The following is a 55,676-nucleotide window of genomic DNA, read 5'->3' as shown; positions in this document are numbered from 1 at the left end:
CGCGGCAGCTGGCCAATCGGAGGACCGTGCCCACGCCCGATGGCCGAGGTCAGGTCGGGACGCCGTGCAGATCAGGCGCTGCAGAGAGGCCCGAGAACTCGCCCGCTCCCGAGTCCGGGAATCCGATGTGACTGTATCGGGCGCACATATCCGTGATCTGCCCGCGTCATGAACCGGCACGTAATATATTCATCTTGCCGAACGCACTTCGAGCCCCGTTCACGCTGGCAGCACCGTATGCCGAGGCCGAACGAAGATTTCCGAATGTGCAAGCGGCGCGCGGCACGGCCGGGACGATCCGATGTTTCGGCCGAAGACCTCGCGGAAAGACTTGGAGTCCCGGTCGCGAGGCCGGACGGATCGCATTCCGTCACGGCGCGCGCGTGCCCTATTCCGCGTTATCGCCGATGGAACAGTAAACCTCCGCAAGATATTCCCGGCTTGACGGGTCGGTGGGATCGAATACCCGAGATCATCGTCCGGTGCCGGCGCGGATCTGGACTTTTCTGTAGCGCGGCAGAGGATCCAAGCAGCCGTCGCTTTGCGTCGGGGACGCCGATTATTGCGCCGCCACAACTGCATGACATTCGGTTCCGCATCCAAAAGGCGTAGCCGCCCCTACGGCGCACGGATCGAGGAAGTGCAATAATATTACTATACATTGTCTGTGACTCGTTTTAGAAGGTCGCAATTCTGGCAGTATTTATGGAATAATGCCAAATGAAAATCAGCTTCATCGTATGTACTCGCAACCGTGTAGCGTCCCTTCTGCAGACGCTCGACTCGGTGGTCCGCGCGATCGAGGCCGCGCCCGAAGCTGAGGCCGAGATCATCGTCGTCGATAACGGGTCCGCGGACGGCACGGACGCGGCGTTGAAGCGCTGGTCCGCGTCCGTCTCGATCGATCGACGCGACGTTCTGCTCCTCACGCAGGCGCGCCCAGGTGTCGCCGGGTCTCGGAACGCCGCGATCGCGCGCGCGTCCGGAGACATCATCGCGTTCATCGACGACGATTGCGTCGTGTCGGACCAGTATCTGCGGGATCTGATCGCGCACTATGCCGGCGACACGGAAAGCGTCATCCGCGGTGGCCGTGTCGAGCTGGGATCGACCCAGGACATCGACTTCACCACGAAGACCGAGGCCCTGGCCAGCCGGCTGACGTACCCGGCCCATCCCGGCGGCTTCGTCCACGGCTGCAACATGACCTGCAGCCGGGCCGTCATCGAGCGGATCGGCGGGTTCGACGCGGCGTTCGGCCCCGGGGCGACGTTCCGCGCGGCCGAGGACACGGACTTCATCTACCGCGGCTGGGCGGCCGGCGTGGCGGTCGAGTACGTGCCCGACATGAGCGTCAAGCATTTCCACGGGCGCCGGGACCCGCGCACGATCGACCGGCTGCACTGGAACTACCAGTTCGGCAACGGCGCGCTCTACGCCAAGCACATCGGCCGCAGCCCGTGGCTGATCAAGCACCTGTACTGGTCCGCCCGCAACGCCGCCCGCGAACTGGTCGGGGGCCCGTGCTTCGACGCGCAGCTCGGCCTGACGTGGCGCGCCATCGTGACCGCCAATCTGAGCGGCGTCCTGGCCTTCGCCTGGCACAGCGCGCGGACGCTGCTGACGCGCGCGCCCGCCCGGGCCTAGGGCGCTCCGGGCCGGCGGGAGGCGCGGGAGCGCGGCCCGCTCAGCGGGCCGGCGCGCCGCCGGGCCGCGCGAGGCGCGTCCGGCCGAGCATCCGGAGCGTGACGCGCCGCCCGAGCTTCATCGCCGGGTAGAGAAGCCGCGCGCGTCCGGGGCTGCGCAGCAGCCGCGCCAGGAGCCGGCTCGCCGCGCCCCGGTCGTCGCTGAGGCGCGACAGCAGGACGAGGGCGTCCGCGCCGTAATAGAGGTCCGGGCCGTGCCGGACGACCATGCCCTCGTCGAGGTCGTACCCGCGCCGCGCGATCTCGTCGACCAGGGGACCCCCGCTCCGGGCGTCCACCAGGGCGACGGTGCCGACCGACCGGCGCAGGGCCATGAGGTGCACGTAGTTGGAGCAGAACGGGCATTCGCCGTCGTAGACCACCGTCAGGGCGGCCTCGGTCGAGGGGGCGGTCATGGCGTCAGGTCGATCCTGTGCTCGGCTTCGGACACCACGCGGCGGACGGGGACGCCGTCCTGCAGGCTGAAGCAGACGGATTCGCGCCGGTACACGTAGGCGACGATGTCGGCCATGGCGAGGGTGTCGAAGCCGGCGGCGTACTGGAGCGGGACGAAGAAGTGGTGCGGATAGACCGCGTAGGGGAACAGGCCCGTCCTGTCGCGGATCGCGCTGACGAGGCGGTGGTAGCCCCGGACGTAGGCGTCCAGCGCCGGACCGTCGATCTCCGACTTCGAGTATTCCTGGCCCATGCCGTCCGGCGCGGTCAGGACGGGAACGTCGCAGGTCGTCGAGGCCGTGACCTTGCGGAAGACCTGCGTGCCGCCGTTCGGGTTGTCGAGGGCGAAGGCGTTCGCCGCGTCGGGCGCGCCGTAGGCCATGTGGGCGAACGGGTAGGAGTAGAAGGTGAAGAAGTTGGTCGGCACGTAGTGCCGCTGGCCGGTCCGGTCGACCGCCTCGAAGTACATCTTGTTGTTGGCCAGGGTGTCGTACCAGCCGAGCCAGGCCTGGGTCATGAACGTGTTGCCGGTCAGGATGAACAGCACCGACAGGATCCCGACCGAGACCGGGGGCCGCTCGTAGTGCCGGCTCACGACGACGGCCGCGATGGCGAGGTTCAGCATGATCCAGGGGGCGAAGTTGGCGCCCATGAGCACGATGATCGACAGGTGCATCACGTCGAAGCCGAGGAGCAGCAGCAGCAGCCAGCGGCGCGGCATGAGGATCCCCACCAGGGCGATGCCCTGGCCGACCAGGATGAGCGTGTTGGTCAGCGCGCTCGAATGGCTCAGGATCGTGCGCATCGCCTCCACCAGCACGGGCCAGCCGGCGTAGGGGACGTGGTTGTTGTCGAGGCCGACGATGAAGATCTTGCCGGGATCGTTGTTCAGCAGCCACGAGAACGGCCCGTCGTCGAGCGTGACCTTGGCCAGGAATGACGAATAGTAGTTGCCGAGGTGGATGCTGATCGCCGCCGCGATCAGCACCTTCGAGAACATCGCGCTGGCCGACGCGACGTCCGACCGCGCCGCGGCGCCGAGCCCGCGCCAGTCGCGCAGACGCGCCGTCCCGTGGGCGATCAGCAGGCCCGCGACGAGGCAGAAGCTCACCTCCGCGAGCGGCACCACGTCGATGATGTGCCCGTGCCAGAGGCCGGTCACCCGGATGACCGCCTGCTTGCTCCAGACCAGGTAGGTGGCGCTGATCAGGGCGAGCGAGGGCCAGCGCAGGCAGAGCACGCCGCCGGCCACGGCCGCGACCCACAGCACCGCGATGGCCGTGACGGCGACGGTCGCCTTCGCCCCGGGCAGAATGACGGGGAAGAGCGGGTAGTGGATCAGCGCGTAGCCGCCCGCGATCACGCCGATCATCTGCAGCAGCCGGACCGACGCGAGATCGGCGGCGGCGAAGCGCACCCGCGTCATCGCGAGGGCCAGCGCCACGGGCAGCACCACGCCGTAGTAGTTGTTGATCGCCGTGACGCTGTGCGAGACCTTCAGCAGGACCAGCAGGGCGCCGATCTGCGCGAGCAGGATCAGGTAGTAGCGCGCCCGCTCCGCCACCGGTCGGACGAGGCGTCGCAGGGCGGTGTCGAGGGCCTTGTCCGGGCCGGTGATCGGGAGCGTGCTGCTCATCGTCTGTCTTCCGCCGCGCTGGTGCGACCGCCGCTGGGCGCAGCGACGACCTCTCATCCTCAAGGGCCCGCGACGACGGGGCGGCCAGCGGCCGAACGGGGTCCGCCGTCATGCGGGCGTCTCGAGGAGGACCCGCCGCGGACCTGTCCTGCCGCCCCGGGTTCCTGCCTCGCCGGAGAGCTTGGCACTTCACGGGGGTGTGAGAGGCTGCAAAGAGGGCGATCGCCCCTACGCCTTTCGGCTACCCCGACCGTCCCGGCCCCCGGGCTCTACTCGCCGCTGCGCGCGGTGGGACGGGCGTCAGCGCGGCGCCTGTCCCGCCAGCGGTGAGGTCTCGTCGACGAACGTCAGCTTGGCGGCGACCCGCTCCGCCAGGACCCGGCGGCGCGCGGCGAAGAGGGGCTTGAGGATCGGGTTGCCTTTCAGGAAGGCCGCGATCCTGGAGCGGGACGTGAAGATGGTCGACTCGAAAGGTTTCCGCGAGACGGCGTTCGGGACGAGCGCGCGACCGCATGTCAGGGCGCCGCGCTCGAAGAAGTAGGCCCAGTTGTCCGACGTCACCGCGACCGGGCGGTTGGCCCGCAGGATCCCCTCGGCCGCCGACCGGGTGATCACGTAGGCTGCGGCCGTGCCGAGGCTGCTCATGTCCATGGGCAGGCACAACCGGTATTCGCCGATGGTGACGGTGTCGACCGAGCTGAACGGCCCGACCGTCTCGGCCCAATTGAAGAGCAGGACGACGTCGCCGGGCCGCAAGGCGGCCTCGATGCCGGCCACGATCTGATGGATCTGCGGCGGCAGAACGACGTCATCCTCGACGATGAGCGCGTGGGGCAGGTCGAGCGCGATCATCCGCTCGTAGGCGCTCATGTGGGACAGCGCGCACCCAATCTGACCGGCCGTCAGGTCGGGTTGGAACGGGGCGTTCGGATCCGGGACCGGGCCTTCATAGCCGGTGATCTCGCAGCGCGGCCCCCACACCTCGGCGAGGTGCCGGGATAGGTAGGCGTGCCGTTCGCGGAACCGGGGCAGGGAGATCCCGAAGCAGTACATCGTAGTCACCTCTGATGGGGCCCGTCGGGCCGGCCGCGTTCGGCGGCCGTGATCCTTCCCGACCGCGTCCACGGCTCCGGCCGTCCGGATCTGCGCCGGGGTCCGGACAGCGCTCGGGCCTGCGAGCTCAATCGCGGGCGGCCGGGTCGCTCCCGTCGACGGTCGGCGACCGCACCACCGGCAGGATCGCCGCCAGCAGGAGCTGGTGGAGACCGTGATTGACGAAGAGCGGGCACTCGAAACAGACCAGGACGAAGAGCTGGCTCATGAACAGGATCGGCCACGCCTCGACGTAGCCGGAGGAGCGCGCGAAATGGGCGATCACCCGGCGCGCGGTGTCGAGCAGCGCGGCCGTGAAGAGGACCAGGCCGACGATCCCGAACGCCACGGCCGTGTCGATGAAGTTGTTGTGGAAGAACCACAGCTTCTGCTTCGTGACGAAGTGCAGGTAGGCGGCCGTGGTGAGCGGGCTCTCCCAGTAGGCCTTGTAGCCGATGCCGATGAGCGGCTCCCGCCAGAACTGGTCGAGGCCGAACTGCCAGAGGATGGTGCGGCCGGTCAGCGTGGTGTCCTTGCCGAGATCCGACAGCACGCTCGCCGAGATGTCGGCGCCCCGCGCGGCGACGACGAGGATCCCGACGCCCGCCAGGGCGATGGCGATGCCGAGGCAGAAGCCCGTCACGTGCTTGCCCTGGCGCCACGCGAAGATCGCGGCGAGCGGCAACAGCCCCGCGGCGGCCGCCACCAGGGCCGTGGCCGAGTGCGTCGACACGAGGAGCGCCAGGGCCAAGCAGAATCCGAACGCGGTCAGGAGACGGTTCCAGCCCTGCAGGAACAGGCAGGCCGCGCAGAGGATCTGGAGGCTCGACAGGGATCCGAGGACGTTCTTGTGCGAGTAGATCCCGGCCCAGTTGCCGTCCGTCCCGCGCGTCAGGGCGGGCGCCGCCACCGTGAGAAAGGCCGACAGGAGCTGTCCCGCCAGGAGGCCCAGGAAGACGATCCTGACGAGGCGGGACAGGCCCATCGTCGTCCGCAGGGTGATGCCGGCCACGATCGTCGCGAGCAGCTGGAGCCCGTGATAGGCCGAGAGGCCGGGCGTGAGGGACCACAGGGCGGACGCGATCGCCAGGAGCGGCCAGCTGAGCAGCAGCAGACGGCTGCCGAACAGGGTGGCGGCGAGGTCGCGGCGCATGACCAGGAACGCGAAGGCGATCAGGTCGCTGCCGATCCAGATCGCCTTGTCGACGCCCGGCAGCTTGATCTGCTCGCCGACCACCGGGGCGAAGAGGAACAGGACGATCCACGCGGCGGCGGCCACGCCGAGCCGCGGCATGGCCTCGGCCCCGCCATCGCCCGGTGCGCCCGAATGGGCCCAGCGGTGATCCGTTCCGTACGGCCCGCCCGGTGACCAAGCGAGGCCGCCGGCAGGACCGTGTCCGAGGCCCGTCAAGTGTCGTGGAAACGCCATCGCTCGATCTCAGACGCCCCGGGTGAGGCGGTGTCCCATCCGCCCCGCGGCCTGACACCGCTCGAGGCTGCCGCGGACACGCCCCCTCGCGAGTCGACGCTATCCCGGGCATCCCGGACTCAAGAACTCGACCAAACGAGGTAGCGGCGGCGCGGCACTCGGGGACGACCGGATCGATGCGCGGTCCCGCCCGGCCGATGAAACAGCTCGGCCCGGCCTCGTGGGATAGGATGCCGCACCGAAGATCGGCCGCCGCGACGTGAGCGGCCCGGTATCTTCGGCGCCAATGTATGAATTCATACATTTATCCGCGTCGAAGGCACCGAAATCCGGTGTGCGGCCCGCTCTCAGTCGAAGATCTGGGCAGTCGCGACGGAACTCACGGGACGATTAGGCACTTGGGAGATCGATAAATCCTGGAGGAGCGTTTGATGAAGGTCTCTCACCTGGCCGGCGCGGTTGCGCTTCTGGCCCTCGCTGCCGGGCCCGCCCTCGCGGCCCCGTGCAACACCGGAACCACGAAGTCGAACAGCCCCGATCAGCAGGCATCGAATCCCAAGAGCTCCGACGTCGACAAGTCGAGCAAGAATCTCGCTGGCGGCAACCAGCCCGCGTCGCCCGGCACGGTCGGTGCCATGAACAACGTGGGCGCCAATCAGACCGCCGACCGTCAGGCGCAGACGGACGCCGGCTCCAAGTCGAACTCGACCGATCCGGCCGCCGCGAACCTGGCCGGCGGCAACCAGCCCGCGTCGCCCGGCACGGTCGGCGCCATGAACAAGGCCGCCGCCGATCGGCAGACCGCCCCGGTCTCCGGCAACGATTGCTGATCCGAACCGACATAATCCCAGAAGACCGGAAGCCCGCCTCGCACCGTCGAGGCGGGCTTTCGCGTTCCCGAGCACCCGCGAGGCCCGACCCACGACCGGAACCGAGCGTGACAGTTTGAGCTGGTCGAGTTCGGGTGTATTTGGCACCGAAACCGGGTAGATTCGGCAATCGGTTCAGGGGAGGAGAGCGACGTGCGTGGTCGCCGGGCGCTGCTGCTCATCGGAGGGGTCCTGCTCGCGGCGGCCGGTCTCGCGGTCACGCCGACGGGCGAGCGCCTCCGGGCCGATGCCGGCCCGATCATCGCCGAGGTCCGGGCGCGCGTCGCGGCGCTGATCCCCGAGCGGCGAGAGAACCTGTCGGCGGCGGCGCAGCTTCCCGCGCCGCGCACCGCCATCGAGGACGGCCGGACGCTGGTCCGGCTGACGCCGGCCGAGCGCGCCCGGATCGGCCTCGTCGCCGAGGCGCGTCCCGCCGTCCTGCACCGCCAGGAACTGACGGCCTACGGCAGCGTCCTCGACCTCGCCCGCATCACCGAGCTGACCAACAGCTACGCCGGCGCCGTGGCGGCGCTCCAGACGGCCCGCGCCCGGGTCGAAGTCTCGGCCAGCGCCGCCCGCCGGGCGCGGACCCTCGGCGCCGGCGTGGTGGCGGTGGCGCAGATCGAGACCGCCGAGGGCACGCTCCTGACCGATCAGGCGTCGGTCACGGTGGCGGAATCGCAGTTGCGCACCTTCGCGGCGACGGCGCGCCAGGAATGGGGGCCGGTGCTCGGAAAGGCGATCATCGAGCGGTCGCCGCTGGTGACGCGCCTGATCGAGCGGGCCGATTTCCTCATGCAGGTGACGTTGCCGCCGGGGGAGACTCTGCCGGAGGCGCCCAAGGCCGCTTTCGCCGAGGTGCCGCCGCAGAGCGAGCGGGTCGCTCTCCGGCTGGTCTCGCCGGCGACGCGGACCGATCCGCGGATCCAGGGGCAGAGCTTCTTCTATCTCGTCTCCGGCGACAGCGGTCTCCTGCCCGGGACCAGCACGATGGCGTTCCTGCCGGCGCCGCGCGCGGTGAAGGGCGTCCTCGTGCCGGAGGACGCCGTCGTCCACGGCGAGGGCGGCACCTGGGTGTATCGCGGGACCGGCGACGGCGCCTTCGTGCGTCACCCGGTGCGGCCGGACGCGCCGATGTCGGCCGACGCCTTCGTGGTCGAGGATCTGGCGGACGGCAGCGAGATCGTGCTGCGGGGCGCGCAGGCGCTCCTGTCCGAGGAGATGAAGAGCCGCATCCGCGTCGTGGGCGACGACGATGACTGAGCCGCCCGCTGCCGCCGGTCGCGGCGGTCCGCAGGCGGCCCTCGTCGGTTTCGCCGTCCGGCTGCCCAGGGTGGTCCTGGCCCTGGCCTGCGCCGTCCTCGTCTTCGGGCTCTACGCCCTCTCGGGGGCGCGCTACGACGTGTTCCCGGAATTCGCGCCGCCGACCGTGACCATCCAGACCGAGGCGCCGGGCCTCGATTCGGAGCAGGTCGAGGTGCTGGTCACGCAGCCCGTGGAGGTGTCGGTCGGCGGCCTGCCGGGCCTGGAGACCCTGCGCTCCACCTCGATCCAGGGCCTGTCGGTGATCACCGCCGCGTTCCGGTCCGGCAGCGACGTCGACCGCATCCGCCAGCGGGTCAACGAGCGCCTGGCGGCGCTCGCCGGCCGCCTGCCGGCCGGCGTGGCGGCGCCCGCCATGACCCCGCTGACCTCCTCGACGCTGACCGTGCTCCTCGTGGGTCTCACCTCCGAGACCCGCGACGCCATGGACCTGCGCCAGGTCGCGGAGTGGACCGTGCGGCGGCGGCTCCAGGCGGTGCCCGGCATCGCCCAGGTCTCGATCTACGGCGGCGGCGTGCGCGCCCTGCAGATCCAGGTCCGCCCCGACGACCTGATCCGCTTCCAGATCGGCCTCAACGACGTCCTCACGGCCGCCCGCAAGGGGACCGGCGTGCGCGGGGCGGGCTTCGTCGACACGCCGAACCAGCGCGTCCTGCTCCGGACCGAGGGGCAGTCGCTCACCCCGGAGGCGCTCGGGCAGATCGTGCTCCACAACGACGGCGGGGCGAGCGTGGTGCTCTCCGACGTGGCGACCGTCACGGCCGCGCCCGAGCCGGCGATCAGCGCGGCGCTCGTGGACGGCAGGCCCGGCGTGCTGCTGATGATCGGCGCGCAGGTGGGCGTCGACACCCGCGCCGTGACCGCCCGCCTGGAGGCGGCCCTCGACGAGCTGCGCCCGGTCCTGAAGCGCGACGGCGTGAGCCTGCGGGCCGACCTGTTCCGGCCGGCGAACTTCGTGGACGTGGCCACCGGCAACGTGATCGAGGCGCTGGCGCTCGGCGGCGTGCTGGTGGTGGTCGTGCTCCTCGTCTTCCTCGCGGACTGGCGGGCGGCCCTGATCAGCGCCACGGCGATCCCGCTGTCGCTGATCGCCGCCGCCCTCGCCCTCCAGGCCTGGGGCGAGAGCCTCAACACGATGACCCTCGGCGGCCTCGCCCTCGCCATCGGCGAGGTCGTCGACGACGCGGTGATCGGCGTCGAGAACGTCGCGCGCCGGCTGCGGGAGTCGCGGGGCGGACGCCGCGGCCTGCCGCGCGTGGTGCTCGCCGCGATGCTGGAGGTGCGGACCTCGGTCGCCTACGCGACCCTCGCGGTGATCCTGATGTTCCTGCCGGTCCTGGCGCTGACCGGCGTCGCCGGCCGCCTGTTCGGGCCGCTGGCGCTCGCTTACATCGCGGCCGTCGTCGCCTCGCTCCTCGTGGCGCTCACGGTCACGCCGGCCCTGGCGCTCCTGCTCCTCGGGGGCCGGATGGGGCGCGACTCCGGCGCCGCGCCGCCCGATCCGCCCGTGGTGCGCTGGAGCCGCGCCGCCTACCTGCGGCTGCTCGCCGGGATCGGGCGGGTGCCGCGGGTCGCCATGGCGGGCGCCCTGCTGGTCACCCTCGCGGGCGCCGCCGTCCTGCCGACCCTCGGCGCGGTGTTCCTCCCCGACCTGAAGGAGGGGCACATGATCCTGCACATGGTCGCCATCCCCGGCACCGCGCTGCAGGAATCGGAGCGGCTCGGGACGCTGATCACCGGCGACCTGAAGGAGATCCCCGGGGTGCGCGCCGTGGCGGCGCAGATCGGCCGGGCCGAGGCCGCCGAGGACACCGCCGGGCCGCACTACAGCGAGATCCACATCGACCTCGAGCCCGGGCTCGACGGCGCCGCCCAACGCCGGGTCGAGGGCGCCATCCGGCAGCTGATCGCCGGCTTCCCGGGGGCCGCCTTCTCGCTCAAGACGTTCCTCACCGAGCGCATCGAGGAGACGGTCTCGGGCTTCACCGCGCCGGTCGTGGTCAACGTGGTCGGCAGCGACCTCGACCGGATCGAGGCGGCCGCCCGCTCGGTGGCGCAGGAACTCTCGGAGGTGAAGGGTGCCCGGGACGTCCAGCAGGCCTCGCCGGCCGGGCTGCCGCAGGTCACGGTGGCGCTGCGCCCGGTGGACCTGCGGCACTGGGGGCTCGACCCTGTGGAGGTGCTGGAGGCCGTGCGCACCGCCTACCAGGGCGACACGGTTGGCCAGACCTATCGCGGCAACGCCGTGTTCAACGTGCTGGTGATCCTCGACGCCCGCGTGCGGGACCGCCTCAGCGCGGTGGGCGACCTGCCCCTGCGGACGCCGGGCGGGCGCTACGTCCGGCTGTCGCAGGTCGCCGACGTCTACGAGAGCGCCGGCCGCTACCAGGTCCAGCATCTCGGCGCGCAGCGGGTGCAGGCGGTGACCGCCAACGTCGCCGACCGCGACGTCGCGGGCTTCGTGGCGGCGGCCAAGCGCAAGATCGCCCGCGAGGTGCGGCTGCCGGAGGGGGTCTACGTGACCTTCTCGGGGGCCGCCGAGGCGCAGGCGGCCGCCCGCCGCGACCTGCTGGTCCATGCCGGGATGGCCGGCTTCGGCATCGTGGTCCTGCTGGCGATCGTCACCGGCTCGGCGGCGAACCTGCTCCTCGTCCTCGTCAACCTGCCCTTCGCGTTCGTGGGCGGCGTCGCGGCCGTGGCGCTCACCGGCGGTGTGCTGTCGCTGGGCTCGATCGTCGGCTTCGTGACCCTGTCGGGCATCTCGCTGCGCAACAGCGTGATGCTGATCGCCCATTACGAGCAGATGGTCACCCGGGACGGGCGCGCCTGGGACGCCGCCACGGCGGCGGCGGGCGCCGCGGACCGGATGGTGCCGATCCTGATGACGTCCCTGGTGACGGGCCTCGGCCTGCTGCCGCTGGCGCTCGGGGCCGGGGAGCCCGGCCGCGAGATCGAGGGCCCGATGGCCCTGGTGATCCTCGGCGGCCTGATCACCTCGACGGTGCTGAACCTGCTGGTCCTGCCGGTGATGGCGCTGCGCTACGCCCGGTTCCGGCGCGCGGACCCCGCGGATCTCGAACTGACCGCGGTCGGGTCCTGAGGCCGCGGTTCGCCGGCGGCCCTACCACCAGCTCGCGCGGGTCTCGGGCGCGGGCGGCCGGCTGCTCGCCACCGGGCGCAGGGAGTGGTCGAGGGCGGCGAGCACGCGGCGCACGGCCTCCTCGTAGGTCGCCGCCACCGGTTCGCGCGGCCGGGCGAGCGCGACCGGGACGGTCTCGTCGAGGCGCCCGGGCCGCGGGCGCATCACCACCACCCGGTCGGCCAGGGTGACGGCCTCCCCGACATCGTGCGTGACGATCAGGATCGTCGGCTTCGACTCGGCCCAGAGACCGAGGAGCTGGTCGTGCAGCCCCTTGCGGGTGAAGGCGTCGAGGGCCGAGAACGGCTCGTCGAGGAGCAGCACCCGCGGCCGCGCCACGAAGGCGCGGGCGATCGCCACGCGCTGCTGCTGGCCGCCGGACAGCTCCCGCGGCCAGCGACCGCCGTGCTCGGCGAGCCCGACGCGCTCCAGGGCGTGGGCGACGCGGGCGCGGCGCTCGGACCGGGACAGGTCGGCGAGGCCGAAGCCGACATTGCCGGCCACGTCGAGCCAGGGCAGCAGGCGCGGCTCCTGGAAGACGACGCCCACGCTCGGATGGGGCGCGCGGATCGTCTCGCCGTCGACCGCGACGGCGCCCGCGCTCGCGTGGTCGAGCCCCGCGATCAGCCGGAGCAGGGTCGTCTTCCCGCAGCCCGAGCCGCCGATCAGCGCGACGATCTCGCCCTGCTCGACCGACAGGTCGATGCCCGCGAGCGCCTGCGTGCCGTCCGCGTAGGTCTTGGAGAGGTCGTCGACGGTCAGCACGGGCGTCTCTCGGCGGGCGTGGCGTGGGGATCGCGGCGCGGGGCGGCCTCCCGGTCCGCGGCGCGCGTCCGCACCGGAGACGCGGTCACAGGCTGTCCCGCACGGTATCCTGCCACCGGGTCAGGGGGGCTGTCAGCGTGACCAGGGCCATGTCGGCCGCCTTGCCGACGAGGGCGAAGGCGATGATCGCCGCCACGATCTGATCGGGCTTGCTGAACTGCTGGCCGTCCACCAGCAGGTAGCCGAGCCCCTCCGAGGCGCCCATCAGCTCCGCCGCCACGACGAACAGGAAGCCGAGGCCGAGCCCCGTGCGCAGGCCCACCAGGGTCGCCGGCAGCACGGCCGGCAGCAGGATCCGGCGGGCGAGGGCGAGGCGGGACAGGCGGAAGATCCGGCCGACCTCGACCAGCTTGCGGTCGACCGAGGCGATCGCGCCCGAGACGCCGACATAGACCGGGAAGAACACCCCCACGGCGATCAAGAGGACCTTCGGCGTCTCCAGGATGCCGAACCACAGGATGAAGAGCGGCACCCAGGCGAGCGACGGGACGGCCCGCAGCGCCTGCAGGCTCGGGTCGAGGAGCCAGCGCAGCGGCGGGACCGTGGCCACGAGGGCGCCGGCCAGGATCCCGGCCGCCGCGCCGCAGAGGAAGCCGAGGCCGACCCGCACGAGGGTCGCCTCGACATGCATCCAGAGATCGCCCGAGACGGCCAGGGCCCAGAGGGTCGCGGCGATCCGGCTCGGCGGCGGGAGCAGCCGCCCCGACGCCGCGCCGCTCGCGACCGCGATCTCCCAGCCGATCGCCAGGACGAGCGGCAGCAGCAGACCCAGGCCGGCGCGACCGCCCCGCCGCAGAAGCGGCACGCGGCCGCTCACTGTCCGGCGACGGGATTGAAGCGCGCGTCGAGCAGCCCGTCGACGGCGGCGGACACGTCGGTGCCCGCCGGGATGATCCCGGCCTGCTGCAGGGCGGTGCCGGCCGCCTTGATCGACTGCGCCTGGGCCGGGCCGATCGCCGGCTGGGAGAGGTCGGTCCGCTCGAGCTGCCGGGCGATCACCGGCTCGGGCAGCTTGGTGGCCGCCACGAGGGCCGCCGCGAGCGCCTGCGGGTTGGCCAGCGCGTAGGCGCGCGCCCGCTCGTAGGCCGCGATCACCGTCCGGACGAGGTCGGGATGGGCGGTGGCGAAGTCCTCCCGGACGTCGAGCAGGCCCCAGGTGTTCGCCGCGGCGTCGCGGTAGACCAGCACGTCGCCGTTCTCGATCTCGGCCGCCGCCATCATCGGGTCGAGGCCGGCCCAGGCATCGACGTCGCCGCGGTCGAGGGCGGTCCGCCCGTCCGCGTGCTGCAGCAGCACGAGCTTGGCGTCGCGCTCGGTGAGGCCGGCGCCCTGGAGCGCGCGGATCAGGAAGATGTGCGGATCGGTGCCCCGGGTGACGGCGACGCGCTTGCCCTTCAGGTCGGCGGGCTTGGTGATGCCGCTGTCCTTGCGGGTCACGAGCGCCGTCCATTCGGGGCGCGAGTAGGCGTAGATCGCCTTGATCGGGTTGCCGTTGATGCGCGCCACGAGGGCCGCCGCGCCGGCCGCCGACCCGAAATCGATGGCGCCGGCGTTCAGGAACTCGAGGGCCTTGTTGGAGCCGAGCGACTGGACCCAGCGGACCTTGATGCCGCGCGGCGCCAGCGCCTCCTCCAGGAAGCCCTTCTCCTTCAGAAGCAGGCCGACCGGGTTGTAGGTCGCCCAGTCCAGGCGGATCTCCTTCGGGTCGTCGGCGCGGGCCTCGCGCGGCGCGAGCGCGCCGAGGCAGGCCAGGGCGAGGCCGGCGGCCAGGAGGGATCGGCGGGTGGAGCGCATGGTCGGGCCTGATGTCGTGGCGAAACGGAGGGCGGGGTGCGGGGCCGGCGCGGGGCAGGGGATCCGCGCCGCGGCGCGGTCCCGAGCGGTCTCGTCCGGGCGGCTGGGTTCAGGGACGCGGCGCCGTCGGCGAGACGATCGGCCGGGCGCATCCGGCGCGTCCGAGACCCGGGACCGCCCCGATCGCGCGATCCGCGCCGACACATCCCCCGGCTGCGGGATCACGCCCGGTCCGCCCCTGCGTCTTCATCGTACCTGCGCGGCCCTCGGCGTAACTGTGAATACAAGATCCTGTCGGCCGGTCGCGGAGTCAACAAAAGGGCTTTCTCTACTTCGCGGCGTCGAAGCAAGAATTTTCGGTCGGCCGACCCAGGACGAGAAGAATTTACGCGTCCGCGCGCGCGAGGAGCGGCGTCTGTCCTCCCGGGCCGCGCCGCGGCCACGCTGGAGCCGCGCGGCCCGCACTCACGTGATACCGCGGCTTCGGGCTGACGGGTCCTTCCGGCGCCCGAAGGCGCGCCAGGGTGGCGGCTGCCACGACGGTTGAACCGCCGGCGCTCGACTGTCGGAAGCGATCCGCGCCCGCGCCAGGACTGTAACCGTTGCCGCATCGCCGAGCGACGTGCAGAGTTCGATGTCTCTGGCACGGGGGGAACTCTGCCATGGTCTCGAGAATCGTCGTGATCGGCGGCGGCTTCGCCGGTCTGTGGGCCGCCGCCGCCGCGGCGCGCGCCCGGACCGAGTTCGGCCTCGGCGACCGCGTCGCGGTCACGGTGATCGCGCCGGACCCGTTCCACGTCATCCGGGTCCGCTGCTACGAGACCGATCTCGGCGCCCTGCGCGTACCCCTCGACGACGTTCTCGGGCCGATCGGCGTGGAACGCCGCGAGGCGCGCGCGATCGACATCGACCCCGCGGCGCGCACGGTCACGGTCGAGTCCGCGGCGTCGTCCGCGGTGTCGTCCGCGGTGTCGTCCGCGGTGTCGTCCGCGGTGTCGTCCGCGGCGTCGTCCGCCGCGTCGTCGGGCGTCGTCGAGACGCTGGCGTACGACCGCCTCATCCTCGCCGCCGGAAGCCTGCTGTGGCGCCCCGAGATCCCGGGAATCGCGGGCGCCTTCGATGTCGACACCTTCGCGGGGGCCCAGGCCCTCGCGGCGCATCTCGATCGTCTCGGTGACCCGGGCGGGCCGGATGAGGCCGGCCGCTGGACCGCCGTCGTCATCGGCGGCGGCCTGGTGGGACTGGAACTCGCCTGCGAGCTGCCCGCCCGGCTCGCCGCTGCCAGGGACCGGGCCGGGGCCACGGGTCCGGTGCGGACCATCCTGATCGACCACGCGCGCGAAGTCGGGAGCGCCATGGGCGCGGCGGCCCTGCCGGGGATCCGCGAGGCCTTGCGCGATGCCGGCGTGACCTGCATCGGCGGTGCGCGGGTCGGTGCCGTCGATCGCGCCGGGGTAACGCTGGCGGACGGGACGCGCCTGCCGGCGTGGACGAGTGTCTGCGCCACCGGCATGCGGGCGAGCCCGCTAGGCGGCACGCTCGGCCTCCCCCTCGACCCGCTCGGGCGCCTGCCCGTCGACGCCTTCCTGGCCGTCCAGGGGCTCGCTGGCGTCTACGCGGCCGGCGACATCGCCTCGGCTGCGGCGGACGATGCCGGTCATCGCACGGTGATGTCGTGCCAGCACGCCCGGCCGATGGGTCGGTTCGCGGGTTTCAACGCGGTCTGCGATCTCGCCGGCCGGCCGGAGCGGCGGCTGCGCTTCGCCGCGCCCGACTACGTCACCGTGCTGGATCTGGGCGCCTGGGGGGCGGTCTACACCGCCGGCTGGGATCGCGGCACGCTGGTCTCGTCGGGCGCCGCCGCGAAGGCGACGAAGCGGATCATCAACGGCACGCGCATCTATCCGCCCCTCGACCGCGACGCCGCGTCCATCCTGGCCGCGGCCGCGCCGATCATCCAGGCCGCGCCCGCGACGCAGGCCGCGCGATGACGCCGGCCCGATCGCGGCCGGTCCGGGAGTCCGGTCGTCGGCGGTCGATATCCTGCCGAAACCGCTCGAAGCGCCTCGGAAACTGGAACCGAGCCGGCGGAAGATTGTCGAGCCTTCCCGTCCGGACCTGCCGAGACTGATCGGGCCGCCACGAACTGTCCGGGATTCGCGCCGCCGCGCCGCCGATTAACCACCCATTAACCATACCAGAGATTGTATTAGCTATTGCCAAAATCCCGCCAGGGTAGAGCCATCATGGTCGCGGCCCCCACAGCCACGTGGTCCCACATCCTCTCGCAGGTCGCCGACAGCCTGGACCGCTTCGTCGAGGGACCGTCCGCCGAGATCCTGAAGCTCAAGCCGTCCTTCGACACGGTCGAGGGGCCGGCCGCGCTGTCCGGGCCGCGCATCGAGCCCGTCGCGCACCCGCCGATCCTGCCGGACCCCGCGGTCAACGACGCGGGCCCTGCGCCGGTCCCCTGCGAGTCCGAGGCGGTGTCGGACTGGATGAGCACGCTCGACATCATCACCGGCATGGCCGGCCGCGCCGAAGCGCAGAAGCAGCGCCTGCAGGAGCAGAGCATGTCGCACGAGGCCGCCCTGGCCGCCGCGCAGCGCGCGCTGGCGGAGACCCGGCACCGCCTGCAACTGTCCGAGATGCGCGTCCGCGAGGTCGAGGCCCGCGCCGATATCCGGCTGCAGCGCGTCCAGGCCGAGGCGGACGCCCAGGTGCAGGACATCCGCGCGGAGGCCGAGGCGCGCGTCCGGACGATCCGCGCGGAGGCCGAAGCCTGGGTCCGGGCCGCCGAGGAGCAGGTCCGCGTCGCCGACCTGCGCGCGGAGACCGCGGAGAAGTGGCTCGGCCGGATCGACGCGGCCGCCAAGGCGCTCCTTCTGGGCGGCCACGTGAGCCGCGGGCCGGCGGGCGCCTGAGGCCGAGTGCCGGGGCCGGACCATGGCCGCGCCGGGCACCCGGCCCCTCCGCGGCGCCGCTTCGGGCCGTCCGCCGGGACCCGTTTCCGGACGCGCTCCGCGCCGAGGACGAAGCGCCGCGGTCTCCCGCGCGGTCGAGGCCGGCTCGCCGATCCGCGGGTGGACCGTACCGATCCGGTCTGTCGCCGTCGCGGCACTCGCCCTGGCGCTGCCCCTCTGCGGCTGCGTCTCCGGCCGCGCCCCGTCCGCTGACATCGCCGTGGCGGAGCCTCCGACGGCCGCGCCGGCCGCGGCGCGGCCGCCCGATCCGGCCCTCGACCCGGCCCTCGATCCGGCCATCGTCGCGGATTCGTCCGGGTGGCGCCTGCGGCTCACCCACCTCTGAGGCGCGGCCTTCCCGGCACGGCCGATCTCTCGGCGGCCTCCGCGCCCGCTCAGAGTCCGAACGTCACCCGACCGCTTTCATCGATCCGCCAGGCCGGGTTCCAGGCGATCTCCCAGGCATGTCCGTCCGGATCGCTCAGATATCCGCGGAATCCGCCGTGGGGCGGTTCGTCGGCCGCGCGCAGGAGCGTCCCGCCCGCCGCGACGAGCCGCGCGATGGTGGGCGCGACGTCGCCGCGGTTCGGGACATTGTGGGCGAGGCAGAACGCGCTCGGGCTCGGTTCGCTCGCGCGCCGCATGTCCTGGTCGAGGTTGGGGTTCTGCCAGGTTCCGAGCATGAACCCGTTCATCTGGTAGAAGACGATCTCGTCGTTCTCGAACACGGGAGCCCAGCCGAAGCCGTCGCCGTAGAAGGCGCGCGACCGGCCGAGCGATGAGACGCCGAGCGTGATGACCGAGATCTGCTGCTGCATCGTCGGATCCTAGCATCCGACACGGGCGCGTCGCGCGAAATCTCGAAGGCCTTGCGCCGTCGACACGATGCCAGTCGGCCAGCGCACGCGGTGGACGGGCCCATTCTCCGGCCGCGCGCTCGGCGCCGACGCGCCGCTCTCTCGATCCTCGGTCTTACAGAATGTTCACGTCGTCGAAGGGCAATTGTCAGCTAGGAAGTGCAACCCGGGAAACGGTCAGGGATTGACGAGGGGGAGAAGACTTGAAGAGCTCTCAGGCCCCGGCAGAGGGCGATCCACTGCAGAGAGTCGAGACGATGATCGATCCTGGCACTTTCCGCGAAGCCATTCTAGCTGTGGTTGTTCTTGGAGGAGGGGCTCTCGTGGTCGAACAGTACATCCGCACCCGCGCCTGGCCGCGCTCCCGGCAGAATGGCCCGGATTGCGGGGAGCGCACGCGCTGAGCCGCGCGCGACCCCGAACGATCCGGCGACGGAGCGGAGATCTCCGAGGCGGTCGGCACGAACCTCGAGGATCTCTGCGGCGGCGCGCGCGGGAGCGTCCGCCCGGATCGCGGCTGCCGCGCGGCGGCCGTGACGGAGGTCGACCGGGTTCGTCCGATACTGCCGGACGTCGCGGGTCGTAAGCAACGCGGTCCACGAATATTGCTCGCCGACCGCGTCGTCGCCTATTCTCGACGCTGAAGGCCCGCCAGGACCGGCCGGCGAATGAGGGCGCGATCATGGGCGCGAACATGGGCGCGAACCGGCGACACGCGGTCCCGGACTTCTCAGGCTACCCGGACCTCGTCGTGATCTATCTCGGGATGAAGGTCCGCACCCTGGCCGGCGTGAAGACCCTGCTCGGCTTCGGGCCGCGGATCGACAGGGTCGGCGCGGCGCGGCCAGAGGGCCTCCTGCACTACGAGAACAACATCATCTTCAGCCTGCGCCCGCTCCATGTCGGCATGCGCTGGTATTGGCGGGACATGGACAGCATGGTCGCGTGGTCCAAGTCCGAGCCGCACCGGATCTGGTGGCGGGATTTCCTGCGCGACACCCGCGGCGTCGGCATCTGGCACGAGACCTACCACATGCGCGGCGGCATGGAGGCGATCTACCACGACGTGGCCGAGCCGGTCGGATTCGCGGCGTTCATGCCGATGCAGGAGGCAAGGGGCTCGCTGGCGGCCCGGCACGGGCGTTACGCCTCGTCCGACCTGCGCGACCTCCCCGCCGACAACGCGCCGGACGCCGCAGTCCCGCGCTGAGGCGCCGGCCGCCCGGCCGGAGTTCCGGTGCGGCGGATGAGCCGTGCGCGACGCGGGGTCCGCCCGTGCGCACGGTTCGGCTGGACACCGGCCCGCGCGGAAGGCACGGAGCGGATCAGGCACGATGACGGTCGGTTCGATGAGACAGGGTACCCTGCGCCTCGGCGCGTTCTTCTACGCGACCGGCCACCACGTCGCCGGCTGGCGCCATCCCTCCAGCGAGGCCGACGGCGGGCTCGTCCTGGAGCGCTACGTCGGCTGGGCGCAGCGCGCCGAGGCCGCGAAGTTCGACCTCATCTTCCTGGAGGACGGGAGCGGGATCCGCGACCTCGACCTGCGGTCGAGCGAGCGCACCGCGCGCTCGACCCATTTCGAGCCGCTGACGCTGCTGTCGGCCCTCGCGGCGGTGACGCGCCGGATCGGTCTCGTCGCCACCACCTCCACCAGCTTCAACGAGCCCTTCAACGTCGCGCGCCGGTTCGCCTCCCTCGACCATCTCAGCGGCGGGCGCGCCGGCTGGAACCTCGTGACCTCCGCGACCGACGCGGAGGCGGCGAATTTCGGCGGCGACCGGATCGGCCGTCACGCCGACCGCTACGAGCGCGCCGAGGAATTCGCGGACGTGGTCCTCGGCCTCTGGAACACCTGGGACGACGGCGCCGTGATCATCGACCGCGCGAGCGGCCAGTTCTCGAAGCCGGACGGCTTCCGCCCGCTGGATCACCGGGGCAAGCATTTCGAGGTCCGCGGTCCGCTCAACATCTCGCGGACGCCGCAGGGCCAGCCCGTGCTGGTGCAGGCCGGCGCTTCCGGGCCCGGCAAGGACCTCGCGGCGCGGACCGCCGAGATCGTCTTCACCGCGAACCAGACGCTGGAGGAGGCGGTCGAGTTCTACGGCGATCTCAAGGGGCGCATGCCCGGCTTCGGTCGTGCGCCGGATGATCTGAAGATCATGCCCGGCCTGTTCCCCGTCGTCGGGCGCAGCGAGGCCGAGGCGCGGGCGAAGTTCGAGGCGCTGCAGGACCTGATCGACCCGGTGGTCGGGCTGGCGCTGCTCGGTCGCATGATCGGCGGCCACGATCTGTCGGGCTACGATCCCGAGGGGCCGGTGCCGGAGTTGCCCGAGACCGAAGGCATCAAGTCCCGCCAGCAGCTCATGTTCGACCTCGCCCGCCGCGAGGGCCTGACCCTGCGCCAGCTCTACCTGCGCATCGCCGGCGCGCGCGGCCACTCGCAGATCGTCGGCACGCCGGCCCAGATCGTTGACGAGATGGAGGCGCGGTTCCGGGCCGGCGGGGCGGACGGCTTCAACATCATGCCGCCGACGCTGCCCGGCGGCCTCGACGACTTCATCGCGCTGGTCCTGCCGGAGCTGCGGCGGCGCGGCCTGTTCCGCACCGAGTACGAGGGCCGGACGCTGCGGGACCATCTCGGCTCGCGCCCTCCGGCCGGGTTCGGCCCCGGTCGGGCCGCGGTGTAGCGGCGGGCCTCTTCCCGGGTCCGATCGGGCGAGGCGTCGCGACCCCCTGCGGCGTCTCGGCCCGCATCATGATTGCGCACAAGCGATCCCCGCTGTGGTACAGCCACGCCACGAGGGCCGAAGGCCGCCATCGGCGAGTCGTGACAGGGGCGACCGGGCATTGACGGATCAGCAGGAACGCACGCGTTTCGAGGCGGAATTCGCCCGCACCGACGCGAGCACCGACCCCTTCGTCTCCGCCGTCCGGGCGACGCGGATGCCGATGCTGATCACCGATCCCCATCAGCCGGACAACCCCATCGTCTTCGTCAACGCCGCCTTCTCCAAGTTGACCGGCTACGGCCACGACGAGATCATCGGCCGGAACTGCCGGTTCCTTCAGGGGCCCGAGACCAGCAAGGCCGACATCGCGAAGATCAGGGCGGCGATCGCCCGCCGCGTGCCGATCGAGATCGAGCTCCTGAACCATAAGAAGAACGGCGAGCTCTTCTGGAACCGGCTGCTGATCTCGCCGGTCTTCGATCGCGACGGGGAGCTCACCTACTTCTTCGCGTCGCAGTTCGACGTGACGCTGGAGCGGGAGAAGCTCGCGCGGATGCAGCGCGACCGGGAGGCGCTCGAGCAGGAGATCGAGCGCCGCACCAGCGACCTCACCCGCAGCGAGGAGCGGCTGCGATTCATCCTGAAGGCCGGACGTTTCGGCTCGTGGACCCTCGATCTCGCCGACATGCGGCTCGTGGCCTCCGAGACCTGCAAGGAGAATTTCGGGCGGGTGCCGGGCGAGGCGTTCAGCTACGAGGACCTGATCGCCGCGATCGAGCCCGAGGACCGGCCGCGCATGCAGGCGGCGGTGCAGACCTCGATCCGCGAGCACAGCGACTACGACATCGAGTACCGGGCGCGCACGCCCGGCGGCGAGCTTCGCTGGCTGCAGATCCGGGGTCAGACCTTCTACGACTCGGTCGGGCAGCCGCTGAGCATGGCCGGCGTCTCCATCGACGTGACCGAGCGCAAGCGCGCGGAGGAGCACCGCGCCCTCCTGGCCGACGAGTTGAATCACCGGGTGAAGAACTCGATGGCGACCATGCAGTCGATCGCGCACCAGACCCTGCGCAACGCCGCCTCCCTGGAGGAGGCGCACAGGACCCTCGACGCGCGGCTGCACTCGCTCTCGGCGGCCCACGACGTCCTGACCCGCCAGAGCTGGATCGGGGCCACGCTCGACGTCATCGTGGAGGGCACCCTCCAGGCGTTCCGGGGCGGGGCGGGCCAGCGCTTCCTGATCAACGGACCGGAGGTGTGGCTGACGCCGCGCCTGACGCTCGCCTTCACGATGGCGCTGCACGAACTGGCGACCAACGCCGTGAAGTACGGCGCCCTGTCGAACGACCGGGGGCGAGTGGTCCTGAACTGGGACGTGGTCGACGGGGCGACGCCGGCCCGTCTCTGGTTCCGCTGGGAGGAGGTCGGCGGACCCGCGGTGACGGCACCGGCCCGCGGCGGGTTCGGCACGCGCCTCATCGAGCGGGCGCTGGCCGCCGAGATGGGCGGCTCGGCCGAGATCGAGTACCGCCCCCGCGGCGTGGTCTTCACGCTGGACGCGCCGCTGCCCGACCGCGCGCCCGCCGCGGCGGAGGCGACGGTCTGAGGATCGCGTGCCGCGGGCCCGCCGCCGGTCAGGTCATGCGGGTCAGGACGGTCTCGTTCCAGAGCCTGCGGTGCAGGAACGCCATCGCGGCGTGGCCGAGCACGACGACGAGGAGCGTGAAGCCCAGCCAGTAGTGGAACAGGTCGGCGGGCAGCATCATCCACTCGATCTTCGTCTCGCGGGCCGGCATCACGGGGATGCCGTAGGGCGCGAAGGGCTTGCCCGATCCGTACTGGCGCAGCAGCGCGAGGCTCGGGACCAGGACCATCAGGAGATAGATCAGGCCGTGACCGGCCGCGACCGCGCGCCCCGGCGCGCCCGGATGGGCGGGGCGCCGGTGAAGGTTCGCGAGGCCCCACACCCCGCGCAGGAGCACGAGCAGGAACAGGGTGAAGCCGAGGGTGAAGTGGCTGCCGCCGACGAGGCGGGTGAGCGCCGCATCGCCGATCGTGACGTAGAGCAGCGCCCCGGCGAACTGCCAGGCGAACAGGGCCGCCATCACCCAGTGGAAGCCGCGGCTGACGCGGCCGTACCGCTCCGGCGTGTCCAGCCAGACGGTCCGCGATGCGGTGGCGTGGCCGCTCTGCCCCGTCACGCGGCGTTCTCGGTCCAGAGGTCACCGGCCAGGCCGTCCCCGCGCAGGATCTCGGAGGCCGCGCTGGTGAGCGCGTGATCCGGTCCGGGCTGGCGCAGGTAGGTGGCGAGATCGCGCGACAGCCGCTCCAGCGGATGGCCGCGCAGGAAGCCCTGGAGGCCGACCGAGCGCTGGGCCAGCTGGAGGATGTCGAGGCCGGCGCGCTCGACCGCGAGGCGGACCAGGTTGATGTAGGCGACGACGCGCTCCGGCGGCATCGCCGCGTCCGACGCGACCTGCGCCCCGCGCTCGACCCAGAGACGCGCGCCCTCGACCGCGATGGCACCCTCGCCGAGGCGCGCCAGCTGGTGCGGATCGCTCCCCCGGCCGAGGCGGCGCAGATGGCCGCGCCAAGCATCGAACACGGCCTCGATGCCGCCGAGTTGCACCGCCGCGAAGCGCCACGCGCCGCCCGAGAAGGCCGGCTGCCGGAAGTAATCGTCGGGCTGGCCGAGGATATCGTCGGCCGCGAAGGCGAGGCCGGTGAAGTCGATCGTGCCGGTCGCCGAGGCGCGCATGCCCTGCGCCCGCCACGCCGAGAGATCGGACCGCGTGCCGGCGTCGAGCGGCACCACCATCATCGCCGTGCCGCCCTGTCCCGGATGCCGGGCGGTGACGAGGGCGCGGGTGACGAAGCCGGCGCCCGACGCGAAGGTCTTCACGCCGCGGAGATGGCCGTCAACGTCCGAGGCCTCGATCGTGAGGCCGCCTTCCCCCGGCTCGGTGTTCCAGACACCGAACAGGTGGCCGGCGCGCGCGGCGGCGAACAGGCGGACGCGCTGGGCGGGTGAGCCGTACCGGGCGACGAGCTGGAGGGCGTTGACGTGACCCTCGTAGAGCCGGCCGAGAGCGAGGCTTCCGTAGCCGACCAGCCGCAGAACCTCCGCCAGGGCACCGGCGCCCGGCTCCGTGCCGAGGCCCGCGCCGCCGTGATCCACCGGCACGGGCGCGGCGAGCAGCCCCAGGCGGGCGAGATCGGCGATGTCATCCAGTGGGAAGCCGTCGTCGTGATCCTGGGCGTCGGCGCGCGCGGGCGCCGACGCGGCGATCGCGCGCGCGGCCGCCTCGGAATCGTAGACGGGATCCAGGCGGGTCCACTGATCCATGCGCCTGACTCCTCTCAGAGCGCCACCGCGTCGACATCCAGGCGAATGGCCGCTGAGGGGCGGTTGCCCACGGTCGCGCGCTCGGGTCTCGTCACGTATGGGCCCCCATTGCCCGCAGAAGATGCGGAAGATCCTAAAAAACTAACCTAAGACTGAGCCATCCTTTCCCCGGCCGCGGCTGCGACCAATGCGACCGTCGTCGATCCGGGCTGCTCTCAGTTCAGCGTCCGGTTGGCGCGCAGCCGCGCCACGGCCAGGTCGACGAACGTCCGCACCTTCGCGGGCGCGTGCCGGCCTTCCGGGTACAGGACGTGGACCGGCAGCGGCGCTTCCTCGTAGTCGGCGAGTACGATCTGCAGGTGGCCGTCCCGCAGGTCCGGGCCGATCTGGTAGTTCAAGACACGCGCCAGCCCCCAGCCCGACCGTGCGGCGCCGATCGAGACCTCGTTGGTGTTGCCCTCCAGAGTGGGGCGGACGACCACCCGCTCGTTCCGGCCGAACCGCCACTCCGGCGACGCGAAGGCCCCGGTGGAGACGGCGATCCGGTGGCGCTTGAGATCCGCCGGGGTCGCCGGCACGCCGTGCCGCGCGAAGTAGTCCGGGGCGCCGCAGATGACGTGGCGCACCGACCCGACCCGAGCGGCCGTGAACCCAGAATCGGTCAGGTGGCCGATGCGGATCGCCACGTCGATTCCCTCCTCCACCATGCTGACCGGCCGGTCGACGAAGAGGGTCCGCGCCACCATGGTCGGGTAGGTGTCGAGGTAGTCGGTGACGATCGGGAGCACGTGCATCCGTCCGAACAGGACCGAGGCCGTCACCGCGAGCGTGCCCGACGGTGTCGCGTTGGAGCCGGCCGCCGCCGATTCCGCCTCGGCGATGTCGGCCAGGATCCGCCGGCAATCCTCGTAGTACCGGCTGCCCGCTTCCGTGAGCTTCACGGAGCGGGTCGTCCGGATCAGGAGGCGGGCGCCGATGGTCTCCTCGAGTGCCGCCACGGCGCGCGTCACGGCCGGCGGGCTCATGTGCAGGAGGCGGGCGGTCTGCGCGAAGCTCGCCGTCTCGGCGACCTTCGCGAAGATGCGCATGGCCTGCCACCGATCCATAGCCTCGCTCCGGGTTCTCGCGGCCGGGTCGCGACGCTCACGCCCGATCCGGCCCGCCGCGTCGGCGTCCCGGCCGAACGGTCAGAAGCCGAAATGGCTCAGGCCCGGATGGTCGTCCGGCCGGCGCCCGAGGGGCCAGTGAAACTCGCGGTCCGATTCCGCGATCGGCAACGCGTTGATGCTGCTGTGCCGATAGCGCATCAGCCCGTCCTCGGCGAGGCGGACCTTCGTGATCGTGCTCTGCGCGTCGAAGGGCGGCGGCGGCGGCGGACGGGACAGGACGGGCTCCTTGTCCTCGGGGAAGGTTCAGCCCGGCTCCGGTAGCGGCGCAGGATGATCCGCCGGCGCCGGTCCCGCGAGGCGGAACACGGCGCGCGCCGTGCCGCCGCGCGCGTCAGAGCGCCAGCTGCACCCGGTCCGTGCCCTCCGCGGGCACCGCGGAGCAGATCAGCACCTCGTCCTCAGCCACCGGTGCGCTCGGTTCCCTCAGATAGGTCACCGCGCCGGCGAGCAGCTTGGTGCGGCAGGTCCCGCAGCTGCCCTCGCGACAGCTGAACTCCGGTGCGAGACCCCGCGCCTCTGCGAGGTCGAGGAGGCTGCCCGAATCCGGCGTCCAGCGCGCTTCCTTGCCGGTGTCGAGGAAGGCGACCGGCACCGTCTCCGTGGAGGCCGGTGGCCGCGGAGGCACGGCCGCCGCCGTTCCGGTGTCGCGGATGAGCCCCGAGGGACCGAACGCCTCCGCGTGAATCCGGTCGTCCGCCACGTTGTAGCCGCGCAGGCCATCATAGAGCGCCTGGGCGAAGGCCGACGGGCCGCACAGGTAGAAATCGTAATCCGCGAAGGCCAGGAACCGCGTGAGCATGGCCATGTCGATCCGGCCCGCGGCCTCGTAATCGACGCCAGCCGCGGCATCGGAGACATCGCTAAGGACGCGCACGATCCGCACGGCTCCCTGCGCCGCCGCGGCGAGTTCGGACAACTCCCGGTCGAAGGCGCGCTCGGCGCGGGTGCGGGCAGCGTAGACGAGCGTGGTCGGCCGGATCTTGCGGGTGCGCAGGCCCTCGTAGACCACGTGCCGGAGCATCGCGAGGAGCGGCGTGATCCCGACGCCGCCGGCGAGCAGCACGGCCGGGCGCGCCGCGCTCGCATCGAGGGTGAAGCCGCCGCCGGGCGCGCGCGCCTCGACGATGTCGCCGACCTGGACTCGGTCGTGAAGGTGCCGCGAGACGGTGCCGTCGCGCTTCACGCTGATCCGGTAGGTCGGGTCCGAGGGCGCGACCGAGAGCGTGTAGGTTCTTATGACCGACGCGTCTGCCCCCGGCAGCGTGACGCGGATCGGCAGGTGCTGGCCCGCGCGGTGCGGGAGCCGCCCGGCCCCGTCGTCCGGGGTCAGGTGGAAGGACCGGATCGTGCGGCTCTCGTCGACGATCTCGGCTACCCGGAACGGCCGCCACTGCGTCGCGCGCTCGGCCGCCCGGACGCGGTCGGCGGCCTCCGCCCAGTCGCCGGTCATCAGCGCGTTCGGCGACCAGCCGTCCGGCCGGAACGACCAGCGCAGCGGCAGGGCACCGCGTCGGCGGATCACCCGGCGCGGCCGGAAGCTCCAGAGCCGCTCGGCGCCCTGGAAGGCCGCGATCTCGGGCGAGTCCAGGATCACCGCGGCGTCGCCGGTCAGCTGCAGGAGATCGCCCGTCTCGAAATCGGTGAAGACCAGGCCGGCCCTGCCGTTCAGGAAGATGTTCCCGAGCGTGGCGAAGAACAGGTTGCCGGCGAAGTCGGGGATGGTCAGCGTGCCGTCCGCGGCGATGCGGACGAACCCCGCCTTGCCGCCGCGATGCGAGACGTCGACCTGGCGCCGGCCCTCCCGGTCGGCGTAGGAGGCCACGAAGAACGTGTCCGCCGCCGCGATCAGGCCGCGGGCTTCCGGGTCGAGCTCCGCGCTCTCCTCGGCGGGGGCCGGAGCGGGGGCGCCCGGCTCGCCGACGAAGCTCATGTCGCGCAGCTGGATGTATTGCGGGCAGTTCCCGAAGCTCTGGTCTACGGCGAAGTGCAGGGCTCCGCCGGCCGTGGAGCGGACGAGGCCGTTGACGCGGTTGCGGCGGCGGCTGTCCAGCGCGATCCCGAGGAGGCCGATTGCGTCGCCGTCGCCCGTGCCATCGGACGCGGGGTCGGCCGGGTCCGGCCGCGCGGCGATGTCGAGGGTCGTGGCGGTCGGCGAGGAGATGAAGCCGGGACCGCCGGCCAGGAGCGTGGCCCAGGCGTCGCCCTGCCGGTCGACGCTGCCCAGCACGATGAACGGGATCTCCGCGAAAAAGGCGCGATGCTGATCGGGCATGAAGTCCCGCACCACCCGCTGGCCGACCACCGCCATCCGGTCGGCGGCGCCGACCGTCTCCTGGATGGACGTCTCGCCGGCATGCCATGTCGTTAGCGTCGCAAGGGTCTGACCGTCAGCCATCTCCGCGCCCTCCACTCGTATCCGCCCCCGGGCGCGGGTGCGCCCGGGGCCTTCCGGTCACGCCGCGGCCGTGAGGCCCGCGGGGGTCTGGGCGAAGGGGACGAAGCCCGGCAGGCCCTCGATCCGGCGCAGGAAGGCCTCGACCCGCGGGTAGCCCGACAGGTCCACGTTCCCCTCCGGGGCGCGGGCGAGGTAGCTGTAAACCGCCACGTCCGCGACGGTCGGCTGCTCGGCCGCGAGCCAGTCCCGGCCGTCGAGATGCGCCTCGAGCCGCCCCAGGAGCGTGTGCGCCCGGGCGATCACCTCCTCCGGGTTGAACGTGGCGCCGAACACCGTGATCAGCCGCGCGGCCGCCGGCCCGTAGGCGAGTTCGCCCGCCGCGACCGAGAGCCAGCGCTGGACCGCCGCCGCGGCGCGCGGATCCTCGGGCAGCCAGTCGGACCGGCCGAGCCGCTTCGCCACGTAGACGAGGATGGCGTTGGAATCTGAGACGATCACGCCGTCGTCGTCGAGCACCGGCACCTGACCGAACGGGTTCATGGCCAGGAAGGCCGGCGTCTTGTGTCCGCCCGCCTTCAGGTCGACCTCGATCAGCTCGTGCGGGGCCTCGACCAGGGAGAGGAACAGGCGGGCCCGATGCGCGTGGCCCGAGAGGGGATGGTGGTAGAGCTTCATGACCGTGGATCTCCGTCGGGGGCCGGGATCGCCCCGGGCCGTGTGAGGAGAATGCCGCCGCGTTCGGGCGAGCAGAATAGGCGTTCTCCGCAGTTCATCATTCCGGAAATCGGAATAATCGCGCGGGCCAAAGGTGCCGAGCGATCCTGTGCCGACCTGGCGCGGCCGTCCTCCGCCTCGCCTCCGCGGGTACAAGCGCCGCGGACGGGCTTGGCACAGACGCCGATCAGCGACCCGGGAAGCAATCATCAAGACGCCGGTTCCGAAAAGACTGCGCGGGACTTGACACCGAGGCCATTACCGAGGAGCCTAGTTTTCAGGCGCGGGGCAAAGCTGCCCAGTTTCGCGCCAATACGTCACCATCTTTCACGGCGATGCCGCCCGCAGTGCTTCCGCACTGGCGGGCTTTTTGCGTTCTGAAGGATTGCATGGGCCTCAGCCATCACCGCATCGGCATCCTGTTCTCCGCGGACGGACCCTACGGTCTCGTCGGGCGGGCGATGCTGAACGGCGCGCTCCTGGCAGTCGACGAGGTGAACGCGCGGGCCGACTGCGTCCTGGAGCCGGTGATCCGCGATCCGCAGGGCGCCCTCGCGGGCTACGTCGCCGGCGCCGAGCGGCTCCTCGACGCAGGGATCCGCCACGTCGTCGGCTGCTACACCTCGTCGAGCCGCAAGGAGATCATCCCGATCTTCGAGAAGCGAGACGCCCTGCTCTGGTACCCGTCGCATTACGAGGGCTTCGAGACCTCGGCGAACGTGGTCTACACCGGGGCGGCGCCGAACCAGCACATCGTCCCGCTGGTGCGGCACCTCCTCGCCCGGGGCGGCCGCACCGCCTTCTGCGTCGGCTCCAACTACATCTGGGCCTGGGAAAACAACCGGATCCTGCGGGAGACGCTGGCGATCGCCGGCGGCGGGGTCGCGGGTGAGCGCTATCTCGCGGTGGGCGAGACCGTCTTCGATCAGGTGATCGAGGCGATCCTGGCCGCGAAGCCGGACTTCGTCTTCAACACGCTGATCGGCATCTCGGCGTACCGGTTCTTCCGCGACTTCCGGAGTGCCTGCGCGGCGCGCGGCATCGACCAGGCGCGGACCATGCCGGTGGCGAGCTGCAGCCTCGCCGAGCCGGAACTGGAGGCGATCGGGCCGGAGGCGGTCGACGGCCACCTGTCCTCCAGCGTCTACTTCACGTCGATCGACACGCCCCGCAACCGCGCCTTCATGGCGGCCTACGCGGCGCGCTTCCCCGCAGGCCCGACCCCCTCGGCGGATGCGGAATCCTCGTACATCGCGGTGCATCTCCTGGCGCGGGCGCTGGCGCGGGCCGGGACCGAGGAGGCCGCGACGGTGCGCCGGGCGGCCTGCGCCGACGAGTTCGAGGCGCCCCAGGGACCGGTGCGCCTCGACGAGACGACCCTCCACGCCTGCCTGACTCCCCGGATCGGCCTCTCGACGGCGGCGGCCCGCTTCACCATCGTGGCGCAGGCCGAGGCGCCGGTCGCGCCGGACCCCTACCTGGTGCGCAGCGATCCGCGCGTCGTGCCGGTGAGCCGGCGCCCGCACCTGAAGGTGGTGCCATGAGGACGCCCCGGCTGATCCAGAATTTCAGCGGTGCGCAGGCCCTGCTGATCGCGCCGCAGAGCACCGCCACGGACGTCCTGGCGGGCACCCTGATGAAGCTCGGGCTCACCGTGGCCTCGGTCGTCCCGGCCGGCGAGGCGCCGTGGCTCGATTTCGAGATCCTCGACCCCGAGCACCACATCGTCATCGTGGACGGCGACCTGCCGCTGCCGGGCCTCGCGGCGAGCGCCGTGCCTGACCTGCCGCCGGTCCCGGTGGTCGGGCTCGTGGGCGTCGAGGCGCCGAGCCGCCTCAAGGGGCTGCTCCAGCTCGGCGCGACCGGCCTGCTGCGCAAGCCGATCCACGGCGCCTCGGTCTACGCCGCCCTGTTTCTGGCGGTGAACGAGCACAACCGGCGCCGTCTCCTCGAAGAACGCCTTGCTCGCCACGAGGAGCGGAGGCGCGGTCGGCGCCACGTCGTCAAGGCGATCCTCCGGCTGATGCAGGAGCACGGCCTCGACGACGACGCGGCCTACGAGACGCTGCGGCGCGACGCCATGCGCGCCCGGCAGCCCCTGGAAGCCTACTGCGAGGCGCTGGTCCGCACCCGTCCGTCCGTCGCCGCGCCGGCCCGCTCGCCGCGGCTGGCCCGATCCTGAAGCACGCACTCCACCCCGTAGACGAGGACGACCCGATGACGAGAATGCCCCGCGGATCCCGCTTGTCCGCCCTCGCGGCCGCCCTGCTCGCGAGCGTATGCCTGGCCGCCCCGGCGGCGCGCGCCGCCGACCCGATCAAGCTCGGTGTCCTCGAGGACCAGTCCGGCGACTTCGCGGTCGCCACCATCGGCAAGGTCCACGGCATCCAGCTCGCCGCGGACGAGATCAACGCGGCGGGCGGCATCGCCGGGCGCAAGCTGGAGCTCGTGATCTACGACACGCAGTCCGACAACACGCGCTATCAGGAATTCATGCGCCGGGTGCTCCAGCGCGACAAGGTCAACGCCGTCTTCGCGGGCTTCTCTAGCGCGTCCCGCGAGGCCTACCGGCCGATCGTCGACCAGCTCGACGGCTTCGCGTTCTACAACAACCAGTACGAGGGCGGCGTCTGCGACGGTCACATGGTCGTCACGGGCGCGGTGCCGGAGCAGCAGTTCTCGACGCTGATCCCGTGGATGATGGAGAAGTTCGGCAAGCGGGTCTACACGATCGCGGCCGACTACAATTTCGGTCAGATCTCGGCCGAGTGGGTGCGCAACATCGTCAAGGAGAACGGCGGCGAGATGGTCGGGGAAGAATTTATCCCCCTCGGCGTGTCGCAGTTCTCGCAGACGATCCAGAACATCCAGAAGGCCAAGCCCGACATCCTGATGACCCTGCTCGTCGGGACGGCGCAGGCCTCCTACTACGAGCAGGCGGCGGCCGCGAACCTGAAGGTGCCGATGGGCTCCTCGGTCAACATCGGCCAGGGCTACGAGCACAAGCGCTTCCAGCCCCCGAGCCTCGCCAACATGTACGTGACCACGAACTACATCGAGGAGGTCGACAGCCCGTCGAGCAAGGCCTTCCTGGCCAAGTGGAAGGCGAAGTTCCCGAACGAGCCCTACGTGAACCAGGAGGCCGAGAACTCCTACCTCGCGGTCTACCTCTACAAGCAGATGGTCGAGCGGGCGAACGGCTCGACCAAGCGCGCCGATCTGCGCAAGGTCATCGCGGCGGGCGACGTCTGCGTCGACGCGCCGGAGGGCAAGGTCTGCATCGACCCGAAGAGCCAGCACGCCTCCCACACGATCTACCTCGCGAAGGTCGACGAGAAGCACGCGATCTCCTTCCCGAAGACCTGGGACAACATCCAGCCCTACTGGCTCGGGAAGGCCGGCTGCGACCTGACGCAGAAGGATCCGATGGCGCAGTACACGCCGAGCAACCCGCCGAAGCCCTGACCTGCCGGGTCGGGAATCCGCGCGCCGCGGCCCCGGGCCGGAGACGACGCGACATCGCCGGGGCCGAGGCCCCGGCCCACAGCCATCACGATCGGGCCTCCGGATGGATCTGCTGACTCACGCCTTCACGTTCCTCTACCAGATCGGCGACGCGTTCTCGTTCCTGGTCCTCTCCGCCTGCGGCCTCGCGGTGGTGTTCGGCATGATGGGCGTGATCAACCTCGCGCACGGCGAGCTGATCATGTGCGGCGCCTACGTCACGGCGGCGTCCACGCGGGCTGGGCTGCCGCTGCCGCTGGGCATCCTGGCCGGCGCACTCGTCGCCGGGGCCGTCGGCATGGTGATGGAGCGCCTCGTCATCCGCCACCTCTACGGGCGGCCCCTCGACACGATCGTGGCGACCTGGGGCATCAGCCTCGCGGCGACGCAGGGCACGCTGATCCTGCTGGGCTCCAGCATGCCGGGGATCGGCACTCCGCTCGGCAGCTTCACGGTCGGCGGCTACTCCTATTCGACCTACCGCGTCGTGCTGATGGTCGCCGCCGTGGCGGTGCTGGCCGGGCTCTACCTCGCCTTCAACGCCACCCGCTTCGGGACGCTCGCCCGCGCCACCATCCAGGTGCCGCACATGGCCGAGGCCCTCGGCGTCGACACCCGCACGGTATACGCCCTGACCTTCGGCCTCGGCGCGGGGCTGGCGGGCCTCGCGGGCGGGCTCTACGCGCCGACCATGACCATCGTGCCGACCATGGGGACGACCTTTATCATGGAGGCCTTCGTCACCGTGGTGGTCGGCGGCGCCGACATCTTCCTCGGCACGGCGCCGGCGGCGCTCGTGCTGGGCACGGTGCGGGCGCTGCTCACGACGTGGCAGGGCCAGCTCTTCGGCCAGATCGGGCTCCTCGTCGCGGTGATCCTCGTGATCCGGGTGCTCCCGCGGGGCATCTCGGGCCTGATCCTGCGCGAGCGGGCCTGAGGCCATGGCGATGATTCCGGCCATGTTCTCGGCGAAGACCCTGCTCCGGCGCCTCGAGGGCCCGCAGACCCTGGGGCGCGGCCCGACCTTCTGGACCGCCTTCGCCCTCGCGGTGGCGGCCGCCGTGGCCTACCCGTGGTTCGCGGACGGCTACACGGTCGGCAACACCGCCTACTTCTTCTGCTGGGTGTTCATGGCGCTCGGCCTGTGCCTGATCTGGGGCTACGGCGGCGCGCTCAGCTTCGGCCAGACCGCCTTCTTCGGCCTCTCCGGCTACGCCTACGGCGTGCTCACGCTCAATGTCGGCGCGGCCTACGGCTTCACCCTCGCGGCCCTGGTGCTGGCGGTGGCGCTCTCGGCCGTGATGGCGGCGCTCCTCGGCTACTTCCTGTTCTTCGGCCGGATCGGCGGGGTGTTCCTCGGCATCATCACCCTGTCGGTGACGCTCGCCCTGGAGCGCTTCATGGCGCAGACCGCCGGCCCGGAATGGAAGATCGGGGCGGCGCGGCTCAACGGCTACAACGGCATGAGCGGCATGCCGCCCCTGACGGTGCCGTGGCTCGACGGCGACGTCGTGCTGTTTCCCGACGTCGCCCTCTACTACGGCCTCCTGGGCCTCCTGATCGTCGTCTACCTCGCGCTGCGCATCCTGGTGAACGCCCGGTTCGGCAACGTGCTGGTGGCGATCCGCGAGAACCCGGAACGGGCCGAGATGCTCGGCTACGACGTGCGGCGCTACCAGCTCGCCGCCTTCGTGATCGGCTCGGCCCTCGCGGGGCTGAGCGGCACCCTCTACACCGCCTGGGGCCAGTACATCACGCCCTCCAGCATGGGGCTCACCGCCGCCGCGCTGCCGGTGATCTGGGTCGCGGTCGGCGGCCGCGGCGACCTGACGGCCACGCTCATCGGCACGCTCGTGGTCCTCGGCGGCTTCCAGGCGCTGACGATCTACGGCAGCCAGTACGCCTTGGTGGTGATGGGCCTGCTCCTCGTCGTGGTGGTGCTGGCGGCGCCCGACGGCCTCGTGGGAGCGGCCATGCGCGGGCTCGGGCGCCTCCGCCGCCGGGAGGCGGGCCGATGAATCCGCTGCTCGAGACCCGCGATCTGAGCAAGCATTTCGGCGGGCTGCACGTCACCAACGACGTGAACTTCGCCCTCGCGGCGGGGGAGATCCACTGCCTGATCGGGCCGAACGGCGCCGGCAAGAGCACCTTCTTCCGCCTGCTGCTCGGCGAGTACACGCCGGAGCGGGGGCAGATCCTCTACGCCGGCGAGGACATCACCGCGCTCAAGCCCTTCGCGCGGATCCGGCGGGGCATGAGCGTCAAGTTCCAGGTGCCGGGCATCTTCCCGAGCCTGTCGGTGGCGCACAACCTGGAGATAGCCCTGCAGCACCATCTCGAGGGCGCCTCGCTCGGTGCCGAGATCCGCCGACTGCTCGCCTTCCTCAATCTCACCGCGGCGGCCTCCGACCGCGCCGGCAACCTCAGCCACGGGCAGAAGCAGTGGCTGGAGATCGGCATGGCGATCAGCCTCAAGCCGCGCCTGCTCCTCCTCGACGAGCCCACCGCCGGGATGTCGCCGGACGAGACCTTCGCCACCGGCGCGATGGTGCAGGCGCTCAACCGCGACGGCGTCGCCGTGCTGGCCATCGAGCACGACATGGCCTTCGTCCGGCAGATCGCCCAGCGGGTGACCGTGCTCCATGTCGGGCGCATCTTCGCTCAGGGCACCACCGACGCGATCATCGCGGACGAGCGAGTCGCCGCGATCTACCTCGGGGAAGCGGACGCGCCGCCGCTGCGGAGGGTCGCCGATGCCTGAGGCGCTCCTCGCGACGACCGGCCTCCGCGCCGGCTACGGCGGCAAGCCCGTGCTGCAGGGCGTCGACCTCGCGGTCCGGCCCGGCGAGATCGTGGCGGTGATCGGCCGCAACGGCGTCGGCAAGTCGACGCTGATGCGCAGCCTCGTCGGGCTCCTGCCCGCCTCCGCGGGCGGCATCGCGTTCCGGGGTGCGGCGGTCGAGGGGCTCGCCGCCCACCGGCGCGCCCGCCTCGGCATCGGCTACGTGCCGCAGGGCCGCGACGTCTTCCCGCGCATGAGCGTCGCCGACAACCTGACGGTCGGCGCGTCGCTGCTGCCGAAGGGGGAGCGGCCGGATTACGAGCGCGCCTTCGGGCCTTTCCCGATCCTGCGGGAGCGGCGCGGGCAGCGGGCGGGGACGCTCTCGGGCGGCCAGCAGCAGCAGCTCGCCATCGGCCGCGTCCTCGTCGGCGGGCCTGCGCTGATCCTCCTCGACGAGCCCTCCGAGGGCATCCAGCCCTCGGTGGTGCAGCAGATCGGCCGCACCCTGGTCGATCTCAACCGCCGCACCGGGGTGACGATCGTGTTCGTGGAGCAGAACCTCGACCTGATCCGCGCCATGGCCCAGCGCAGCTACGTCATGGACAAGGGCCGGATCGTCGCGGAGCTGACGGCCGGTGACCTCGACGACCGCGACCTCGTGCGGCGCCACCTCGCCGTCTGACGACACGGCAGACAACCAAGGGAGAGACGACCATGCAGTGGCTCGACCAGTCCATCATGGCCCGCAAGGGCGTCGCCGGCGGCAAGCCCGGCCGGGAGCACACGATCACCGAGGCCGAGCAGGGCCGCTACCACTACGTCTACGGGCCCTTCGCCGAGCCGGTGCTGACCGTCGATCCCGGCGCCGTCGTCACCGTCGAGACGCACGACGCCTTCGAGGGCAAGATCCGCCACGAGACCGACAGCCCGACGCAGATCCTGAACTTCCCGTACCTCAACCCGCAGAACGGGCCGATCTACGTCAACGGCGCCGAGAAGGGCGACTGCCTCGCGGTGGCGATCCGCTCGATCCGGCCGCGCGGCCCGCAGCCCTGCGGCACGACGCTGATCATGCCGGAATTCGGCGGCCTCGTCGCCACCGGCGACACCGCGCTCCTCAATCCGCCGCTCCCCGAGCGGGTGCGCAAGCTCGAGGTCACGGCCGAGACCGGCGTGCGCTGGAACGACCGGATCACGCTGCCCTACCAGCCGTTCATCGGCACGATCGGCACCTCGCCGGAGATCGAGGCGATCTCCTCGCTGCAGCCGGACTATTACGGCGGCAACATGGACCTGCCGGACGTCGGCGTCGGCGCGGTGATCTACCTGCCGGTGAATGCGAAGGGCGCGCTCCTCTACCTCGGCGACTGCCACGCCGCGCAGGGCGACGGCGAACTCTGCGGCGTCGCGGTGGAGCACCCGACCCACACGACGGTGCAGATCGACCTGATCAAGGGCTGGACCTTCCGCTGGCCGCGGCTCGAGACCGAAGACTTCTACATGACGATCGGCTCGTCCCGGCCGATGGAGGACGCGGCGCGCATCGCCTACCGGGAGCTGATCCGCTGGCTCGCCGCCGATTTCGGCTTCGACGAGATCGACGCCTACATGCTGCTCACGCAGTGCGGGCGCGTGCGGCTCGGCAACATGGTCGATCCGAAATACACGCTCGGCGCCTCGATCACGAAGGCGATCGCCCACGCCTGACCGGCGACGGAGGAGGACGGCATGGATCTCGGGCTCAGAGGCCGCCGCGCGCTGGTGACCGGCGGCACCAAGGGCATCGGCGCGGCGATCGTCGACCTGCTGGCCGACGAGGGGGCGGCGGTCGCCCTCTGCGCCCGCAGCGCCGCGGAAGTCGCCGCCAAGGTGGCGGCCCTGCGCGCCCGGGGCGTCGCGGCGACCGGGCGCGCCGTCGACGTCGCCGATTCCGCCGCGCTGCGCGGCTGGGTCTCCGAGGCCGCGGAGGAACTCGGCGGCCTCGACATCGTGGTGCCCAACGTGAGTGCCCTCGCGGTCGGCAGCGACGAGGCGGCGTGGCGCAGCGGCTTCGCCGTCGACATGATGGGCACCGTCTCGGCGGTCGAGGCGGCGATGCCTTACCTCGAGCGCTCCGAGGCCGGCGCGATCGTCGTCATCTCCAGCGTCTCCGGGCGGGAGATCGACTTCGCGGCCGGTCCCTACGGCGCCTTCAAGGCTGCGCTGATCCACTACGCGCAGGGGCTGGCCTTCCAGCTCGCGCCGCGGAACATCCGCGCGAACTCGGTCTCGCCCGGCAACACCTACTTCGCGGGCGGCGTCTGGCACCAGATCGAGACCGGCAACCCGGCGCTGTTCGCCGAGGCACTCCGGCTGAACCCGACCGGCCGGATGGCGCGGCCGGAGGAAGTGGCCCGCGCGGCCGTCTTCCTGGCCAGCCCGGCCGCGAGCTTCATCACCGGCACCAACCTCGTGGTCGACGGCAGCCTGACCCGCGGCGTGCAGTTTTGACGCCGACCGGCCTCGCCCCGCACCGGGACACCTGCGACGTCCGAAGCACACCCGGCGCGTTCAGTACGGTCGTTCAGCGACGAAGTCCGGAGATCGCGAGGACTCACCACACTTGCGACGCATTTCGGCCGCTCTCGACTCTGTAAAGACAAGCTTGCCACGCGCGCTGGCACGCGGCACTCTCAAGCTTGGCCGTTCGCGCGGCGGTGGCACGCCGCGCGGTCGCGCCGGGCTGCAGGACAGGGAAGTCCAGGGCGATGATGACGGACGATCGCGAGGCCGGCGGGCTCGACGGGCGCGGGCGCCTCGGAAGCGAGGCGGGAGTTCTCAGCCGCCGGTCGTTCCTGGCCGGCTCGGCCCTCGGGATCGGTGCGCTCTCGCTCGGCGGGTGCGGGACGACCGACACCCTGCTCATGGCCGAGGCGGCGAAGACCTACGGGCCGATGCCGAACGAGAAGTTCCCGATCCCGGCGGTCGACGTCAGCAAGGTCAACCCGAAATACTACCGGCGGACCGTCCAGTACGCCTCGTCGGAAGCGCCCGGCACGATCGTGGTCGATCCCGCCAACTACTACGTCTACCGCATCGAGGGTGACGGCACCGCCACCCGCTACGGCGCCAATGTCGGCCGCCAGGGCTTCCTGTGGAACGGGAACGCCTATGTCGGCCGCAAGTCCGAGTGGGCGACCTGGACCCCGCCCAAGGAGATGATCCGGCGCCAGCCCGAGGCCGCGAAATACGCCCGCGGCATGCCCGGCGGCCTCGACAACCCGCTCGGTGCCCGCACGCTGCACCTCTACCAGAACGGCGCCTACACGCTCTACACGATCTACGCCAGCAGCGACGCCGAATCGATCGGCACGGGCATCACCAGCGGTTGCGTCGGCCTGCTCAGCCAGGACATGATCCACCTCTACGCCCGCACGCCGGTGAAGACGAAGGTGGTCGTGCTGCCGGCCTGAGGGCGGGCAGCGCCCGCGCCGTCCCCGCTTCCCGGCGGCCCCGACATCCTGCAGGATCGGGTCCCCTGAGGTCCGACAGCGCGCCGGGAGCGCCCGCATGGCCTACGCGACGACGATCGAAGGCACACGCTTCACCTTCCCCGACCTGCGCAGCCTGCTCGCCAAGGCTACGCCGGAGCGCTCGGGCGACCAGCTCGCCGGGCTCTGCGCCGACGGGCCGGTCGAGCGCCTGGCCGCGCAGATCGCCCTCGCCGACCTGCCGCTCAAGACCTTCCTGGCCGAGGAGCTGATCCCCTCGGACCAGGACGAGGTCTCCGACCTCATCGCCCGCCGGCACGACCCGGCGGCCTTCGCGCCGGTCTCATCCCTGACGGTCGGCGCCTTCCGCGAGTGGCTGCTCGCGCCCGCCGCCGACGCGGACGCCCTCACTGCCCTCGCGCCCGGCCTCACGCCCGAGATGGTCGCGGCGGTCTCCAAGATCTGCCGGCTGCAGGACCTCGTCGCGGTGGCCGCCAAGCGGCCGGTGGTGACGCGCTTCCGCTCCACCATCGGCCTGCCCGGGCGCCTCGCCACCCGCAACCAGCCCAACCACCCGACCGACTCCTCCGAGGGCATCCTGCTCTCGGCGCTCGACGGACTGCTGATGGGCTCGGGCGACGCGGTCATCGGCGTCAACCCGGCCACCGATTCCCTGCCGGACTACATCCGCATCGTCGAGCTGCTCGAGACCCTGCGGTTGCGCCTCGACGTGCCGACCCAGCACTGCTGCCTCGGCCACGTCACCGTGGCGATCGAGGCCATGGCCCGCGGCGCGCCCGTCGATCTCGTGTTCCAGTCGGTGGCCGGCTCGCAGAAGGCCAATGCCGGCTTCGGCGTCGACCTCGCCGTCCTGCGCGAGGCCTCGGACGCTGCCCGCGCGCTCGGCCGCTGCCCGGAGGGCGGGCAGCTCATGTACTTCGAGACCGGCCAGGGCTCGGCGCTCTCGGCCGACGCCCACTGGGGCGTCGACCAGCAGACCATGGAGGCGCGCGCCTACGCGGTGGCGCGGGAGTTCGACCCGCTGCTGGTCAACACGGTCGTGGGCTTCATCGGTCCCGAGTACCTCTACGACGGCAAGCAGATCATCCGCGCCGGGCTGGAGGACCACTTCTGCGGGAAGCTGCTCGGCCTGCCGATGGGCGTGGACGTCTGCTACACCAATCACGCCGATGCCGACGGCGAGGACATGGACGCGCTCCTGACCCTGCTGTGCGCGGCCGGGGTCAACTTCGTCATCACGGTGCCGGGGGCGGACGACGTGATGCTGAACTACCAGTCATTGTCGCACCACGACGCGGTCTACGCCCGCGAGACCCTGGGTCGCCGTCCGGCCCCGGAATTCGAGGCGTGGCTGCGGGCCGTGGGCATCACGGACGGGCAGGGCCGGCTGGCCAGCGCGACGGGCGCGCTGCCCCCGGCCCTGGCGGAGGCGTCCCGGCTCCTGCCCGGGCGGGCGGCGTGAGCGGCGAGCCGGCCCGACCGGGCCACCCGACGCTGCGCGACCTGCGCGACCTGCGCGGGCTGACCCAGGCGCGCATCGCGCTCGGCGCGCACGGCGCTGGCCTGCCGACCGGCGCGGCGCTCGCCTTCGGGCTCGACCATGCCCGCGCCCGCGAGGCGGTGTGGACGCCCCTCGACGCGGCCGCGATCCGCGAAGGGCTGCGGGCGCAGGGCCTCGACGCGGTGGAGGTCCGCTCCGCCGTGGCCGACCGGGCGGAGTACCTGCGCCGGCCGGACAGGGGCCGCACCCTCGAACCGGAATCCGGGTCGGTGCTCGACGGGCACGGGCCGGGCTTCGACGTGGCGATCGTGATCGCGGACGGGCTGTCGGCGACGGCGGTCGCGCTGAACGCGGTCCCGGCGGCGGCGGCGCTGGCGGGGCGGGTGCGGCGGGCCGGCTGGCGCCTCGCGCCGGTGGTCGTCGCGAGCCAGGGACGTGTAGCGATCGGCGATCCGATCGGTGCGCGACTCGGGGCGCGCTGCGTCGTGGTTCTGATCGGGGAGCGGCCGGGTCTGTCGGCCTCCGACAGCCTGGGCTGCTACGTCACGTTCGGCCCGGCGCCGGGGCTGCCCGATTCCCGGCGGAACTGCATCTCGAACATCCGGGAGGGCGGCCTGGCGGTCGAGGCGGCCGCCGCGCAGATGGAGGCGCTGCTGCGGGCGATGCTGGCCCAGGGCACCAGCGGCGTCGCGCTGCGCCGGGACGATCCCGCAGACCCGAAGGCGCTGCCGGACGCGCGGGACTGACCGCTCGGACGATCCGGGCGGACGTCACGCGCGCTCCGCGGACGGACTGCAGCCGAACTGGGACCGGTAGCAGCGGGCGAAATGGGCCGCGCTCGTGAAGCCGCAGGCCGTCGCGATCTCCCCGATCCTGAGCGGGCTCTGGCGCAGAAGGCGGCGTCCGTGGGCGAGGCGAATCGCCCTGTACTGGGCCGAGAAGCTGAGCCCGAGCTTGTCGAGGAACAGCCGGTCGAGGTGGCGCGGGCTTATCGCCGCGAGGCGCGCCATGGCGAGGCGGCCGAGCGGCGCCTCCACGGTCTTCTCCATCGTCTCCAGCACCGCCAGCAGAGCCGGATGGTGGATTCCGTATCGCTCGACCGCGGAGGCCCGCTGCGGGTCGTCGGCGGCGCCGATGGCGGTGTGGAGGAACCAGTCGGAGACGCGCCGGGCGAAGGCCTCGCCCATGCGTTCGGCGATCAGGGCGTGGGCCATCTCCAGGGGCGCGACGCCGCCGCCGCAGGTCAGGCGATCGCCGTCGGCGACGTAGCGCGCCCGGCTCAGGCGCGCCTCCGGGAAGGTCTCGACCGTGGCACCGGCATATTCCCAGTGGAGCGTGAACGCGCGATCGGCCAGCAGGCCCGCTTCGGCCATCAGGTAGGGACCGCCCGAGATGCCGCCGATGCGGACGCCGAGCCGGGCCATCCGCCGCAGGGTCGCGTGGATCTCGGGCCTGTCCCACCCGGTCGGCTCGCCGCCCGCGCAGACGAAGAGGGTGTGAAGGTGGCCGCGCTGGCGCGGCAGCGCCTCGGTGGGGACCTCGGCGCCCGACGAGGCGGCCACTGAGCCCTCCGACTCGCCGAAGTAGCGCAGGCGGTAGAGCGGCCGCCCGGCAAGTTCGTTGGCCGCCCGGAACGGCTCGCACCCCGAAGCGAAGGACAGCAGCGCGAAGCCGGGCACGAGGATGAAGCCGATCTCCTGTGGGCGATCCCCGGTCTCCGCCTCCATCTCGCACGCCCCCTCCGTTCCTCGATGGCTCAAACGTGCAGGAAACCGTCCGTTTCAGTCAAACGCCCGCCTCGGCATTGATCATGCTGTGTGCCGTTACCCCGTCCCGCGCGAGATCGCTTCCGGATGCCTCGACCTGCCGATCTTCCTCCGTTCCGCGCCGCCGCGGCGGCCCGTCCCGGAAGCGAGCAGGAGTGTCGGCCGTGAGCCGCCGCTACGACGTCGCCGTGCTGGGTCTCGGCGCGATGGGCAGCGCCGCGCTCTACCAGCTGGCGAAGCGGGGCGCCGCGGTCATCGGGCTCGACCGCTTCGCGCCGCCCCACGCGCTCGGGTCGAGCCACGGCGAGACGCGGATCACCCGTCAGGCGGTCGGTGAGGGCGCCGACTACGTCCCCTTCGTCACCGCCTCGCACCGCATCTGGCGCGAGCTGGAGGCCGAGACGGGCGAGACCCTGCTGAACGCCTGCGGGGCGCTCGTCATGGCCCCGGGCCACGGCGTCTCCTCGCACCACGGCAAACCGGACTTCGTGGGCCGGTCCATTAGCGCCGCGGAGGGCGCCGGCATCGTCCACGAGGAGCTGACAGGGGCGGAGGTGGCCCGCCGCTTCCCGCAATTCCTGAACCTCGCGGGCGACGAGAAGGCCTATTACGAGCCGGGCGGCGGCTACGTGTTCCCGGAGCGCTGCCTCGCGGCGCAGCTCGGCCGCGCGGGTGCCGCGGGCGCCGAGATCCGCACCAACTGCACGGTGGTTGGGCTGCAGCAGGACGGGAGCGGCGTCCGCATCGAGACGGCGGAGGAGACCATCCTGGCCGACCGCGCCGTCGTGGCCGCGGGCGCCTGGACGGCCCCCCTGCTCGGGAGCCCCTTCGACCGGCTCCTGACCGTCCGTCGCCAACTCCTGCACTGGTACGCGCTCGCGGACGAGACCGCCTACGGGCCGCACGCGCCGGTCTTCATCTGGATGTACGGGACGAGCGACACGGAATACCTCTACGGCTTCCCGCCGCTGGACGGGTCCATCAAGGTCGCGACGGAGCAGTACAGCACCACCACCACCGCCGACGGGGTGGAGCGCCGCGTCGATCCGTCGGAATCCGACGACATGTACCGGCTGCGCGTCGCGAACCGGCTGGCCGGCGCGACCCCGGAGGTCGTCCAGGCCGCCGCCTGCGTCTACACGGTGACCCCCGACCGCGGCTTCATCATCGACCGGCATCCCGCGATGGAGCGGGTTCTAGTCGTCTCCGCCTGCTCGGGGCACGGCTTCAAGCACTCGGCCGGCATCGGCGAGGCCGTCGCCGCGGAGCTGGCTGGGACCGGTAGCACCGTCGATCTCAAGCCCTTCGCTCTGGCACGTTTCAGTTGATGCGCCGGCCAATGGCTCGTGGATTGCTTGAAACCATGCCAAGATCCGTCGACCCGAGCAGGAAAGATCCGATGCGTCTCACCGTCCGCACCTTTCTGACCACCGGTGCGCTGGCCGCGCTCGCGGCGTTCTCGGCCGTTGCGCTGCCCGGCCGGGCCACGGCCGCCGACGGCGTCGACGCGATCAAGAAGCGCGGAACGCTGATCGTCGGCGTGAAGGCGGATTACAAGCCGTTCGGCTTCCGCGACCCGAGCGGGACCATCATCGGCCTGGAGCCCGACCTCGCCGCCGACCTCGCCAAGCGGCTCGGCGTGAAGCTCGAGCTCGTGCCGGTCGTCTCGGCCAACCGGATCGAGTTCCTGCAGCAGGGCAAGGTCGATCTGCTGATCGCCACCCTGTCGGACAAGCCGGAGCGCCGCCGCGTGGTGCAGGCGATCGACCCGAACTACTATTCCGACTTCGTGAACGTCCTGCTGCCCAAGTCGTCCGGCATCACCGACTGGGCGCAGCTCAAGGGCAAGCCGCTCTGCGCCACCTCGGGCGCCTGGTACAACAAGGACGTCGCGCGGACCTACGGGGCGGAGATCGTCGCCTTCGACGGGTCCGAGAAGCCGCTCTTCGCGCTCAAGCAGGGCAACTGCATCGGCTACGTCTACGACCAGAGCATGCTGCAGGGTAAGCTGCTCGACGACGACTGGAAGGCCAACTACGCGCTGCCGCTCAAGGGCATCCTCGACGCCCCGTGGATGATGGCGGTGGCGCAGGGCAACACCACGCTCCAGGCCGCGGTCGAGGACGCCACCAAGGACTGGATGAAGACCGGCTTCATTGTCAACGAGGAGAAGAAGTGGGGCATCGAGCCGACCGCTTACTCGAAGGCGATGCACGAGAAGTACAAGAACGCGACCAACTGATGCGGTTCTGCGCGACAACACCGAGCGTTAGCCCGCGATGATCGCCACGATTCAGGCGTGGTTCCAGCAGCTCTACGAGACCACGGGGTTCAACTTCACGGTCTTCTACGATCCCTACGACTGGGACCGGTACGTGGCCGGCCTGCGGATGACGCTGCTCCTCGGGATCAGCACGATCCTGGCGAGCCTCGTCATCGGCGCCGTCGGCGCGCTCCTGCAGAGCGGGCCGTCGCGCGTCTTGCGGGCGCTGGTCAACGGCTTCGTGGTGGTCTTCCGCAACACGCCGCCGCTCGTGCAGATCTTCTTCTTCTATTTCGGCCTCGGGACGCTGCTGCCGGACATCCGCTCAACGGACGGGCTGCGCGCGCCGATCCTCAACAACGTCCAGTGGGCGATCATCTCGCTGTCGCTGTTCGCGGGCGCGTTCAACGTGGAGATCTTCCGCTCCGGCATCGAGGCCGTGCCGCGGACCACGGTCGAGGCCGCCGAGGCTCTGGGCTACACCCGATTCAAGGCCTACCGGTACGTCGTCCTGCCGCTGGCCCTGCGTGTCTGCCTGCCGGCGCTCAACAACAACCTGATCAACCTCCTGAAGACCACCACACTGGCCTACGCCATCGCGGTCCCGGAGACGCTGTACGCGGTCAAGCAGATCTGGTCCGAGTCGCAGAACGTGCTGGAGATGATGCTGGTGCTGCTCGCGACCTACGCGGTCCTCGTCGGCGTGCTCGTCTGGATCATGCACCGCTGGGAACGCGCCCTGCGGATCCCGGGATACGGCCGATGAAAGCTGCCGATCCGCGGGGCGGGCGACCGGGCGACCTGCCGGTGCTGCTGCCCTTCGCGCTCCCGAAGGACGGCGCGGCGGCGCGCCTGCGCCCGGCCCATCTCTGGCTGCTCACCGCGCTCGCCCTCGTCGCCGTCCCGGCCTGGGCGCAGGGCGGCGCCGCCGCGCTGTCGCCGCTGGAGGTCGTGATCAAGTGGGCACCCCTCCTGCTCACCGGCTTCGCCTTCAACGTCGCGATCTCGCTGATGGCGATGGCGATCGGCACGGTGGCGGGCATCGGGCTCGGGCTGGCCATGCTGGCCGAGGGGCGGATCCTGCCCCGCCTCGCGTGGTGCGCCACGCAGGTCTTCCGCAACGTGCCCTGGCTGGTGCTGCTGTTCTTCGTGATGTTCCTCGTGCCGTTCCAGGTCACCGTGTTCGGCGTCCGCGTGCCGTTGCCCGACTGGGTGAAGGCGACCTTCGGCTTCAGCCTGCCAGTCATGGCCAACGTCGCCGAGATCGTCCGCGGCGCGGTGCGCTCGGTGCCCAACACCCAGTGGGAGGCCGCCGAATCCCTGGCCTTCACCCGGCGCCAGACGATGTGGCGCATCATCCTGCCCCAGTGCGCGAAGCGCATGCTGCCGCCCTGGATGAACGTCTACTCGCTCATCGCGATGGCGACCGTGCAGGCCTCCATCGTCGGCGTCACCGAGATGCTGACGCTGACCGCGCAGGTGCACGCCGCCGAGGGCGGCCGCCCCGAGCTGTTCGCGCCGCTCTACGGCTTCGCGCTGCTCTGCTTCTTCCTCTACTGCTACCCGATCGACCGGTTCACCGCCGCCCTGGAACGCCGCTTCGAGACCCGCTGAGACCATGACGCGCGCGACCCTGGCCGCCACCCCGTCCCCGAGCTGGACCCCCGATCAGCCGATCGTCCGCGTCGTCGACGTGCACAAATCCTTCGGGACGTTCGAGGTGCTGAAGGGGATCAGCTTCGACGTCCGCAAGGGCGAGGTCGTCTGCATTATCGGTCCCTCGGGCTCGGGCAAGTCGACGCTGATCCGCTGCGTCAACGCCCTGGTGCCGGTGAGCGCGGGCTCGATCCAGGTCGAGGGGATCGAGGTGACCGATCCGCGGCTCGACAAGCTGGCGCTGCGCCGCAAGGTCGGCATGGTGTTCCAGCAGTACAACCTGTTCCCGCATAAGACCGCGCTGCAGAACGTGATGATGGCCCCCATCCACGTCCTCGGGCAGGAGAAGCGCGAGGTCGAGGCCCGGGCGCGGGCACTCCTCGCCAAGGTCCGGCTGGCCGGCAAGGAGAACGCCTATCCGGGCGAGTTGTCGGGCGGCCAGCAGCAGCGCGTGGCCATCGCCCGCTCGCTGGCGATGCGGCCCGACGTGATGCTGTTCGACGAGGTCACCGCCGCCCTCGATCCGGAGACGGTCAAGGAGGTGCTGGTGACGATCCGGGAACTCGCCGAGGAGGGCATGACCTGCATGCTCGTCACGCACGAGATGAACTTCGCCCGCGACGTCGCCGACCACATCTACTTCACCGACCGCGGCGTGATCGTCGAGCACGGGCCGCCCGCGACCTTCTTCGCCTCCGCCCAGGACGAGCGCACGCGCCGGTTCCTGTCGCAGGTGCTCTGAGCCCGCCGGGGTCAGGGCCGCGTCAGCGCGGCGCGGCCTCCCGCGCCACGATGTGGTCGGCGATCGCCCCGGCGGTGGTGAGCCAGATGGCGTCGCGGCGGTCTGCGATGTGCCGGAGCGCCTGCCGCAGGGGCCGCAGCCGGTGCGGGCGCCCGACGATGTAGGGATGGAGCGCGATGCCCATCACCAGCGGCGCGCCCCGAGACTGCTCCAGCATTTCTTCGAAGGCGTCGACGATGGCTTCGGCGAACTGGCGGCCCGTCTCCTTGCGGGCGACGATCGCGGGGATGTCGTTGAGTTCCTGCGGGTAGGGCACCGTCAGGATGCGGCCGCCGCCGCGGGTCTTGAACCAGGTCGGCTGGTCGTCGTGGTCCCAGTCGAGCAGGTAGCGGTACCCGGCCTCGGCGAGGAGATCGGGCGTCACCCGCGACTGCGAGATCCACGGCCCGAGCCACCCGGCGGGGGGGCGGCCCTCCCGCGCGGCGATCTCGCGGGTCGTCTCGGCGATCAGGGCCCGCTCCGCGTCCTCGTCGAGGGTACCCTGCCGCTCGGCGTTGGTGCGTCCGTGGCCGACGATTTCGTCGCCCCGCGCCCGGAACGCCTCGATCAGCCCGGGGCAGTCCCGGTAGAGGTTGCTGTTGACGAGCACGCTCGCCGGCATCGCCAGAGCGTCCAGCATCTCGGCGATCCGCCACGCGCCGACCCGGTTGCCCCAGTCGCGCCACGCGTAATTGAGCACGTCCGGCTGCGGGCCGCCGGGCGCCAGCTCGGCACCCAGGCCCTCGCCGAACGCGAAGGTCTCGAGGTTCAGCCCGACATAGACGGCCAGCCGCTTACCCTCCGGCCAGTCGTAGACCGGGCGGTCGGGGAGGGCGCTGTAGCCGTAGCGACCGTGTCCGGCATTCGTGTCCATCAGAGCCCCCGTTACGCCGCACCGAGATAGGCTGCTTCCAGCCCCTTGTCCGCCGACAGCTCCGCGGCGGTTCCGCGCGCGACGACCCGGCCCTGCTCCAGCACGTAGCCGCGGTCGGCGACCGTGAGGGCCAGCGCCGCCATCTGGTCCACGATCAGGATGGTGACGCCCTCGTCGCGCAGCTCGGCCACGGTGGCGTAGAGGGCGTTGATCATCGCTGGCGCGAGGCCGAGCGACGGCTCGTCGAGGAGCAGGATGCGCGGGTGCGCCATCAACCCGCGGGCGATGGCCAGCATCTGCTGCTCGCCGCCGGAGAGCAGGCCCGCCCGGCTCGCCGCCCGGTCGCGCAGCCGCGGGAACCGGTCGAGCAGGCGCTCCACCTCGGCGGGGTCGATCGGCGACCCGCGCCCGAAGGCGCCGAGGCGGATGTTCTCGACGACGGTGAGCTCCGGGAAGACCTGCCGCCCCTCCGGCACCAGGACGAGGCCGCCGCGGGCGATCCGGTGGGCGGGCAGCGCGTCGACGCGCCGGTCGTCGAACACGACCGATCCCGCGACCGGGCGCAGCAGTCCCGCCAGCGCCCGCATGGCCGTGGACTTGCCGGCCCCGTTCGCGCCCAGAAGCGCGACGGTCTCGCCGGGCCGCACGTCGAGATGGACGCCGTCGAGGACGGGCGCGGCGCCGTAGCCGGCGGTCAGGTCGAGGACCGAGAGGACGGCGTCCGCCGGTCCCTGCCACGGCGCGCTCCGCGGCCGGGCCGGGGTGTCGGCGCCGCCGAGATACGCGCGCAGCACCGCCGGGTCGCGTCGAATCTCAGCGGGCGTGCCGCGCGCGATCGGGCGGCCGGCATCCATGACGAGGATGTGGTCGGAGATGCCCATCACCAGCGGCATGTCGTGCTCGACCAGCACCACCGCGACGCCGCTGTCGGCGATCCGGCGGATCAGCCGGGCCAGCCGGTCGGTGTCGGCCCGCGACAGGCCGGCGGCGGGCTCGTCGAGGAGCAGCACCGCGGGGCTGCCGGCGAGCGCCCGGGCGATCTCCACGAGCCGCCGGTCGACGTGGGGCAGCTCGGCGGCCGGGCGGTCGAGGGCGCCCCGGTAGCCGACGAAGGCGAGGAGCGCGGCGGCCGTCGCGCGGTCCCGCGCCCGCGCGCGGCGCCAGAGCCGGCCCGGCGCGAGACCGAGGGCGACGTTGTCGGCCACCGGCAGCGAGCCGAACAGGCGCGTGGTCTGGTAGGTGCGCGCGATGCCGGCACGGGCGACGACGTGGGCCGGCCGCCCGGCGAGGTCGCGCCCGCCCAGCCGGATCGCCCCGGCGCTCGGGCGGTAGAAGCCCGAGACCATGTTGAGCACGGTGGTCTTGCCGGCCCCGTTCGGGCCGATCACGCTGGTGACGGCCGCCGGCCGCGCCGTGAGGTCGACGCCGTCCGCCGCCGTGATGCCGCCGAAGCGGATGCCGAGGCCCTCGAGGACAAGGGCCTCGCGCGCCGCCGTGCCGGGCAGCGGTACCTCCCCGCTCTCCGGAGCGGCCGCCTCGTCGCGGCCTCGGGGCAGCAGCCGGGCGAGGCTGCCGACCAGCCCCGAGGGCACCAGCCACAGCACCGCCAGGGTCGCGACGCCGAAGAACAGCAGGCGGTACTCGGCGAGGCCGGACAGCGCCTCCGGCAGCAGCACGGTGACGAGGGCCCCGAAGAGCGGGCCGAGCACCGTGCCGGCGCCGCCGACGATCACCGAGAGGACGAACAGGATCGACTGCGAGAACGGGAACGAGCTCGGCGCGATGAACAGCATCAGCGGCGGCAGGATCGCGCCCGCGAGGCCGGTCAGGGCGGCGGAGATCGTGAAGGCCAGGGTCTTCACCCGGACCGGGTCGAAGCCGAGAGCCGCCGCGGCGACGTCGGCGTCGCGCACGGCGCGCATCGCCCGGCCGAGGCGGCTGCGGGCGAGGAGGTCGAACCCGGCGAGGCTCGCCCCGGCGGCGAGCACCGCCAGCACCGCGAGGCCGGCCGGCGAGAGCGGCTCGCCGAGGAGGCTCGGCGCGTCGGTGACGACGAGGCCGTTCTGGCCGCCGGTCAGCTCGCCGCCCTCGATCAGCCCGTGCTCGACGATGAAGCCGAAGGCGATCGTCAGCATGGCGAGGTAGGGGCCCTTCACCCGCATCGCCGGCACTGCCACGAGGCCGCCGACGAGCGCCGCGATCAGGGCCGCCGCCGGGAGCGCCAGCCAGAAGCTGACGCCGTGGAGCGTCAGGATCGCGCTCGCGTAGGCGCCGATCGCGTAGAAGCCGGCTTGGCCGAAGGAGATCAGCCCCGTCAGGCCGAGGAGCACGTTGAGGCCGACGCCCGCGACCGTGGTCAGCGCCACGAGGGCGATCACGAAGTGGCTGTAGCCGGCGGTCAGCGCCACGAGGCCGAGCGCGGCGGCGGTGAGGCCGGCGATGCCGAGCCGCATCGCCGGGCCTGAGCGCAGGTACGGCATCGCGTCAGACCTTGTTGACCGCGGCGCGGCCGAGCAGGCCGTCGGGGCGCAGGGTGAGGGCCAGGATGATCACCGAGAACACCACGAGCTGCGTGTAGGTCGAGCCCAGGGTCGCGGTGACGCCGGCCTCGACGAGGCCGTAGAGCAGCCCCGCCAGGATCACCCCGGTGGCGGAACCGATGCCGCCGAGGATCGCGACCGCGAAGGCCTTGATGCCGAACAGCGTGCCGAGCTCGGCCGAGACCGAGAACAGCGGCGCGATCAGCAGGCCCGCGATGCCGGCGAGCACCGCCGAGAGCGCGAAGGCGCAGGCCACGGTGCGGCGCACGTCGATCCCCATCAGCCGGGCGGCGTCGGCGTTCTGCGCCACGGCGAGCAGCACGCGGCCGAGATCGGTCTTCCGGAACACCGTGCGGATCGCGAAGGCGAGCGCGATCCCGACCACCGGGATCACGAGCTGCAGCGGGTAGATGCCGGTCCCGAGGATCTCCACCGGCTTCGTCGCCAGCGGGGACGGCAGGCTGCGCGGCTCCTTGCCGAAGGTGAACAGCACGGTGTTGTCGAGGACGATGCCACCCGCCACCGTCGCCAGGAGCCACGCGTCCGAGCCGCGCGCCACGAACGGGCGGACCAGCGCCCGCTCGACCACGAGGCCGAACAGGGCGCAGCCGGCGAGCGCCAGGACGATCGCCGCCGGCATCGGCCAGCCCAGGGTGACGCCGAGCGCGTAGGCCAGGACCGCGCCCAGGGTGACGACGCTGCCCTGCGCGAAGTTCACGGTCCCCGACACCGCGTAGGTCACGTGGAAGCCCAGGGCCACGAGCCCGTACATGCTGCCGAGGCCGAGGCCGCTGACGAGGATGGAGGTCAGCATCGCCGGGCTCAGTTGGTCACCGCGACGATCTCACCGTCCTTGAAGCGGGTGAACACGTAGTCGTTCGGGCCGAGCGCGTCGTGCTGGCCGGGGGCGAAGGGCGTGGCGTAGGTTTTGATCAGGCCCGGATAGGTGCCGATCTTGTAGAAGCCGTCGCGGACCTTCGGGCCCTCGGTGGAGCCGGCGGCCTGGATGGCGAGCGCCAGCAGGTGCGTCGCGTCGTAGGCGTTGGCGATGCCGACGGCGGGGGTGACGTCGGCCATCGACTTGATCGCCGGGTACTTGGCCTTGAGCGCGTCGAGCACCGCGCCCGCCTTCGGCGACGCGTTGCCCGCGAAGGTGAAGGTCTGGATGAAATGGACCTTGCCGGCGCTCGGGCCGGCGAGCTCGTCGAAGCGGCCGCCCGCCGGGCCCCAGTGCGAGACGACCGGCACCGACCAGCCCATCCGGTCCAGCGACTTCACCACCTGGGCCGAGGGGCCGACATTGCCGACGAGGAACAGCGCGTCGGCCCCGGCCTCCTTCAGCCGGGACAGCTGGGGCACCATGTCGACGTCGTTGGCCTCGTACTTCTCGATGCCCGCCGCCGGGAGGTTAGCCGCCTGCAGGGCGTCCTTGAGGCCCTTCTGGTTCGACTCGCCCCAGGCGTTGTTGACGAGGATCATGCCGGGCTTCTTCGCCCCGTAGGTCTTCACCGCGTAGGCGACGAGCGCCTCGTCGACGAGGGCGTCGACCGCGGAGACGCGGAAGGCGTAGTTGTCGGCGGCGCCGTTGCGGGTGATGCCGGTGCCGGCCGCCCAGGGGCCGATGAACGGCACCTTCATCTGGTTGGCGATCGGCACGATCGCCATCGAGACCGGCGTGTCGAGGCCGCCGACCACCGCGACGACGCCGACCCGCTGGATCAGCTCGCGGGTCGCCAGCACGCCCTTGGACGGGTTGGCCTCGTCGTCCCGGGCCACGAGCTCGAGCGGGCGCCCGAGGACGCCGCCCTTGGCGTTGATCTCGTCGATGGCGAGGCCGATCCCGCGGGAGATCGCCTCGCCGGATTTCGCGGACTGGCCGCTCAGGGCGGTCACGAGCCCGATCTTGACGGTGTCGGCACCTTGCGCCGTCGAGACGGCGAGGCCGAGCAGCGCGCTCGTCGTCACCGCGAAGCGGCGCAGGGTCGGGGGCAGGAAGGAGGCCATGGCGTGTCTCCGAGGGCGGGGCGCAGCCTGCTTTGCGCAACCTCCATGCCACCAGGAATTGGCCGCTTCGGCCGCTGTACAGACCGGTGCCTGTATCCTCGGAGGCAAGCTGTGCTCAATCTGGCGTCAAAGTGCATACACTTCCTGCATGCACGGGCCAGCCTTTTGCGGCACGTTGGGCCGACAGGAGGCCTGCCATGACCGACATGACCCACGATGCGGCGACCGCCCGCGACGCCGCCAACGTCACCGCCTATCTCGAGGCCTCGATGGTGCCCGATCCCGAGACGGCCGCGCGCTACATGGCGCCGGGCACCCGCATCGTGTTCACCGGGGCGCGGGTCTTCAATCATCCGTCCGAGGTCACGGCCTTCAACGCGGGCCGCTACGCCTGGGTGAAGAAGCGGATGGAGCGGCTGGACGTGGTGCCGGGCGACGGCGTCACCACGGTCTACAGCCTCGGCACCCTGTACGGCGCGTGGCCGGACGGCACGCCCTTCGAGGGCAACCGCTACGTCGACCGCTTCACCGTGCGCGACGGGCTGATCGTCGGCATGGAGGTCTGGAACGACAGCGCCGAGCGCCTGCTGACGAAGCACGGCCTGACGGCCTGACGCGGCGGGCTCAGGCCCCGCCGCCCGCGACGTAGGGCGCCAGCAGGCGTGCCAGATCGCGCTCGCGCGGGGCCGGGGGCACGATCCGCGCCCGGTCGGCGACCGCGTCGAGGTGGTGGTCCATGAGCGCGGCGGCGCGCTCGGCATCGCCCGAGACCAGGGCGGCGACGATGTCGCGGTGCTCGCTCACCGCGCAGTCCGAGGAATGCGGCCGGCTGTAGAGGGACAGGATCAGGGCGCAGCGATAGCCGAGTTCCGCGACGTACCGGATCAGCACGGCGCTGCCGGTCATCTCGGCGAGCATCAGGTGGAACTCCGTGGCGAGCCGGATCGACAGCGCCTCGGGGCCGCCCCGTGCGGCCTCCTCGCGCGCGATCTGGTCCAGCAGGACCTGACGCTGCTCCGCGCTGAGCCGCCCGGCGAGGCGGCGGACCACGAGCCGCTCCAGGCCGAGGCGCACGTCGAAGGTGTCGCGCGCCTCCTCCCAGCTCGGCGTCGCCACGACGGCGATGCGGTTGCGGCGCAGATCGACCAAGCCTTCCCCGGCCAGCCGCAGCAGGGCCTGCCGGGCGATGGTGCGGCTCACCCCGAACCGCTCGCCGAGGGCGTCCTCCGGCAGCCGGTCGCCGGGGGCGAGCGCCCGTTCCACGATGGCCCGCCTCAGGGCCTGGCAGATCGCCCCGACGCGATCGCCCTCGTCGCCCGCCTTCATGGACGGCGTCCGGACTCTGTCGCCCGTGTCCGTGCGGATTGATCCGTCATGATCCTCTCTCGACGCGATCCGGCGCCCCGCATCCGGTCCCGTGCCGGCTGGGCTCTTCGCAGACCTGGGACCCGAGGTGCAACGGTCGCGCCAGCGTCGTCGGTGACCGTCCGCCGTGCGCGAACTCCGCCGATCGCGCTTCCATCCGCGTCCGTGGGCGTCCCGTGCGGGACCGGCGCGACCGCTTCCGACAAAGTCGCCGCCACGGACGTGTCGCAGCTCCAGTCCAGCAACCTGTTCGGTACCCAGATCAGCCGGGAGGATGGAGCCACTTTCTGGTTGAGAAATTTTGTAGCCACTGTTTCTATAAGTAGAATAGTGGTCACGATGTTCTTTTTTGAAGCTCAATCAAGATGAAGGATTGACATGCGAAAATTGATATACAACTCTCATGAGGTGCGTTTAGAGGGAGAATGGCAGGTATGCTACCTGAGGTTGGTGTCGATGCGGGAGAATTTTCTGACTCGTCCTTGAGAAATTCAATCAAGATCGTCTGCGCCTACGTGATCCGGAATCCGGTATCCCCTGTCCAACTCTGTGAGATTTTAGCCAGTACGTACGAAATGCTTAGCCAGATCAGCGCGGGACCGGCGCGCGCGGTCGCGACGCCCGAGGCCGCCACCGCGCGGGAGATCCGCGCGTCCATCCAGGCCGAGGGCCTGATCAGCTTCATCGACGGCAGGTCCTACAAGACGCTCAAGCGTCACCTGACGGCTTACGGGCTGACACCGGAGGAGTATCGCGCCAAGTACGGGCTGCCGCGCGACTATCCGATGGTGGCTCCGGGTTACGCCGCCAAGCGCTCGGAGATCGCGCGATCGCTGCAGCTGCGACACAGGGCGGGATAGGCCCTCTCGCCCGCGTCCGAATTGGGCCGCCGGGATACGCGCGGTCAGGCGGGGATCGGGCGACCCGGATCGATCACGGAGTCCGGCCAGGGATTCTGCCCGTCGCTCAGCCAGCGCAGCGTGTCGGCCCAGAATCCGCCGCTCCTGCGCGCGTGGAACAGGCCGACATGGCCGGGCGCCTCCGCGCCGATCGCGGACGGGGTCAGCTGTACCTGGATGCGCGGGCTCGACACGTAGTAGCCGAGGCCCCGGCGGATCGCCGCCGGCGTGGCGAACGGGTCGTCCGGCGTACCGACCGCCAGGATCGGGGCGCGGACGGCGGCGAAGCGGGCGAGGAGGGCCGGGCGCTCGGCGGCCGGGTAGCTCGCCTCCATGCGCCGCCCGCGGAATGCCCACTCGTAGGCCACGCCGGCCGGCAGATCCTCGAGCCATCCGAGCCGACGGCCGGGAAAGTAGCCGACGGCGGCGGTCACGCACGGCATCAGCAGGTGCCACTTCGCGATCATGCTGAGCCTGTCGCGGGCGCGATAATCGCGGCGATAGGCGAATTGCGCGCCGACGGTGAGGATTCGGTCCACCGCGCCCTCGGCCTCGGCGAAGCCGGGGAGGAAGCCGCCGATGCTGTGACCGACGACCGTCAGCGGCCCCGCCTCGCGCTGCCGAATCCATCGGACGGCGGCGTCGAAGTCGAGCTCGCCCCAGTCCCGCCAGCGGATGCCGGATCCCCTCAGGCGCGCGGGCCGCGAGTCGCCGATGCCGCGGTAATCGTAGGTGAGCACGACGAAGCCCCGCTCGGCCAGGAACCGCGCGTAGGCGTGGTAGTAGCGCGCGCGGACGCCGGTCGCGGGATTGACGACGATCGTGCCCCGGCCCGGTGGCCGGTTCGCCTCGGGCCGCCAGAGATGACCGCGGAGCCGGTAGCCGTCGCGGCAGGCGATCGCCACGGGTCGCGCGTCGACACCGGCGGTCGCGGCGGGCGCGTGGCGGACGGGCGTCATCGGACCCCCTCGGCGGTGGCCGCCGGGACCGGACGATCGTCGATCGGGAGGTGGAGGAGCGCGGCGACCAGGCCCGCGAGGGCCGTGGCGAGCCAGACCCCATCGTAGGAACCGGAGACCTCCAGAACCACGCCCCCCAGCCACGCCCCGAGGAACGAGCCGATCTGGTGGCTGAGGAAGACGATCCCGAACAGCGTCCCGAGGTGACGGATCCCGAAGACCCGCGCCACCAGGCCGCTCGTCAGCGGGACCGTGCCCAGCCAGGTCAGGCCCATCACGGCCGCGAATGCGAGGACGACAGCCTCGGATTTCGGCGCGACGAGGAAGGTGCCGATCGCGGCGGCGCGGATGAGGTAGAGCCAGACCAGGACGTGCTGCGGCCGGTACCGGCCTCCGAGCCAGCCGCACCCCCAGCTCCCGGCCATGTTGAACAGGCCGATCAGCGCCAGCGCGGTCGCGCCCAGGCCCGCCGGCATGTGGCAGAGGGCGAGGTACCCCGGAAGGTGGGTCGCGATGAAGGCGAGCTGGAAGCCGCAGGTGAAGAAGCCGAGCGTCAGCAGCCGGTAGCCCGGGTGCCGCCACGCCCGCAGGAGCGCCTCGGACAGGCTGCCGGCCGCCGAAGAGCCGTCGGGCACGCCGGCGCGGGGCGCGCGGTCGAGCGCGACACCGAGCGGCGCGAGCGCGACGATGATCGCCGCGAGCGCGAGGAGCCCCGCGCTCACGCCCGCGACCGCGGTCACGGACTGCGCGAACGGGACGAGCAGCACCTGGCCGAGCGAGCCGCCGGCGCTCGCGAGGCCCAGAGCCGCGCTGCGACGCTCCGGTGCGGAGGCGCGACCGACCGCGGTCAGGACGACGCCGAAGCTG

The 55,676-nt window shown here is 71.7% G+C and carries 50 protein-coding genes and 1 pseudogene (1 of these 51 cut by a window edge); 29 read left to right on the top strand and 22 right to left on the bottom strand.

The features are described from left to right. The first annotated feature begins 720 nt into the window (after positions 1-720). Positions 721-1,647: a glycosyltransferase family 2 protein gene (locus tag ACQKQD_RS22325; RefSeq protein ID WP_427509595.1), complete on the top strand. Its 927-nt coding sequence runs from the start codon at positions 721-723 to the stop codon at positions 1,645-1,647. A gap of 40 nt (positions 1,648-1,687) precedes the next feature. Here the strand turns inward: ACQKQD_RS22325 and ACQKQD_RS22320 are convergent, their stop codons facing one another. The 4 genes from ACQKQD_RS22320 to ACQKQD_RS22305 all read right to left on the bottom strand — a co-directional run bounded on the left by ACQKQD_RS22320 (position 1,688) and on the right by ACQKQD_RS22305 (position 6,163). Further along, positions 1,688-2,101, bottom strand: coding sequence for a DCC1-like thiol-disulfide oxidoreductase family protein (locus ACQKQD_RS22320; protein WP_020093073.1), 414 nt, complete (start codon positions 2,099-2,101; stop codon positions 1,688-1,690). Then, positions 2,098-3,777, bottom strand: a complete 1,680-nt coding sequence (locus tag ACQKQD_RS22315; protein WP_427509594.1) for a hypothetical protein — start codon at positions 3,775-3,777, stop codon at positions 2,098-2,100. Before ACQKQD_RS22315 ends, ACQKQD_RS22320 begins: the two co-directional genes overlap by 4 nt. Before the next feature lie 300 nt (positions 3,778-4,077). Next, the gene (locus tag ACQKQD_RS22310; RefSeq protein ID WP_020093075.1) at positions 4,078-4,830 is read right to left on the bottom strand and encodes a glycosyltransferase family 25 protein; all 753 of its coding nucleotides are present in this window, start codon (positions 4,828-4,830) and stop codon (positions 4,078-4,080) included. 127 nt (positions 4,831-4,957) lie between these two features. Beyond that, positions 4,958-6,163, bottom strand: coding sequence for an O-antigen ligase family protein (locus ACQKQD_RS22305; RefSeq protein ID WP_020093076.1), 1,206 nt, complete (start codon positions 6,161-6,163; stop codon positions 4,958-4,960). 566 nt (positions 6,164-6,729) lie between these two features. Here ACQKQD_RS22305 and ACQKQD_RS22300 point away from each other — a divergent pair. The 3 genes from ACQKQD_RS22300 (at position 6,730) to ACQKQD_RS22290 (ending at position 11,590) form a co-directional block, all read left to right on the top strand. Beyond that, positions 6,730-7,128, top strand: a complete 399-nt coding sequence (locus ACQKQD_RS22300; protein ID WP_020093077.1) for a hypothetical protein — start codon at positions 6,730-6,732, stop codon at positions 7,126-7,128. A 192-nt stretch (positions 7,129-7,320) separates the two neighbouring features. Then, the gene (locus tag ACQKQD_RS22295) at positions 7,321-8,430 is read left to right on the top strand and encodes an efflux RND transporter periplasmic adaptor subunit (RefSeq protein WP_427509593.1); all 1,110 of its coding nucleotides are present in this window, start codon (positions 7,321-7,323) and stop codon (positions 8,428-8,430) included. After that, positions 8,423-11,590 (top strand): efflux RND transporter permease subunit, encoded by a 3,168-nt coding sequence (locus ACQKQD_RS22290; RefSeq protein ID WP_427509592.1) that lies wholly within the window; start codon positions 8,423-8,425, stop codon positions 11,588-11,590. The genes ACQKQD_RS22295 and ACQKQD_RS22290 overlap by 8 nt, the downstream gene beginning before the upstream one ends. A gap of 21 nt (positions 11,591-11,611) precedes the next feature. Here ACQKQD_RS22290 and ACQKQD_RS22285 read toward each other — a convergent pair whose 3' ends face one another. From ACQKQD_RS22285 to ACQKQD_RS22275, 3 genes are all read right to left on the bottom strand, one after another. Then, positions 11,612-12,394 (bottom strand): ABC transporter ATP-binding protein, encoded by a 783-nt coding sequence (locus ACQKQD_RS22285; RefSeq protein WP_427509591.1) that lies wholly within the window; start codon positions 12,392-12,394, stop codon positions 11,612-11,614. 85 nt (positions 12,395-12,479) lie between these two features. After that, positions 12,480-13,259 (bottom strand): ABC transporter permease, encoded by a 780-nt coding sequence (locus ACQKQD_RS22280; RefSeq protein ID WP_244435397.1) that lies wholly within the window; start codon positions 13,257-13,259, stop codon positions 12,480-12,482. An 8-nt stretch (positions 13,260-13,267) separates the two neighbouring features. After that, positions 13,268-14,248: an aliphatic sulfonate ABC transporter substrate-binding protein gene (locus tag ACQKQD_RS22275; protein ID WP_427509590.1), complete on the bottom strand. Its 981-nt coding sequence runs from the start codon at positions 14,246-14,248 to the stop codon at positions 13,268-13,270. 662 nt (positions 14,249-14,910) lie between these two features. On the opposite strand from ACQKQD_RS22275, the gene ACQKQD_RS22270 reads away from it, so the two are divergent. The 3 genes from ACQKQD_RS22270 (at position 14,911) to ACQKQD_RS22260 (ending at position 17,557) form a co-directional block, all read left to right on the top strand. Continuing rightward, entirely contained in the window at positions 14,911-16,239 is a 1,329-nt protein-coding gene (locus ACQKQD_RS22270; protein WP_427509589.1) for an NAD(P)/FAD-dependent oxidoreductase, read from the top strand. A 255-nt stretch (positions 16,240-16,494) separates the two neighbouring features. Further along, positions 16,495-17,172 carry a cell division protein DivIVA gene (locus ACQKQD_RS22265; protein WP_427509588.1) on the top strand — a complete coding sequence of 226 codons (678 nt, stop codon included), beginning with the start codon at positions 16,495-16,497 and terminating at the stop codon, positions 17,170-17,172. Between the two features lie 259 nt (positions 17,173-17,431). Beyond that, positions 17,432-17,557 (top strand): hypothetical protein, encoded by a 126-nt coding sequence (locus ACQKQD_RS22260; protein ID WP_427509587.1) that lies wholly within the window; start codon positions 17,432-17,434, stop codon positions 17,555-17,557. A 49-nt stretch (positions 17,558-17,606) separates the two neighbouring features. Here the strand turns inward: ACQKQD_RS22260 and ACQKQD_RS22255 are convergent, their stop codons facing one another. Then, the gene (locus ACQKQD_RS22255) at positions 17,607-18,029 is read right to left on the bottom strand and encodes a VOC family protein (RefSeq protein ID WP_132368376.1); all 423 of its coding nucleotides are present in this window, start codon (positions 18,027-18,029) and stop codon (positions 17,607-17,609) included. Positions 18,030-18,750: 721 nt separating this feature from the next. On the opposite strand from ACQKQD_RS22255, the gene ACQKQD_RS22250 reads away from it, so the two are divergent. The 3 genes from ACQKQD_RS22250 to ACQKQD_RS22240 all read left to right on the top strand — a co-directional run bounded on the left by ACQKQD_RS22250 (position 18,751) and on the right by ACQKQD_RS22240 (position 22,406). Beyond that, positions 18,751-19,278: a DUF4188 domain-containing protein gene (locus tag ACQKQD_RS22250; RefSeq protein ID WP_427509586.1), complete on the top strand. Its 528-nt coding sequence runs from the start codon at positions 18,751-18,753 to the stop codon at positions 19,276-19,278. Positions 19,279-19,417: 139 nt separating this feature from the next. After that, complete coding sequence (locus tag ACQKQD_RS22245; protein WP_026604917.1) at positions 19,418-20,758, top strand: LLM class flavin-dependent oxidoreductase; 1,341 nt, start codon at positions 19,418-19,420, stop codon at positions 20,756-20,758. 160 nt (positions 20,759-20,918) lie between these two features. Next, on the top strand, positions 20,919-22,406 hold the full coding sequence (locus tag ACQKQD_RS22240; RefSeq protein WP_427509585.1) for an HWE histidine kinase domain-containing protein: 1,488 nt from the start codon (positions 20,919-20,921) through the stop codon (positions 22,404-22,406). A gap of 28 nt (positions 22,407-22,434) precedes the next feature. Here ACQKQD_RS22240 and ACQKQD_RS22235 read toward each other — a convergent pair whose 3' ends face one another. The 6 genes and pseudogenes from ACQKQD_RS22235 to ACQKQD_RS22210 form a co-directional block, all read right to left on the bottom strand. Continuing rightward, complete coding sequence (locus ACQKQD_RS22235) at positions 22,435-23,001, bottom strand: cytochrome b (protein ID WP_427509584.1); 567 nt, start codon at positions 22,999-23,001, stop codon at positions 22,435-22,437. After that, complete coding sequence (locus ACQKQD_RS22230; RefSeq protein WP_427509583.1) at positions 22,998-24,146, bottom strand: acyl-CoA dehydrogenase family protein; 1,149 nt, start codon at positions 24,144-24,146, stop codon at positions 22,998-23,000. The genes ACQKQD_RS22235 and ACQKQD_RS22230 overlap by 4 nt, the downstream gene beginning before the upstream one ends. A 215-nt stretch (positions 24,147-24,361) precedes the next feature. Then, positions 24,362-25,252, bottom strand: a complete 891-nt coding sequence (locus ACQKQD_RS22225) for a LysR family transcriptional regulator (protein WP_091927134.1) — start codon at positions 25,250-25,252, stop codon at positions 24,362-24,364. An 81-nt stretch (positions 25,253-25,333) separates the two neighbouring features. Beyond that, positions 25,334-25,468: pseudogene (locus ACQKQD_RS22220) on the bottom strand (DUF1348 domain-containing protein); the annotation flags it as partial. A 178-nt stretch (positions 25,469-25,646) separates the two neighbouring features. Next, a complete protein-coding gene (locus tag ACQKQD_RS22215) occupies positions 25,647-27,710 on the bottom strand; it encodes a pyridoxamine 5'-phosphate oxidase family protein (protein WP_427509582.1) in 2,064 nt (687 codons plus the stop codon). A gap of 57 nt (positions 27,711-27,767) precedes the next feature. Continuing rightward, a complete protein-coding gene (locus ACQKQD_RS22210) occupies positions 27,768-28,385 on the bottom strand; it encodes a glutathione S-transferase family protein (protein WP_427509581.1) in 618 nt (205 codons plus the stop codon). Positions 28,386-28,813: 428 nt separating this feature from the next. Here ACQKQD_RS22210 and ACQKQD_RS22205 point away from each other — a divergent pair, with 428 nt between their 5' ends. The 12 genes from ACQKQD_RS22205 (at position 28,814) to eutC (ending at position 40,448) form a co-directional block, all read left to right on the top strand. After that, entirely contained in the window at positions 28,814-29,968 is a 1,155-nt protein-coding gene (locus ACQKQD_RS22205; protein WP_427509580.1) for a transporter substrate-binding domain-containing protein, read from the top strand. Then, positions 29,965-30,606: an ANTAR domain-containing response regulator gene (locus ACQKQD_RS22200; RefSeq protein ID WP_427509579.1), complete on the top strand. Its 642-nt coding sequence runs from the start codon at positions 29,965-29,967 to the stop codon at positions 30,604-30,606. The genes ACQKQD_RS22205 and ACQKQD_RS22200 overlap by 4 nt, the downstream gene beginning before the upstream one ends. Positions 30,607-30,650: 44 nt before the next feature. Next, positions 30,651-31,889 (top strand): urea ABC transporter substrate-binding protein, encoded by a 1,239-nt coding sequence (locus ACQKQD_RS22195; protein ID WP_427509578.1) that lies wholly within the window; start codon positions 30,651-30,653, stop codon positions 31,887-31,889. A gap of 103 nt (positions 31,890-31,992) precedes the next feature. Then, positions 31,993-32,865, top strand: a complete 873-nt coding sequence (locus ACQKQD_RS22190; RefSeq protein WP_427509577.1) for an ABC transporter permease subunit — start codon at positions 31,993-31,995, stop codon at positions 32,863-32,865. A gap of 4 nt (positions 32,866-32,869) precedes the next feature. Continuing rightward, positions 32,870-33,946, top strand: coding sequence for a branched-chain amino acid ABC transporter permease (locus ACQKQD_RS22185; protein WP_427509576.1), 1,077 nt, complete (start codon positions 32,870-32,872; stop codon positions 33,944-33,946). Next, positions 33,943-34,689 (top strand): ABC transporter ATP-binding protein, encoded by a 747-nt coding sequence (locus tag ACQKQD_RS22180; protein WP_427509575.1) that lies wholly within the window; start codon positions 33,943-33,945, stop codon positions 34,687-34,689. Before ACQKQD_RS22185 ends, ACQKQD_RS22180 begins: the two co-directional genes overlap by 4 nt. Next, positions 34,682-35,392 carry an ABC transporter ATP-binding protein gene (locus ACQKQD_RS22175; protein WP_427509574.1) on the top strand — a complete coding sequence of 237 codons (711 nt, stop codon included), beginning with the start codon at positions 34,682-34,684 and terminating at the stop codon, positions 35,390-35,392. Before ACQKQD_RS22180 ends, ACQKQD_RS22175 begins: the two co-directional genes overlap by 8 nt. Positions 35,393-35,424: 32 nt before the next feature. Next, a complete protein-coding gene (locus ACQKQD_RS22170; RefSeq protein WP_050731620.1) occupies positions 35,425-36,417 on the top strand; it encodes an acetamidase/formamidase family protein in 993 nt (330 codons plus the stop codon). Positions 36,418-36,438: 21 nt separating this feature from the next. Next, entirely contained in the window at positions 36,439-37,200 is a 762-nt protein-coding gene (locus tag ACQKQD_RS22165) for an SDR family NAD(P)-dependent oxidoreductase (RefSeq protein WP_427509573.1), read from the top strand. A gap of 257 nt (positions 37,201-37,457) precedes the next feature. Continuing rightward, the gene (locus tag ACQKQD_RS22160) at positions 37,458-38,162 is read left to right on the top strand and encodes a L,D-transpeptidase (RefSeq protein ID WP_354455921.1); all 705 of its coding nucleotides are present in this window, start codon (positions 37,458-37,460) and stop codon (positions 38,160-38,162) included. 97 nt (positions 38,163-38,259) lie between these two features. After that, positions 38,260-39,663 (top strand): ethanolamine ammonia-lyase subunit EutB, encoded by a 1,404-nt coding sequence (locus ACQKQD_RS22155; protein WP_427509572.1) that lies wholly within the window; start codon positions 38,260-38,262, stop codon positions 39,661-39,663. After that, the gene (gene eutC / locus ACQKQD_RS22150; RefSeq protein WP_427509571.1) at positions 39,660-40,448 is read left to right on the top strand and encodes an ethanolamine ammonia-lyase subunit EutC; all 789 of its coding nucleotides are present in this window, start codon (positions 39,660-39,662) and stop codon (positions 40,446-40,448) included. Before ACQKQD_RS22155 ends, eutC begins: the two co-directional genes overlap by 4 nt. A 24-nt stretch (positions 40,449-40,472) precedes the next feature. On the opposite strand, the gene ACQKQD_RS22145 is transcribed toward eutC, so the two are convergent. Continuing rightward, the gene (locus tag ACQKQD_RS22145; protein WP_056533280.1) at positions 40,473-41,429 is read right to left on the bottom strand and encodes a GlxA family transcriptional regulator; all 957 of its coding nucleotides are present in this window, start codon (positions 41,427-41,429) and stop codon (positions 40,473-40,475) included. Positions 41,430-41,623: 194 nt separating this feature from the next. On the opposite strand from ACQKQD_RS22145, the gene solA reads away from it, so the two are divergent. From solA to ACQKQD_RS22120, 5 genes are all read left to right on the top strand, one after another. Continuing rightward, a complete protein-coding gene (gene solA, locus ACQKQD_RS22140; RefSeq protein WP_427509570.1) occupies positions 41,624-42,796 on the top strand; it encodes an N-methyl-L-tryptophan oxidase in 1,173 nt (390 codons plus the stop codon). A gap of 71 nt (positions 42,797-42,867) precedes the next feature. After that, complete coding sequence (locus ACQKQD_RS22135; protein ID WP_427509569.1) at positions 42,868-43,710, top strand: transporter substrate-binding domain-containing protein; 843 nt, start codon at positions 42,868-42,870, stop codon at positions 43,708-43,710. 37 nt (positions 43,711-43,747) lie between these two features. After that, on the top strand, positions 43,748-44,497 hold the full coding sequence (locus ACQKQD_RS22130; RefSeq protein WP_427509568.1) for an amino acid ABC transporter permease: 750 nt from the start codon (positions 43,748-43,750) through the stop codon (positions 44,495-44,497). Beyond that, positions 44,494-45,345 (top strand): amino acid ABC transporter permease, encoded by an 852-nt coding sequence (locus ACQKQD_RS22125; RefSeq protein ID WP_427509567.1) that lies wholly within the window; start codon positions 44,494-44,496, stop codon positions 45,343-45,345. The genes ACQKQD_RS22130 and ACQKQD_RS22125 overlap by 4 nt, the downstream gene beginning before the upstream one ends. Before the next feature lie 4 nt (positions 45,346-45,349). Further along, entirely contained in the window at positions 45,350-46,129 is a 780-nt protein-coding gene (locus ACQKQD_RS22120; protein ID WP_042674771.1) for an amino acid ABC transporter ATP-binding protein, read from the top strand. A gap of 22 nt (positions 46,130-46,151) precedes the next feature. On the opposite strand, the gene ACQKQD_RS22115 is transcribed toward ACQKQD_RS22120, so the two are convergent. From ACQKQD_RS22115 to ACQKQD_RS22100, 4 genes are read right to left on the bottom strand one after another with little or no spacing between them, the layout of a single operon-like run. Next, entirely contained in the window at positions 46,152-47,042 is an 891-nt protein-coding gene (locus ACQKQD_RS22115; protein WP_020093114.1) for a polysaccharide deacetylase family protein, read from the bottom strand. Positions 47,043-47,053: 11 nt separating this feature from the next. Beyond that, on the bottom strand, positions 47,054-49,522 hold the full coding sequence (locus tag ACQKQD_RS22110; protein WP_427509566.1) for an ATP-binding cassette domain-containing protein: 2,469 nt from the start codon (positions 49,520-49,522) through the stop codon (positions 47,054-47,056). Between the two features lie 4 nt (positions 49,523-49,526). Next, positions 49,527-50,396: a branched-chain amino acid ABC transporter permease gene (locus tag ACQKQD_RS22105; protein WP_020093116.1), complete on the bottom strand. Its 870-nt coding sequence runs from the start codon at positions 50,394-50,396 to the stop codon at positions 49,527-49,529. Between the two features lie 8 nt (positions 50,397-50,404). After that, the gene (locus ACQKQD_RS22100) at positions 50,405-51,586 is read right to left on the bottom strand and encodes an ABC transporter substrate-binding protein (protein ID WP_427509565.1); all 1,182 of its coding nucleotides are present in this window, start codon (positions 51,584-51,586) and stop codon (positions 50,405-50,407) included. Positions 51,587-51,783: 197 nt separating this feature from the next. On the opposite strand from ACQKQD_RS22100, the gene ACQKQD_RS22095 reads away from it, so the two are divergent. Continuing rightward, complete coding sequence (locus ACQKQD_RS22095) at positions 51,784-52,200, top strand: nuclear transport factor 2 family protein (protein ID WP_020093118.1); 417 nt, start codon at positions 51,784-51,786, stop codon at positions 52,198-52,200. A gap of 10 nt (positions 52,201-52,210) precedes the next feature. On the opposite strand, the gene ACQKQD_RS22090 is transcribed toward ACQKQD_RS22095, so the two are convergent. Then, positions 52,211-52,912 (bottom strand): GntR family transcriptional regulator, encoded by a 702-nt coding sequence (locus ACQKQD_RS22090; protein ID WP_020093119.1) that lies wholly within the window; start codon positions 52,910-52,912, stop codon positions 52,211-52,213. 473 nt (positions 52,913-53,385) lie between these two features. On the opposite strand from ACQKQD_RS22090, the gene ACQKQD_RS22085 reads away from it, so the two are divergent. After that, on the top strand, positions 53,386-53,811 hold the full coding sequence (locus tag ACQKQD_RS22085; RefSeq protein WP_091680592.1) for a MucR family transcriptional regulator: 426 nt from the start codon (positions 53,386-53,388) through the stop codon (positions 53,809-53,811). A 44-nt stretch (positions 53,812-53,855) separates the two neighbouring features. On the opposite strand, the gene ACQKQD_RS22080 is transcribed toward ACQKQD_RS22085, so the two are convergent. Then, on the bottom strand, positions 53,856-54,809 hold the full coding sequence (locus ACQKQD_RS22080) for an alpha/beta hydrolase family protein (RefSeq protein ID WP_427509564.1): 954 nt from the start codon (positions 54,807-54,809) through the stop codon (positions 53,856-53,858). Continuing rightward, positions 54,806-55,676, bottom strand: the 3' portion of a protein-coding gene (locus ACQKQD_RS22075; protein ID WP_427509563.1) for an MFS transporter. 374 nt of this gene lie beyond the right edge of the window; only the last 871 of its 1,245 coding nucleotides appear in the window; its start codon lies beyond the right edge, outside the window — the gene reads right to left on this strand; its stop codon occupies positions 54,806-54,808. Before ACQKQD_RS22075 ends, ACQKQD_RS22080 begins: the two co-directional genes overlap by 4 nt.

Origin of the sequence: Methylobacterium sp. NPDC080182 (genome assembly GCF_050281105.1) — a bacterium.
GTDB lineage: Bacteria > Pseudomonadota > Alphaproteobacteria > Rhizobiales > Beijerinckiaceae > Methylobacterium.
The sequence above is the reverse complement of the archived record's forward strand: the minus strand, read 5'-3'. Positions and strand labels throughout refer to the sequence as shown.

Excerpts from the sequence above, each read along its gene's own strand:
- ACQKQD_RS22325 (WP_427509595.1), top strand. The coding sequence starts at position 721 with ATGAAAATCAGCTTCATCGTATGTACTCGCAACCGTGTAGCGTCCCTT.
- ACQKQD_RS22320 (WP_020093073.1), bottom strand. The coding sequence starts at position 2,101 with ATGACCGCCCCCTCGACCGAGGCCGCCCTGACGGTGGTCTACGACGGC.
- ACQKQD_RS22315 (WP_427509594.1), bottom strand. The coding sequence starts at position 3,777 with ATGAGCAGCACGCTCCCGATCACCGGCCCGGACAAGGCCCTCGACACC.
- ACQKQD_RS22310 (WP_020093075.1), bottom strand. The coding sequence starts at position 4,830 with ATGTACTGCTTCGGGATCTCCCTGCCCCGGTTCCGCGAACGGCACGCC.
- ACQKQD_RS22305 (WP_020093076.1), bottom strand. The coding sequence starts at position 6,163 with ATGCCGCGGCTCGGCGTGGCCGCCGCCGCGTGGATCGTCCTGTTCCTC.
- ACQKQD_RS22300 (WP_020093077.1), top strand. The coding sequence starts at position 6,730 with ATGAAGGTCTCTCACCTGGCCGGCGCGGTTGCGCTTCTGGCCCTCGCT.
- ACQKQD_RS22290 (WP_427509592.1), top strand. The coding sequence starts at position 8,423 with ATGACTGAGCCGCCCGCTGCCGCCGGTCGCGGCGGTCCGCAGGCGGCC.
- ACQKQD_RS22275 (WP_427509590.1), bottom strand. The coding sequence starts at position 14,248 with ATGCGCTCCACCCGCCGATCCCTCCTGGCCGCCGGCCTCGCCCTGGCC.
- ACQKQD_RS22270 (WP_427509589.1), top strand. The coding sequence starts at position 14,911 with ATGGTCTCGAGAATCGTCGTGATCGGCGGCGGCTTCGCCGGTCTGTGG.
- ACQKQD_RS22265 (WP_427509588.1), top strand. The coding sequence starts at position 16,495 with ATGGTCGCGGCCCCCACAGCCACGTGGTCCCACATCCTCTCGCAGGTC.
- ACQKQD_RS22255 (WP_132368376.1), bottom strand. The coding sequence starts at position 18,029 with ATGCAGCAGCAGATCTCGGTCATCACGCTCGGCGTCTCATCGCTCGGC.
- ACQKQD_RS22250 (WP_427509586.1), top strand. The coding sequence starts at position 18,751 with ATGGGCGCGAACATGGGCGCGAACCGGCGACACGCGGTCCCGGACTTC.
- ACQKQD_RS22245 (WP_026604917.1), top strand. The coding sequence starts at position 19,418 with ATGAGACAGGGTACCCTGCGCCTCGGCGCGTTCTTCTACGCGACCGGC.
- ACQKQD_RS22230 (WP_427509583.1), bottom strand. The coding sequence starts at position 24,146 with ATGGATCAGTGGACCCGCCTGGATCCCGTCTACGATTCCGAGGCGGCC.
- ACQKQD_RS22225 (WP_091927134.1), bottom strand. The coding sequence starts at position 25,252 with ATGGATCGGTGGCAGGCCATGCGCATCTTCGCGAAGGTCGCCGAGACG.
- ACQKQD_RS22215 (WP_427509582.1), bottom strand. The coding sequence starts at position 27,710 with ATGGCTGACGGTCAGACCCTTGCGACGCTAACGACATGGCATGCCGGC.
- ACQKQD_RS22210 (WP_427509581.1), bottom strand. The coding sequence starts at position 28,385 with ATGAAGCTCTACCACCATCCCCTCTCGGGCCACGCGCATCGGGCCCGC.
- ACQKQD_RS22205 (WP_427509580.1), top strand. The coding sequence starts at position 28,814 with ATGGGCCTCAGCCATCACCGCATCGGCATCCTGTTCTCCGCGGACGGA.
- ACQKQD_RS22200 (WP_427509579.1), top strand. The coding sequence starts at position 29,965 with ATGAGGACGCCCCGGCTGATCCAGAATTTCAGCGGTGCGCAGGCCCTG.
- ACQKQD_RS22195 (WP_427509578.1), top strand. The coding sequence starts at position 30,651 with ATGCCCCGCGGATCCCGCTTGTCCGCCCTCGCGGCCGCCCTGCTCGCG.
- ACQKQD_RS22190 (WP_427509577.1), top strand. The coding sequence starts at position 31,993 with ATGGATCTGCTGACTCACGCCTTCACGTTCCTCTACCAGATCGGCGAC.
- ACQKQD_RS22185 (WP_427509576.1), top strand. The coding sequence starts at position 32,870 with ATGGCGATGATTCCGGCCATGTTCTCGGCGAAGACCCTGCTCCGGCGC.
- ACQKQD_RS22180 (WP_427509575.1), top strand. The coding sequence starts at position 33,943 with ATGAATCCGCTGCTCGAGACCCGCGATCTGAGCAAGCATTTCGGCGGG.
- ACQKQD_RS22175 (WP_427509574.1), top strand. The coding sequence starts at position 34,682 with ATGCCTGAGGCGCTCCTCGCGACGACCGGCCTCCGCGCCGGCTACGGC.
- ACQKQD_RS22170 (WP_050731620.1), top strand. The coding sequence starts at position 35,425 with ATGCAGTGGCTCGACCAGTCCATCATGGCCCGCAAGGGCGTCGCCGGC.
- ACQKQD_RS22165 (WP_427509573.1), top strand. The coding sequence starts at position 36,439 with ATGGATCTCGGGCTCAGAGGCCGCCGCGCGCTGGTGACCGGCGGCACC.
- ACQKQD_RS22160 (WP_354455921.1), top strand. The coding sequence starts at position 37,458 with ATGATGACGGACGATCGCGAGGCCGGCGGGCTCGACGGGCGCGGGCGC.
- ACQKQD_RS22155 (WP_427509572.1), top strand. The coding sequence starts at position 38,260 with ATGGCCTACGCGACGACGATCGAAGGCACACGCTTCACCTTCCCCGAC.
- ACQKQD_RS22145 (WP_056533280.1), bottom strand. The coding sequence starts at position 41,429 with ATGGAGGCGGAGACCGGGGATCGCCCACAGGAGATCGGCTTCATCCTC.
- ACQKQD_RS22135 (WP_427509569.1), top strand. The coding sequence starts at position 42,868 with ATGCGTCTCACCGTCCGCACCTTTCTGACCACCGGTGCGCTGGCCGCG.
- ACQKQD_RS22130 (WP_427509568.1), top strand. The coding sequence starts at position 43,748 with ATGATCGCCACGATTCAGGCGTGGTTCCAGCAGCTCTACGAGACCACG.
- ACQKQD_RS22125 (WP_427509567.1), top strand. The coding sequence starts at position 44,494 with ATGAAAGCTGCCGATCCGCGGGGCGGGCGACCGGGCGACCTGCCGGTG.
- ACQKQD_RS22120 (WP_042674771.1), top strand. The coding sequence starts at position 45,350 with ATGACGCGCGCGACCCTGGCCGCCACCCCGTCCCCGAGCTGGACCCCC.
- ACQKQD_RS22115 (WP_020093114.1), bottom strand. The coding sequence starts at position 47,042 with ATGGACACGAATGCCGGACACGGTCGCTACGGCTACAGCGCCCTCCCC.
- ACQKQD_RS22110 (WP_427509566.1), bottom strand. The coding sequence starts at position 49,522 with ATGCCGTACCTGCGCTCAGGCCCGGCGATGCGGCTCGGCATCGCCGGC.
- ACQKQD_RS22105 (WP_020093116.1), bottom strand. The coding sequence starts at position 50,396 with ATGCTGACCTCCATCCTCGTCAGCGGCCTCGGCCTCGGCAGCATGTAC.
- ACQKQD_RS22100 (WP_427509565.1), bottom strand. The coding sequence starts at position 51,586 with ATGGCCTCCTTCCTGCCCCCGACCCTGCGCCGCTTCGCGGTGACGACG.
- ACQKQD_RS22095 (WP_020093118.1), top strand. The coding sequence starts at position 51,784 with ATGACCGACATGACCCACGATGCGGCGACCGCCCGCGACGCCGCCAAC.
- ACQKQD_RS22090 (WP_020093119.1), bottom strand. The coding sequence starts at position 52,912 with ATGAAGGCGGGCGACGAGGGCGATCGCGTCGGGGCGATCTGCCAGGCC.
- ACQKQD_RS22085 (WP_091680592.1), top strand. The coding sequence starts at position 53,386 with ATGCTACCTGAGGTTGGTGTCGATGCGGGAGAATTTTCTGACTCGTCC.
- ACQKQD_RS22080 (WP_427509564.1), bottom strand. The coding sequence starts at position 54,809 with ATGACGCCCGTCCGCCACGCGCCCGCCGCGACCGCCGGTGTCGACGCG.